The sequence below is a fragment of the Streptomyces sp. NPDC048254 genome, from assembly GCF_043201895.1.
Taxonomy (GTDB): domain Bacteria; phylum Actinomycetota; class Actinomycetes; order Streptomycetales; family Streptomycetaceae; genus Streptomyces.
The window spans coordinates 225,834-280,206 of sequence record NZ_JBICZJ010000014.1 but is presented as its reverse complement, the minus strand read 5'-3'; the positions used below and the strand labels follow the sequence as shown (position 1 = coordinate 280,206).

Below are 54,373 nucleotides of genomic sequence, written 5' to 3'. Positions count from 1 at the left end.
GGCACCCCCGGCCGAAGGCTGGGGGACGTTGACAACCGACGACAACGCCGCAGGTGGACGTGGCAGGCCCCGCGTCTGCGGCATGATCCGCCGGACAGGCCCTGGAACGACCAGGCGGGCGTGAGGCTCCCGCGCGGACCCGGATGGGACGACCGCGGTCCGGCGGGAGCCTCACTCAGGCCACTACGCGGTGCCTTCGAGTGCCTTGTCGATGAACGGAACCAGCCGGCCGACAATCGGCGGCTTCATGACCGAGTAGTGGTCGCCGGGGAGCCAGACCTGCGTGACCCGGTCGCCGAACAGGGTCCGCCAACCGAGCGCACCGTCCGGCCCGACGACGGCCGACTCCTCGTCGGTGCGGACCAGCAGCACGTCGTAGTCGCCGAACTCCGGCCGGAAACCGAGCACGTACTCCTGGCAGGCGGCGATGTTCGACCGGTAGAGCGCGAACAGCGTCTCGAAGTGCTCGGCGCCCGCGTCCGGGGTGAGCACGTCGCGGTCCCGCATCGCCGCGGCCAGCAGGGCCTGTTGCTCCGCGACGGAGCGGCCCGCGAGGTCGGCGGCGGTCAGCGGCAGCCCGTAGTGCGCCGCGAACCGCTCGACGATCTGTCGGTCGGTCATGCCCGCGTAGTAGTCGTCGTCGGAGGTACCCTCGACCACCGCCCTGAGCGCCCGCGTGTCCGGCGCGGCGCCGTCGATGACGACCAGCGTCCCGATCCGGTGGCCGAGGCCGCGCAGCCGTTCGGCCAGAGCGTAGGCGAAGACAGCCCCGAGGCCCCAGCCGACGATCGTGCTCGGCACCGCGTCGGCCTCGGCCCGGCGGCCGATCTCGGCGGCGTACTGCTCGATCATCTCGCGGACGTGCGGCACCGGCGCCCGCCGGCCGTCCAGCCCGACCGCTTCCAGGCCGTAGACCGGGACGTCGGCCGGCATCGCACGCACCAGGTCGAGGTAGCCCATGACGCTCCCGCCGCCGGCGTGGACGCAGTAGACCGGCGGCCGGGTGCCATCGGGACGCATCGGGACGAGCACCGTCGACTGCCACTCGGCCTGGGCCCGGACCGTCCGGGCGAGCCCCTCCACGGTGCCGTTCTCGAAGAGGACCGAGATCGGCAGGCGGGCGCCGAGCTTGCGGGACACGGCCGCAAGCAGCTGGAGCGCCAGCAGCGAGTGCCCGCCCACGGCGAAGAAGTCGTCGGTGACGCCGAACCGGTCCGAGCCCAGCATCGCCCGCCAGATCTCGAGGATGCGCAGCTCCAGCGAGTCACGCGGGGGCACCGCGGCCGTCGCGCGGCCCGGCGTGCTGTCCATGGCCAGCAGCTGGGCCCGGTCGACCTTGCCGTTGGCGGTGCGCGGCAGGGCGGCGACGACGGCGAACGCCTTCGGGACCATGTGCTCGGGCAGCACGGTGCGCAGGTGCCCGCTCAGCTCGTCGACCGTGGGCCCGCTCGCTTCCAGCGTGACGAAGGCGGTCAGCACCCGGTCCGGGCCCGCGACCGTGACGAGGCACTCGCGGATGTCCGGGTGTCCGCGCAGCACCGCCTCGATCTCCTGCGGTTCGACCCGGTAGCCGTTGATCTTCAGCTGGTCGTCGGTACGACCCAGGTACTCCAGCTCGCCGCCGGGAAGGGCGCGGACCACGTCGCCCGTGCGGTACCAGCGGACCGGCGCACCACCCGGCGCTTCGGGCGCGCTGAGGAAGCGCTCCGCGGTCCGCTCCGGCTGGTTCAGATAGCCGTCGGCCAGTTGGGCACCGGAGAGGTACAGCTCCCCCGGCATCCAGGCCGGCACCAGCCGGCCCGCGCCGTCCCGGACCGCGGCCCGGGTGCCCGGCAGCGGGGTGCCGATCGGCACGGTCCTGGCCCGCGGGTCGAGGGGCGACGCGCCGGCCGGGAAGGTGCAGACTCCGACGGTGGTCTCGGTCGGGCCGTAGTGGTTGACGACCACGCACTCCGGCGCGATCGCCGCGACCCGCTCGACCAGGTCGATCGGGCACGCCTCACCGCCGACGACCAGCAATCGGCGCGGCAGTACCCGGGCCGGATCCTCGGCGGCGTTGAGCAGCGCGGCCAGGTGCGAGGGGACGATCTTCAGGCAGTCGATCTCGTGAGCGCTCATCCAGGCCGACAGCTCGGCCGGGTCGGTGGCCGCCGACCGCGGCACGACGGACAGGCGCCCGCCCGAGGACAGAGCCGAGAAGACGGCCGTGTACCCCAGGTCGGCGGCGACGGTCGTGATGACGGCGAACGACGACCCCGCCGCGCCGGGCAGCCGCTGCCCGACCTCGTGGACGTAGGTGGCCAGGGCACCGTGACTGACCGCCACGCCTTTGGGCCGGCCGGTGCTGCCGGAGGTGTAGACGACGTAGGCGAGGGCGGCCGGATCGGGAGTCGGCCGGACCGCTGCGGGGGCTTCCTCGTCCGGCAGGTCCTCGATCAGATCCTCTGTCAGGAGGCAGGGTATGGCCGACTCCGCGAGCCGCCCCGCCAGCGCGGCGCTGGTGACCACGACGCCGGTCCCGGTGTCGGCGAGGGTCGCGGCGATCCGGCCCGGCGGCGTGGTGTCGTCCAGGACGGTGAACGCCGCACCGGCCCGCCAGATGCCCAGCATCGCGGCGATGGTGAGCGCGCCCCGTTCGAGCAGGACCGGCACGACCGAGCCCGGACCGGCCCCGGCGGCGGCGAGCCGGGCGGCCAGGCGGTCGGCGAACCGGTCCAGGTGCCCGTAGCTGAGCTTGGTGGCGGCGTCCTCGACCGCGGTGGCGTCCGCGTTCCGCGCGCAGTGCTCGGTGAAGCGCGCGGGCACGAGGCGCACCGCGCCGCCGGCCGGCGTCTCCGCGACGGCCCGGTCCGGCTGGTCCGCACCGTCCGGCCAGACGCGCAGCGCGCCGACGTGCGCGCCGGGGTCCGCGACCGCGTGGGCCAGCACGGTGCGCAGCACCGTCCCGAGCCCGGCCAGGTCGGCCTCGGAGAACCGGGCTGGGTCGTAGCCGAGCGCGACCCGCGCGGCGCCGGCCCCGACCTGGTCGACGAGCAGCGCGGGACCCGCGCCCGGGTGCACGCCGTGGACGGCGACCGGCGCGAACAGCAGGTCGCCGGCCGCCCGGGGGGCGCCCAGGTCGACGTGGTCGAAGGCGATCACCTCCAGGGTGTCCCGGGTCGACCACCACGCGGCGTCGAACAGCTCCGACTCGGCCGCGGCGTGTTCGAAGGCGGCGTGGCAGCGCCGCACCAGGTCGCGGAACGGCGCGTCCGCGGCGACGGCGACCTGCAGCGGCAAGAGCCTCGCCAGCGGGCCGAGCGCGCCGGCCAGCTCCGGTGCGGAGCGCCCGCCGTCCACCAGCCCGGTGAGCAGCCGGTCCGCGCCGGTGTAGCGGTGCAGCACGACCTGCCAGGCGGCTAGCAGCAGGTCGCGGAGGTCGCCCCCGGCGGCGGCGAGCCGGTCGGCGCAGTCGGGCGGGAGGACGTCCGCCAGCTCGATCGTGGCGGCGGCCGTGCTGCCATCACCGCAGTGCACCGGCAGCTCGAAGGGCAGGCGCAGCGCGGTGGTGTCGTCGTCGACCTCGCGCAGGTAGCGCGGGTGCTCGAAACGGCCGTCCCCGACCCGCTCCCGCAGCCACTCGGCGAGGTCCGCGAACTGCAACGGAGCCTCGCCGGTGTCGGTGTCGGTGTCGGTGTCGGTGTCGGCGTAGGCCCGGGCCAGCTCGTCGATCAGGACCGCCGCGCCCGCACGGTCCAGTACGGTCGCCGAGGCCCGCAGCCGCAGCACGTGCAGCTTCGGGCCGACGCGCCGCACCGCCAGCGATACCGGCGTCGACTCGACCACCGCCTCGGGGTACCAGTCCTCGGCGGCGTCCGTCGAAGCGGCGTCCGTCTCGGCGCCGGGCACCTGCTCCCGGTGCGGCCGGATCACCTGGGCCGGTGTCACGTAGCCGTCCAGGATCCGCAGCTCGGTCCGCAGGATCTCGTGATGCTCGATGACGTGGCGGGCCGCGCCGTACAACCGATCCAGGTCCAGCGGACCGCGCAGCTCGACCACCACGGTGACCGGGACCGCCCGCCCGCCCCGCGCCTCCGCCGTCCGCCACGTCAGCTCCTGCTGCGGCGAGATCGCGAACGCGTCCTCGGTGCCGGCGCTCATCGCTCACCGCCCGGCACCGACGAGGCCGGCTCGGCCATCGCCACGAGTACCTTCCGTGGTCCGGTGTACGGTTGCCGGCCGTGCGCGGTCAGCACGTTGTCAACCAGCAGCACGTCGCCGTCGTTCCAGGCCTCCGCGCGGTACTCGGCCTCGAACGCCGCGTTGATCGTGGCGATCACCTCGTCCTCGATCGGCGTGCCGTCCCCGTACAGCGCGTTGCGCGGCAGATCGATCGGATCCAGTGCCTCCAGCAGCGACCCGCGCACGTCCGCCGGCAGGCTGACCGGGTGGAAGAGGTGCGCCTGGTTGAACCAGGTCCACTCGCCGGTGACCGGGTGCCGCACGACGGCCTGCGCGACCTGCTGCGTCCGCAGCCGCTGCCCCGGCAGCCAGGTGAACTCGATCCCCGAGTCCGCGCAGAACCGCTCCGCCTCGGCCGGGTCCTCGGTCTCGAAGGCCTGCTGCCACGTCAGGTCCATGCCGCTGCCGTAGTTGCGCACGTACATCACGCCGTGCGCCGCGAAGCGGTCCCGGACGGCCTGCGGGATCCGCTCGTACACCCGGCGGCTGTCGGCCAGCGGCGTCGCACCGCCGGTCCGGGCCGCCTTGTCGCTGAGGAACCACAGCCGCATCGGCCAAGTCGTCGCGTAGGCCAGCTCGTTGTGCATCGGGATCGACTCGCTGGCCGGGTACTCGGTGGACGTGTAAACCTGCCGCATCTCGCGGGTGCGCGGCGTCGATCCGTACACATAGTTCATGGCCTCGGGCGACACGGCGAGGACGAGCCGCTCCAGGCCCTCGGCGCCGGAGATGCCGAAGCCGCGGAACAGCACCGCGCCGTGGCTGTGCAGCAGTTCCAGCAGCGGCTCGCGGCTCGCCGCCAGCCAGGCGGCCAGGTCGACGCCGGGCACGTCGGCCGTGACGGTCGCCGGAAGACGTTCCGCGGTCGGCGGCGTGACGGTGACCGCCGGACCGTCCGCCGCGGCAACGGTGCGGCGGCGGATGTCCCGGAGTGCGGGACGTTGTTGCTCGTTGACGTTCACGATTTCCCCCGTGGTAGTCAGTCAGGCAGTGGTAGTCAGTCAGGCAGTGGTAGTCAGGCAGGCAGTGGTAGTCAGGCAGTGTTGGTCAGGCAGTGTTGAGCGGGCGCTCGGCGGCGCCCGGAACCGGATCGGCGTTCGGATCGGTGGACGAGTCCGTGGACGGCGGCTCGGGCTCCACGTCCGAGATCGCCTGGATCTTGCGGATCGGCGAGATGAGCGTCAGGCCGGCCGGCAGTAGCAGCGCCACGCCGAGCACGGCGATCGAGGGGCGGGTGCCGATGGCCGCGCCGAGGAAACCGCCGACGAGTGCGCCCAGCGGCAGCGCGCCCCAGATGATCGTGCGGATGGCCGCCGTCGTGCGGCTCATCAGGTGCTGCGGCGTGATGGTCTGCCGGATGGTGATGACGTTGACGTCGAACAGCGGGTTGCTGGCGTTCTGGAGGAAGAAGGCCGCGCCGACGACGACCGCCGCCAGTGTGGGTGTGCCGCCGGCGAAGGCGAGCATGATGCCGCCGACGGCGCTGGTCCCGGTGGCGATGCACACGGTGGGGCCGACGCCGAACCACGCGTTGATCCGCCCCATCACGGCGATGCCGACCACGCCGCCGATGGCGCCCACGAACACGACCGTGGCGATGGCCGACGCGCTCAGGTGCAGCTCGTGCGACAGAAACACGAAGAACACCGCCAGCAGCGCCTGGAGCAGCAGGTTCCAGGTCCCGGCGATCAGGGCGATCCAGCGCAGGAACGGGGTCTTCCGGACGAACACCAGCCCGCTGAGCAGCTCCCGGCGGATGGACGCGGGTTCCGGCGACTCCTCCGGCTCGGCCCTGACCTTCCCCATCGAGTGCAGGAAGAGCGCCGAGAAGGCGAACGTCGCGGCGTTGACGGCGATGGCGTAGGGGGCCGACAGGACCCGCAGGATCAGCGCGGCGATGCCGGGGCCGGAGACCTGGGAGACCACGGCGCTGCTCTCCAGGAGGCGGTTGGCGTTGATCAGGTCGCGCTGGTCGACGACCGAGGTGAGGATGCTCTGGTAGGCGATGTCGAAGAACACGGTGGCCACCCCGACCACGAACACCACGACGCACATCAGGGCGATCGACAGGTGGTCGGTCCACGCGAGGATCGGGATCGTCACGATCGCCGCCGCGCGGGTCCAGTCCGCCGCGATCATCACGACGCGGTGGTTCCAGCGCTCCACGAAGACCCCGGCCAGCAGGCCGAAGAGCAGGTAGGGCGCCCGCTCGGCCGCGGCGAGCAAACCTACCTGCACCGTGCCGACGTCCAGGATCAGGATGGCCGCCAGCGGGAAGGCGACCATGCTCACCTGCGCGCCCATCTGCGAGACGGACTCCGCCGCCCACAGCTTGCGGAACTTCGCCTGACCGGGAGTGAACGGCCAGCGTTTCAGCCGCGACTGGACCAATGCCATGGGGTAACCCTCTTGCTCGATGGATAGGGGTGATACGCCGTTAGACGGCGGTGACGGACGAGTCGGTCGGGTCCTGGGTCAGCTGCCGGACGACGTCGCCGAAGCGCGGCGCGCGGTAGAGCTCGCGCAGCGGCGGCGCCTGCCCGAGACGGGACCGCAGCTGCCCGAGGAACTCCACGGCGGCGATCGAATCCCCGCCGTCGTCGAAGAAGTCCGCGGACTCGTCCTCGGGCTCGCCGCCCAGCGCCGCCGCCCAGCTCTCCCGGACGGCGTCCGCGACGCTTCCGGAGGACTCCGGGTGCGACCGCACCTCGCTCAGCAGGGCCCGCAGTACCGCGGCGTCGACCTTGCCGCGGTCGGTCAGCGGGATCGCGGCGACCGGCGTGAACGACGCGGGGACCATGTAGTCGGGCAGCCGGGCCGCGAGGTGGTCGCGCAGGTCGGCGGCGCGCGGCGGGGCCGCGGCGTCGACCGCGACCACGAACGCCGCCAGCGCCCGGCCGGCGCCGAGGTCCACCGGGAGCACCGCGGCCTCGACGAGGCCCGGATGCGTCAGCAGCGCGTCGACGACCTCGCCCGGCTCCACCCGGAACCCGCCGCGGACCTTCACCTGGTCGTCCGCCCGGCCGCGGAACTCGATCAGCCCGTCGGGCCGGACCCGGCCCAGGTCGCCGGTACGGAACCAGCGGCCCTCGGCGCCGTCGGCCGTGGTGCCGAACCGCGCCGCGGTCTCGTCCGGCCGGTCCAGGTAGCCGCGCGCCGGCGCGATCCCGCTGATCAGCAGCTCGCCGATCTCCCCGTCGGGCACCGTGCGCAGGTCGGCGTCGACGGCGACGAGCCCGACCCCGCGGATGGGGCGGCCGATGGTGACCGGGCCGCCCGCGGTCAGCTCGGCGAAGCTCACCGCGACCGCGGCCTCGGTCGGCCCGTAGGTGTTGACGATCCGGAACTCCGGGTGCACGGCCGCCGCGTGCCAGGCCTCGGCCGCGTCCGGGCCGGCGGCCTCGCCACCGATGATCATCAGCCGCACCGCCGCCGGCAGCCGCACGTGCGGGACCTGCCGGAGCGCGCGGCCCAACTGGTTCCAGACGCCGGTCGGGAGGTTGACCACGGTCAGTCCCCGCTTGTCGACCAGCCGCAGGAAGTCCTCCACGTCCTCGTAGCGGAAGTCCTCGTCCCGCAGCACGAGCGTCGCGCCCGAGCCGAGCGCGGTGAACACCTCCTCGAGCGCGATGTCGAAGGCGATGGACGAGAACTGCAGCTGCCGATCGGCCGGGGCGAGCCGGTACTCGGCGATCGCGGCCTCGATGTAGTTGACGATCGCGTGCTGCTCGTTGACCACGCCCTTGGGTTCCCCGGTCGAGCCCGAGGTGTAGTTGAGGTACGCGGCCGGGGACGCGACGCTCGGCACCCGGTCCAGCAGCCGCTGTGGCGGGGAGTCCGGGGCGAGGAAGCCGTCCTGAACCACCACCGCCGCGGGCCTGGCGTCGGCCAGCAGGTGGTCCCGCCGGCTGCGCGGGTCGCGCTGGTCGAGCGGCAGGAACGCCGCGCCGAGCCGCCCGGCGGCGAGCATCGCCGCCACCAGCCGCGGCCCGACCGGCAGATCGAGGCCGACGACGTGCTCCGGCCCGACGCCGGCGGCGTGCAGCTCCGCGGCGAGCGCCGTGCTGTGCCGGAGGAGCTCGGCGTAGGTCAGCGCGCCCTCGTCGTGCTCGATCGCGCACGCGTCAGGCGTGCGCCGGACCTGCCGCTCGAACAGATCGGACAACGAGATGTAGGACAACGAGACGTCGGACAACGAGACCTCGGTCATCGCTCGTACTCCCACTCGGTCGTCTGCTCCAGCAGCTCGTCGACGGCCGCCCTCCGCTGGTCGAGCTCGGCCAGTGAGTCGGCCGCGATCCAGATGTCGTAGACGCGACCGGCCGAGCCCTGCCGCCAGTGGACCGGGGCGCCGGCCCGGGTGCGCGGGTCGGCGCCGAACACGCCGGGCACGCCGCGCACGGTCCGCGGCGACGGGAGCGCCGACACCGCCACAGCGCCGTACGGCGGCTGCGCGTAGTAGTGCATGGCGTGGCCGGTCGGCTCGGCGAACGCGTCCGGCAGCGACTCCCCGACCGCCAGCGCCGTGGCCAGCCCCACCGGCTCGACTGTCCCGACCCGGGGCATGAGCCGGTAGAGGCCGCCGCCGAGTCGCCCGTTGACCTCGATGACGACCGGCCCGTCGGGCCCGAGCTTGAACTCGATGTGCGTGAGGCCGGCGGTGAAGTCCACCGCCGCGATCGCCGCGGCGGCGAGCTCCAGCAGGGTCCCGGTGAGCGCGCTGTGCCGGTGCACCGGGAAGACGAGGCCGGTGTCGCGGGCCGGCGGGGCGAGCGGCAGCCGCAGCGTCATGCCGATGTGCCGGACCGCGCCGCGGGCGTCGACGGCGCTCTCGACGGAGACCGAGTCCGTCAGCAACGGCCCGAACGGCGTGTCGACGCCCTCGATGTAGCGCTCGACGACGTAGGGCCGGTCCGGGGACAGCTGCGTCATCAGGTCGCGGAACTCTTCGGCGGAGTGGACGAAGGCCGTGTCCTCGCTGCCGGCGCCCTCGCGTGGCTTGACGACGGCCGGCATCGGCACCTCGGCCGGGAAGACGCCGCCCCGCAGCGGCGCCGTCGGCACGTCGCCGACGCCGCACGCGTTGAGCCGCTCGCGCTGGGCGATCTTGTCGGAGCACCATTCCGCCGCCTTCTCCGACAGGCCGGGCAGCCCGTAGTGCCGGGCGAGTCCGGAGGCGAGCCGGAGGCCCCGGTCGGCGAACGTGACGACCCCGGCCGGGACCCGCCCGCCGAGCGCGCGGACGCACGCGTCGACACCGTCGGCGACGACGACCTCGCCGAGCTCCTGCAGGACCGGCACGGACGCGAGCGCGGCGGCGTCGTCCGGCTCGACGACGAACGTGCAGCCGCCGTAGGGCTCCGCGGCCTCGGCGATGGCGTTGGGCGGGGCGGATCCGATACTGAAGACGTTCACGATCATGACGTGCGTTCCCTCCCATTTCCTGGTCCTGCCGGATGCGCGAGCACCTTTCGCCGGACGGCGGTTGGCGTCGTGGGCTGCGCGGTGGGGATGACGGGGCGAGACGGGTCCGCGGCCAGCTCGCGCAGGACCGCGACGAACCGGTCGACCAGGTCCCGCATCGTCGCCGCGTCGAACAGGTCCGTGCTGTAGCGCAGTTCCCCGGAGAGGCCGGCGTGGTCGCCGCCGGGAGACCTCGACTCCACCAGGCCCAGCCACATGTCGTACCGCGAGAAGGACAGGTCGATGCGCTCCTCGGCGCAGGACAGGCCGGGCGCCCGCAGCAGCTCGCCGTCGTCGCCCAGGATCGTCAGCATCACCTGGAACAGCGGGTGCCGGGCGAGCGACCGCGGCGGGTTGAGCGCCTCGACGAGGCGGTCGAACGGGACGTCCTGGTGCCCGAGCGCCTCCAGGTCCGCCTCCCGGACCCGGTCGAGCACGGTGCGCAGGTCCGGTCGCCCGGCGCAGTCGACCCGCAGCACGAGGGTGTTGACGAAGAACCCGACGACGTCGTCCAAGGCCGCGTCGGTGCGCCCGGCCACCGGGGCGCCGACGACGATGTCGGAACCCGCGCCCAGCCGGCGGAGCAGCGCCACGAGCCCGGCGTGGACGACCATGAAGAGGCTGGTGCCGGTCGCCTGGGCCAGCGCCGCCAGCGCCGTGTGCAGCTCGGCGTCCACGGTGACGGCCACGCGGTTGCCGCGGTAGGACGGTGTCGCCGGCCGGGGCCGGGCGAACGGCAGCACGAGCTCGTCGGGTGCGCCGGCGAGCGCGGACCGCCAGTAGCGGATCTGGCTGTTGCCGAGGCCGCGCGGGTCGGCCTCGGCGCCGAGCAGCTCGCGCTGCCAGGCCGCGTAGTCCGCGTACTGCACGGGCGGCGGGGCGAACGCCGGCTCCCGTCCCTCGGTCCGGGCCGCGTAGGCGAGCGACAGGTCCTGGAACAACGGCCGCACCGAGCCGTCGTCGACCGCGATGTGGTGCATCACGACGAGCAGGACGTGCTCGTCGGGCCCCGTCGAGAACAGCCACGCCGCGATCGGCAGGGCCGCGGCCAGGTCGAAGACGTGCCGCGCGGCGGCGGCCAGCTCGGCCGGCAGGTCCGCTTCCGCGACCGTCTCCCGGTGCAGCGGCACCCGCACCGCGGTGGGCTCCAGGACCCGTTGCCAGGGCACGCCGTCCACGTCGACGAAGACCGTACGCAGGCTCTCGTGGCGGACCACGACATCGCGGAGCGCGGTGGCGAGCGCGCCGGCATCGAGCGCGCCGCGGATCCGTACGGCGATCGGCACGTTGAACACGCCGCCCGTCGCCTCGAACTGGCTGACGGCCCAGAGCCGGTGCTGGGCGAACGACGCCGCGACCAGCCCCGGCCTGTCCCGCGGGACGAGCGCCGGGCGGGTGCTCGGCGCCGAGCCGATGGAAGCCACCAACCCGGCGACCGTCGGCGCCCGGAACAGCGCCTTGAGCGGAAGCTCCACGCCGAACCGCGCCCGGACCGCGTTCACCAGGCGGGTGGCCAGCAACGAGTTCCCGCCCTCGTCGAAGAAGTCGTCGTCGGGCTCGAGCTCGTCGGCGTCCAGCCCGAGAACGTCGGCGAACAGCCCGGCCACGACGCGGTGGCGCTCTTCGGCCGACGGATCGGTCGACGGGTTCGTCGACGGATCGGTCGTCGGGTCAACGGTTCGCAACGCCGGCTTCCCTTCGCACGGCGTTGCGCAGCAGCCGCCGTGGGCCCTGGGGACGGTCGCCCGCGATGCTCACGCGCTCCAGCACACGGGTCTGCGGGTAGTAGTCGGAGACCGCGTAGTGCTGGGTGGACCGGTTGTCCCACAGGGCGACGGCGCCGTCGGTCCAGTGGAAGCGCACCTGGTACTCGGGGTAGTGCGCCTGGTCGCACAGGTACGCCAGCAGCTCCTCGCTCTCCGCCTCGTCCACGCCGAGAATGCGCGTGGTGTAGAAGCGGTTGACGTAGAGGATCTTCTCCCCGGTCTCCGGGTGCACCCGCACGACCGGGTGTTCGCTGACGGGGAACATGCCCCGGCCGTCGCGTTCCCGCGCTACCTCGTCGTAGCCGTCGTAGATGGTCAAGGGGTCGTGCACGGCGCGCAGGTTGGCGATGCGCTCCTTGACGTCGTCGGGCAGGCCGTCGTGGGCCGCGACCATGTCCGCCCAGAGCGTGTCGCCACCGGCCGGCGGGACGTGCAGGGCGCGCAGGATCGAGCCGAGCGAGGGCTTCTCGTCGCCCGAGCCGTCGCTGTGCCAGACGTTCTCGGCGCCGGGCTCGCCCGGCCCCGCGGCGACGCGGGTCACCTCGGGGAAGTCGCCCTTGTCCGGCATCGGCAGGAACAGCGGGTCGCCGAAGACGCGGGCCAGCTCGACGTGGTCACGGCTGGACAGATGCTGGTCGCGGAAGAAGAGCACCTTCCAGTCCCGGAAGGCCCGCCGCAGGTCGGCCCGCGCGGCCGACGGGATGGGCGCGACGAGCGGCAGCCCCGAGATCTCGGCGCCGATGGTGGGCCCGCACGGACGGATGGCGAAGTGGTCGCTCTCGGCGACGAGGTCGCGCCGAGCGAGGACCTGCGTGCGTCCGACGGGGCGCCAACCGGACCTGACCCTTTGCATGACAGAAGACCTTTCTGTGGCGGTGCAGGGTGAAGGGCCGGGCGTCGACGGCGTGCCGGTCCGCCGACGGTCCACAGTGGACGTCGTCGCGCGCCCGGTCCACGTCCGCTCCACCCGTTGATACTCATTGGGAAATGCGGTGCGGTCGTACTGGGAAATGTGGTGCGGTCGGATATGCGTCAGACCGTTACGAGGCCCAGCTCAACGGCGATCAGCTCGGCGAGATTCGCCCATGCCGCACCACTGAACATGTGATCGGCATTTGCCACTTCGCGTATCTCCGACAGGATCGTGCTTTCGGCAACCCAGCCGGCAAGGTCCGCGGACCGTATCTCACGGTCATTCATTCCGTGGAATACCGTGATCGGAATGCGCAGTCGGCCGGGTGTGAATTGATATCCGGAAACGGCACGGATATCGGCTTCCAGGATTTCCAGGGCCACCGCACGCATCTCGGAATCGTCGGCGACGTCCTCGCCCAGATAGCGCTCGGCCAGCGACTCCCGGGAGCCCAGTTCGTCGGCCGCGGTCCGGGCCGCCTCGGCCGGCGGCAGCTGCGAGGCGACGACCAGGCGCGTCACCCGCGGGCCCAGGGCGCGCGCGGCCTCGTAGGCCAGCAGGGCGCCGGAACAGTGTCCGAACAGGACGATGGGCCGGTCGCCCAGCGACTCGACCTCGGCAACGATGCTCTTGACGAGGGAGTCGACGTCCTCGAAGAACGGCTCGTCGATGCGGCTCTCCCGGCCGGGCAGCCGTACCCCGTAGACGGCCGCGGCGGTCCCGAAGACCGACGTCCAGGCGCGGAACGGCGCCGCCCCGGCCCCGGCCCAGGGCACGCAAACGAGAGCCGGATTGTCTGTTAATCTCGGCTTGAAGGCTATGAGCGCGCCAGAAGGCGCTCTGTTTGACATGTCAATCCCCGTGATTCCCCGTGTTTCCCCGTTTTTGGTGCGTGTGAGCGGGATGATCTTCAGGCGCCAACAGTACGGTCGTCCCGCCCTCGAAGAGAACAACACGGCCCTTGATGCGTTGTCAACCCTTCAGGCAATAGCTTGACTGTCCGTCAGTGCCCGGAGATTCATGATCAAGAATCAATCGGTACTGAATGGAAGGTCTCTTTCTGCGGTTTTCTGGAGACCGGACCCGGGCCGGCGTGTCGGGACCGACGTCCGGCCCGCAACGCTGGAGTAAAAAATCGGTGTGCACTCATACGCCGCCCCGGCCGCCTGGTCATCACACCGCGCCCGGATAGCCTCTTCGCGTTGGCCCGGCGGCAACGATCCGTTGTGGCAGTCGCCTACGTTGAAACCTTTCGTCGCAGCGGTCGGAGGCGGAGCGATGCGTTCGGTTCATCCGGCGGACGGCGGACGGCGGACGGCGGCCGTCGGTGTCGTTGTGACGTCGGACGGTGACGTCCTGCCGGCGGACGACGGCGCCGCGTCGCGGATCGGCCGGCCCGGCGCCCGACCCGGCGTTCGGCGGCCATCTGCGGGTGAAGGTGCTGGGCCAGGGCGGGAACAGCCCGAGCCGGCCCGGGACTTCCGCCACGCACACCACGGGTCGTCGAGGGCCGGGGATACCCGGCCGCGGGCTCACGGCGCGAGCCTCTGCCGCGGGCCCGTGGCGGCGCGGCAGCGCAGCGGGTTGCTGTTCAGCGCCAGTTCCTCGATGCGCACGGCCAGTTGCAGCGGCCGCCCGGCGGGCAGGGCGGGCCGTTCGAACTCGGCATGCATCCACGCCGGGTCCTGACCGAGCCGGACCGCGATCCGGCATCCCCGGCAGGTGCAGTCCGCGCCGACGCTCCCCGCTCAGCCGCACCGGCGGCAGACGGCCTTCCGCAGCCCGCCGTTAGCCCTCATCCATGACTCGTAGTTGTGTGTCGCGCAGGCGTGCCGCAGCAGATGCATCGACCGCGTTGACCTGCTCGCCGCACTGCCGGCCGTGACCATGCAGTGCCTGCTGGGAAAGGCGGGCCGTACGGCCGTCGACCGGGCCCGCGTCATCGACCCCCGCACCGTCACCCCGCAGCGCCTGCCCACCTTCGTCAGCCTGGTCGTGCAACCCGGTGCCGAACTGCGCCGCCGCGGGCAGGCCGCACGCGCCGTCACGCTCACGCTCAGGTTTCCCGGCGGACCCGCGTTGGGGAAGCCCCGCCGCCTGGCCGAGCCGTCCGGGCACGGGGACGACCGGCGCCAGCCCACCTACCAGCTCACGGACGGCGCAGGCCTCCAGCGGGGCCGACTGACCGGTCTCGCACTGCGTGGCGAGGACCTGGTCGAAAGCGGTCAGGTCGCCGAGCAACTCAGCCTCGACGCCGCCCGGCGGGCGCGACTCACTGCTGAGGGGCGGCCGACCGGATCCGGGAGAGGTTCGGACCCGGCGTGATCGGCCCGGCCGCCACCTGCCGGTTCTCTGGTCGGCCCCGCCGTCGCGGCCCCGCTCACCTACAACTGCCCGAAGGCTTCCGGCCTCCGCCCTGTCCACCTGCTCGTCGTCCGCCCGCGCGCCCAGGCCGCCCAGCACAAGGGGTACCGCGAACTCTGAGCGGCGGTTGGTGCGTGGTTCCCGGGGCCGGACGTGGGCCGGTCTGCACGCGTGGCTACCGTGGGTCCGGCGTCCACCGGACCTACTCCTGGAGACCCCCGTGCCCGTATCCCTCGGCGAGAACGTGGTGGCGATGCTGCGAAGCCCCAGCACCTGCTACATCGCCACGACGATGCCCGACGGCTCGCCCCAGCTCACCCAGACATGGGTCGACACCGACGGTGAGCACGTCCTGATCAACAGCGTGGAGTCGCATCAGAAGACCCGGAACATCGCGCGCGACCCGCGGGTGGCCATCGCGGTCTCCGATCCCTCGGAACCGTCCTCCTACGTCCAGATCCGCGGCCGTGTGGTGCGGGTGACCACCGAGGGAGCGGTCGAGCACATCGAGAAGCTCGCGCAGAAGTACCTCGGCGGGCCCTACCCGTGGTTCGGCGGCCGCGACCAGGTCCGGGTGATCTACGTGATCCAGCCCGAACGGATCACCAGCCCCCGCGGCTGAGCTCGTGTGACGGGGCCGGGGGCCACGGCGCGGCGGGGGACCGCCGCGTCGCGCGGCTTCACCTCTGGACCGGCTCCGCCTCGGCGGCCGCCGGAACGGCGGCGTTCCTGGCGCGGCGGCGGGCGAGGACGCCGGAGTACCGGTAGAAATCGTGGGAGTGGCTACTTCCCGCAAGGCGGCGCCGATCCAGGTCCTTGCCGAGGCGTCCGTGAGTGTGTCGGCGACGCGCTCGGGGGTGGGTCAGCGCCCTGGTGGTGTCCTCCTGCACAACAACCTCACCCTCTCCAGGTGACCGGCAGGAACAGCCAGGACAGCCGGCACGACGAAGACCCAGGAAGCAGGCTGGTCATAGATCCTCTCTCAGCCGTGCCCAGGTATGAGTGTCCAGTCCGTCATGGGGGCCAATGCTGGAGAGCTCGGCGCCGTCGCGTCCCAGGGCCACGCATGCGCGGTGACTTCGGACGCCACACGAGCCAGACCGCCCCGACACCGGCACTGGCGTCGACGTCGGCCGACACCACGGTCAGCAGGCGCCGCGGGATCCACCATGGCTGCGGCGCTTCTCTCGCCAGCATCCGCCGCACCACGCGCCGCAGGAAAGTCTCCAACCGGGGTCCCGTCCACACGGCCTTTCCCCATGCCTGCATGCGCCTGCGATACTCAGCGCGCGAGGGCATCAAGCCCTTCGAGGTCGGCACCTACCGACGGCTGACCGGCGGCGCACCCCCGCCCTGACACGACGACTCGGACGCTGTGGACGGCCACGCCGCATGCGTCGCCGGTCTCGACATGGTGCGACGCCTGGGGGTCCTGCCCTTCCACAAACTCGGCGCGGCCAAGACGAGGCACGGGAATCCCCTTCCGCCTCGCGACACGGCCGCACCGGACGCCCGGACTCACCGAGGAGGTACGTCGGCGGCTCCGCGCTCACGGGAGGGCGGCCTATTGACCCGAGGCGTCTGCGCACGAGCACGGAGTAGCCTCCGCCAAGGCATGACTCAGGTACGGATACGCAGAGTCGCGCTAGCCCGCCGCACCCTGTCGGGTCGACTCGTTGACTCGCACGGTGCAGCGGACATGGACAAGCAGCCCCGCTCTCTCCCGAGTTCAGCCCAGTTCGCAGCGATTGAGCGAGGCACGAACCCGGTTGAGCCCCTCCACTCTCCAGTGGTCCCGGTCGGGCATCTGGTCTTCCCGGCGCCAGCGCCAGGCCGAGAACATGGCCCAGGTCACGGCGCGGCACCGCTGAACCAGGTCTTGGTCGGCCCCCGCATAGTGCTGCTCCACTTCGTCGGGCGCGTGGGCGAGGTCGAACTCGACCGGCCCGCGGCAGCACGTGGCGAGGTCCACGAAAAGCGGCCCCCTCTTCGTGTGGAGGAGGTTGCCCTCATGCGGCTCGCCGTGCAACAACTGGTCGGCGGCTTTGTCCACGCTGATCGCGGCGCTCAGTTCACTCAGTGTGCTGCTGAGGAGTACCCGGTCGGCGTCGGGAAGTTCAGGGGACTGCCGCCGGTCGGTCACCGCACTCAGTGCCTCGGCGACTCGATCGGTGAAGTGCGGTGCGTCGAGATCGACCTGGCGCAGGACCGCATGGTGCCGCATGAGCGCATCCGCGTAGTCGGCCGGCGCAATCTCCGTCTCCACCGGTTCGTAGTAGGTCCATAACGAGATGGCGAAGGCATCGCGCACGTAGACGCGGGGCTCCACCCGAGGCTCCAGCTCGGCCACCGGAGCGTCGACGTCCGCCAGACGGCGAGCGACCTGTACTTCGAACTCGGAATCAGCCAGATGCCTCGACGGTGCGACCCGAGCCAGAACATCGCAGGGAACCAGGCGCAGCGCGACGCGGTCTGAGTTGTTGACGACGACCACGTCGTCGACCCGAAGGCCCACCTCCGAAGCGATCGCCCGTCCTGCCTCCACCGCGCGACGGAGTTCCGAAGGCTCCATGTCGTTCTCCCTCATCGTCGGGTACGCGTACACGCTCGGGGACGACAGCGACGCTCCCCATGTCTTCGCGGACATCATCTGGCACCCGGACCCGGAGAGGGCCGGTCCAGTCCTCGTCGACCAAGGCGACCGTACCCGCGCCGTTGCCACCGCGTTCTGGACGGGCGGCAGCGGGTCGTCCGACCTCGGCACGCGGACGACGACAAGGCCGTGTACGTCCGCCGTCACCGGTCCGCCATCGAACCTGCGGTAGATTTCCGGTGTCCCTGTCTATTTGACGGTGGCCTCTGTCCGACCCACGGGACAAAGCAATGATACGAACTGCTGCCTGATCGTTCACCCGTAGTAGTGCTGTTCCCGGTTCTGATCTATGCAGCGGTGTTCTCCGGCGTGATCGTGGAGATCTCAGCTGGCGGCGGTGATCCGCAGCGGAGGTTGCTTCAAGAAGGGGCCGCGCCACCGTGGTTGCCTTTGGGTTCTGCCGGGCGATTGAAGCGTTCAGTGTCGCGGGGGAGCCGCCGTACCAGCAGCAGAGCCGGGTCGCTAGCGTCATGCGGACGCTCGCCGTGACGTTCGACGAACGCAGGCACAGTGGAACCGCGGTGGGCAAGCGGACATCGAAGCCCTGCGCACAGTCCTACGCAGCTTCCGGTCCGTCTTCAACCGCCTGCTCACCACCTGACGCCTCCAGTAGCGACACCTACGACTACACACTCGATCGCGACACACTGCACCTGTCCATCACCGACGCCATGGGACACGACACTTACTCCGCGCGGCTGGCCACGCCCCTGGTCGGCGCCATGCGTGGCGCCCGCCGCAACGGCTGTGACGCACTCCGGCAGACGCAACGCGCCCACGACGCCCTGCTGACCCACAGCCGCGGCCTGGCCACTCGCCAATTGCTGTGCATCGGCCTCACAACGGGCACCTGCGAACTGGTCAACGCAGGGCATCCCGACCCCTGCGCCTACGCAAAGGCGCCACGGGGGTCGAAGCATCACATCCTCGTCCGGCCCCGCTGGAGGCGAGAGGGATGTTGGGGGCGTCGGCGCCATCCCGACCAACACGGCTTGTCAGGACCGCCCGGCGTGGTGGGCCCCACCCAGATCCGCAGCCCGTCGTATGTCAGCACTTCGAGGCGACAGACGTTGTCGACGGCCTTCCCGTACGCCTGCGCGGACGCCCCGCACGAGTTGTGCCGTTCATCCCGCCGAGCGCGCAGTGGCTGTGCGTCGAGGGCTTCGGGCCGAACTGGAGGCGGTGGCCGGGCAGCCGGCGGTTGAGTTCGTCCAGGACGATGCCGGGCTCCACCACACAGGTGCAGGTCCAGGTGCGGGCCTCGGGATCCACGGAGACCAGGGCGTTGCCTCCCTTGCTCCAGTCGATGACGACGGCCGCGTCGGTCGTCTGCCCGGCCAGGCTGGAGCCTCCGCCGCGCGAGAACACCGGCACGCCGAAGCGAGCGCAGACCCGCACCGCGTGCGCCCCGGCCTCGACGCTCCGGGGGACGACCCCGCCGAGCGGGATCTGCCGGTAGTTGGAGCCGTCCGAGGAGCAGGCGCCCCGGCTGCCGGCATCGAAGCGGACCTCGGCGTCGGTCTCGGAACGCAGGGCCGCCACCAGGTCGCCGAGGGGCTCTCCATGGACGCGTTCGCTCATGAGCGACCTCCGGGCTGTGCGGAGTTCCTTCCGGGACCGGTCACCGGGTACCCCGGAAGTCCACTTCCTTCGCCCGGACAATCCGGGCACCCATGTTGCGCTCCATCATTTCCAGGGCGGCGGCCTCCAGATGGGGGTGGATGGAGGCGACCGCGTCGGTCGGTACGGTGACGTCCAGATGGCGGATGTGCGCGTCCAGGGCGGAATAGAGGACGCACTGCTCGGTGACCTGGCCGGTCAGCACGACGGTCCCCACGCCCAGTTCCCACAGCAGATACGCCATGGGCGTGTCGTAGAAGATGGAGTGGCGTGTCTTGACGACGAAGAGGGAGTCGCCGTCCGGGCGGAGCGGCTCGACCAGGCCGGCATGCGGGCGCGAGAGCGCGGTGTCGACGAGTTCGCCGTGGTGGGAGCGCCACAGCCCGAAGTTGTCGTTCGCGTAGATCACCGGCGCGTCCGCGGCCCGGGCCCGGCTGATCAGTTCCGCCAGGACCGGTACGGCCCGTTCGGCGGAGGGCAACAGCAACTCGGCGTCCTCGTGGTCGTATGTGTTGATCATGTCGATCACGACGAGTGCGCTGCCGTCGCTCTGTCCGGGTCCGGGCATGGTGAACCCTCGTCTCGTGCGGTCAGTCCCGCAGTCGGGGCAGGACCTTGGTGCGGTAGAAGTCGAAGAAGCCCTGCTGGTCCTTGCCGATCTGGTTGACGTACACCGTGTCGAACCCCGCGTCGACGTATGCGGACAGCGCCTCGACGTGAGCGTCCGCGTCGTCGCCGCAGGTGACGGCCTCAGCCACGTGCTCCTCGGTGACCAGTTGGGACGCCTGTCCGAAGTGGCGTGGGGTGGGCAGGACCTGCGGGAGTTCGCCGGGCAGCTGCTCGTTGGCCCACAGCCGGTGCGCGGTCCGGACCGCCTCCCGCTCGTCGGTGCCCCAGCACACCTTGAGGCCGCCGTACACCGGGTTCGTGCCGCCGCCACCGCGCCGGAACCGCTCCACCACCGCTTTGTCGGGTGTCATCGTGATCAGCCCGTCGCCGATCCGTGCGGCGACCTCGGCGGCCTGTGGGCCGAAGGCCGAGACGTCGATCGGCACCGGCTCGTCGGGCACCGTGTAGAGGCGGGCGTTCTCCACCGTGTAGTGCCTGCCGTGGTGGCTGATCTGCTCTCCGGTGAACAGCCGCCGGATGATCTGCAGCGCCTCTTCCAGCATCTCCAGACGCACCGGCGCCTCGGGCCAGACGGTACCGAGGATGTGCTCGTTCAGCGCCTCGCCCGTGCCCACGCCCAACCGGAAGCGCCCGTCCAGCTGGACCGCGCTGGTGGCGGCCGCCTGGGCGATCACCGCGGGGTGCGTACGTACCAGTGGGCAGGTCACGGCCGTCTCCACGGGGAGCGAGACCGCCTGCGAGAGAGCGCCGATCACCGACCACACGAACGGGCTCTGGCCCTGGGCGTCGTGCCACGGATGGTAGTGATCGGATATCCACAGTGCGTCGAATCCGGCCTGCTCCGCCATCCGCGCCTGCTCGACGAGTTCCGCCGGGCTGTGCTCCTCGCAGGAGAGGAAGTATCCGAAGTCCGCCATCGTGCCTCCTGAACCGCGTCCGTCTGGGGGACCGCTGCCGAGTACCCCGTGGCGGCCGGGTTGTACACGGTGTCGCCGGCGGGAGAAGGGGTACCGAGGACGGGGGCCTTCGCGGGCGCGAAGGTCCAGGCCACAGCGAAGTCACGGAGGTGTCCATGGCACTGCGCGCACTGCCCCGGAAGACCCTGCAAAACGTGCGGACCTGGCGGGACTGGCGCCGCGGCGACGATCTGCGGATCCCGGCCGACTCGACTGCGGTCGAGGACGCGAGCCGCCGCTTCCTGCTCTTCGGCGCCCTCCCGCTGTGGGTGGTGCCGGGCCTCGCCGACTGGTGGATGCACCGGCGGACCCGGATCGAGCACACCAGCGGAACCAAGGAGTCCGCGGTCCACGCGCTGATGATGACCGAGGCCGGAATCCCCGTCCTCATGGGCCTGCTGGCCCGTGTCAACCCGCTGGTGCTCAGCGTGATGGGCGGCGCTGCCCTGGCCCACGGGGCGACGGCCGTGTACGACGTGTCGCTGGCCGTCAAGGAGCGGGAGGTCCGCCCGATCGAGCAGCACATCCACAGCTTCCTGGAGGTGCTGCCGCTCACCGCGCTGGCCTTCACCGCCTGTCTGCACGCCGACCAGGTCCGCAAGACCCTGCGGGGCGGCCCGGAACCGCAGGACTGGCGGCTGCTGCCCAAGGAGCACCCGCTGCCCGCCGCGTACCTCGCGGGGCTCGCCGCGATCATCGCGGGCGGTGTCGCCCTGCCCTACGCCGAGGAACTCCGGCGCTGCCTGCGCGCCGCGGTGGGCGAGGGGAGCCGACGATGACAGTCAGCCGCCTGGCGCCGCGCGGAACGGGTGGCCGGTCCGTTGCCGCTACCAGACCAGCGACACTCACCTCTGGTCCGGCGGTAGCCGCCTCAGGAACCGGGGCACCGCGACGCTGCCGGCAGCCAGCGCGAACTTGATCCCGGCGCGCTTCAGCGGGGCGCCCACCTGTTTGGTCGCCTCCACGATGGCCTGGCTGCGGTCCGGCGGGAGTGTTCGGCGAGCCCGTCACCGTCAGCGTGCACGGCCATCCCCGAACGGTCACCTGTTGTACCGCGACCCAGCGGACTCCACTGGCCCTGCGTAGCCACACCGGCGGCGGGTACCCGAGGCCAAAACCCATTGCCCGGCCGTGAGAGGGAAAGCATCGTGTCCGACCGCCGTCCGAAGGATCCCGGGAACGACAGAGCGCAGTGTGCCAGTCCCGTGTTCAGGGACCTGCCCGACCAGCGGAGGGTCGCCGGCGAGAAGCCCTGGAAGCCGGGCAGTGACGCGACGTGGAAGGCCGAGGACGAGCAGCCGAACCCCGGGATGCCCCACGGGGACGTGGCCGGAACGGGCCGGCATGGCTCCCTTGACTCCAGAGATCCCCGATCCGGACACCCCGTGTCCGAGGATCCGCCCGGTTGACGCCCCGCGCGCCGTATCCATCCCGGTGGGCCAGTCTGGGAGTGACACCCACCCATGCCGCCGGGCATTCCGGCCGCCGAAAGGACACACCATGGGTGTGCGTACGTGGATCAGCGACTGGCCCGCCTTCCGTCAGCTGACCGCATCAGACCCGCTGGGCCGGGGCCGGGCCGCCATGTCGGCGCGCACCCAGCACCTCAGGCCGCGCACGGTCACCGCCGACAGGGTGGTGCGATCCGTATGTCCCTACTGCGCGGTGGGCTGCGGACAGCAGCTCTACGTCAAGGACGGCAAGGTCGTCCAGATCGAGGGCGACCCGGACTCGCCCATCAGCCGGGGACGCCTGTGTCCCAAGGGTTCGGCCACGCTGCAGCTCACCACCGGCCCGGCCCGTCGCCACGAGGTGCTCTACCGGCGGCCGTACGCCACCGACTGGGAACCCCTCGACCTGGAGACCGCCATGGACATGGTGGCCGACCGGGTCATCGAGACGCGGCGCCGGACCTGGGAGTGGGAGTCCGACGGGCTGCGCACCGCGCGCACGCTCGGCATCGCCAGTCTCGGCGGCGCCACCCTCGACAACGAGGAGAACTACCTGATCAAGAAGCTGCTGACCGGTCTTGGCGTCGTCCAGGTGGAGAACCAGGCCCGGGTCTGCCACAGCTCCACGGTCGCCGGGCTCGGCACCTCCTTCGGGCGGGGTGGTGCCACCACCTTCATGCAGGACCTCCAGCACTCCGACTGCATCGTGATCCAGGGCTCCAACTTCGCCGAGGCCCACCCCGTCGGCTTCCAGTGGGTGATGGAGGCCAAGGCGCGCGGCGCCCGGGTCATCCACGTGGACCCGCGGTTCACCCGCACCAGCGCGCTGGCCGACCTGCATGTCCCGATCCGGGCCGGCAGCGACATCGCGTTCCTCGGCGCGATCATCAACCACGTCCTGACCGAGGAGAAGGACTTCCGCGAGTACGTCCTCGCCTACACCAACGCCGCCACCCTGGTGAGCGAGGACTTCCGCGACACCGAGGACCTCGACGGTGTCTTCTCCGGGCTGGACGAGGACAAGCACCACTATGACCCGTCGAGCTGGCAGTACGAGGGTGTCGAGGTGCAGCAGCCCACCGGCGAGGTCGACGAACAGTACGAGGAGCGCGTCCATGGCTCCGGCGGCCCGGAGGCGCACGGCTCGGGCGGGGCGCGCACCGCGGGCCGGGCGCCCCGTGACGAGTCGCTGCGCGACCCGCGCTGCGTCTATCAGGTCCTCAAGCGTCACTACGCCCGCTACACGCCGGAGCTGGTGGAGGAGGTCTGCGGCGTACCGCGCGCGAAGTTCCTCCAGGTGTGCGAGGACCTGACCGCCAACTCGGGCCGCGAGCGGACAAGCGCGTTCGTGTACGCGGTCGGCTGGACCCAGCACTCGGTCGGCGCCCAGTACATCCGCGCCGCGAGCGTGCTCCAGCTGCTGCTAGGCAATATCGGCCGCCCCGGCGGCGGCATCCAGGCCCTGCGCGGCCATGCCTCCATCCAGGGCTCCAGCGACATCCCCACCCTCTTCAACCTGCTGCCCGGCTATCTCCCCATGCCGCACGCCCACGCGCACGAGGACCTGGACGCGTTCATCGAGGCCAGCCGCACCGACAAGGGCTTCTGGGGCAACATGCGGGCCTACTTCGTCAGCCTCCTGAAGGCGTACTACGGCGACGCGGCCACCGCCGCCAACGACTTCTGCTTCGACCACCTGCCGCGCCTGACCGGCTCCCACTCCACGTACGACACGGTGATGGCCCAGTTGGACGGGGTGTGCAAGGGCTACTTCCTGATGGGCGAGAACCCCGCGGTCGGCTCCGCCAACACACGGCTCCAACGGCTCGGCATGGCCAACCTGGAGTGGCTCGTCGTACGCGACTTCTCCCTCATCGAGTCGGCGACCTGGTGGCAGGACGGCCCGGAGATCGAGACCGGGGAACTGCGCACCGAGGAGATCGGCACCGAGGTGTTCTTCTTCCCCGCCGCCGCTCACACCGAGAAGAACGGCTCGTTCACCAATACCAACCGCTGGCTGCAGTGGCACCACGCGGCCGTCGAACCCGACGGCGACGCCCGCAGCGACCTGTGGTTCATGTACCACCTCGGCCGCCGCATCAAGGAACGGCTGGCCGCCTCGACCGACCCGATGGACCGGCCCGTACAGGATCTGACCTGGGACTACCCCGTCGACGGCCCGCTGGCCGAACCGGATGCCGCCGCCGTGCTCGCCGAGATCAACGGCCACGGCCCGGGCGGGGCACCGCTCTCGGCGTACACCGAAATCAAGGACGACGGTACGACGAGGTGCGGCTGCTGGATCTACTGCGGGGTGTACGCGAACGGTGTCAACCAGGCCGCCCGCCGCCGGCCCGGAAGCGAGCAGGACTGGGTGGCCGCCGAATGGGCCTGGGCGTGGCCCGCCAACCGCCGTGTCCTCTACAACCGGGCGTCGGCCGCCCCGGACGGCACTCCGTGGAGCGAGCGCAAGGCGTACGTCTGGTGGGACGAGGAGGAGGGGAAGTGGACCGGGTACGACGTCCCGGACTTCGTACCCGACCGCGCCCCTGGCTTCGTACCGGACGAGGACGCGACCGGACCCGACGCGCTGCGCGGCGACGACCCGTTCATCATGCAGGCCGACGGCAAGGGCTGGCTGTACGCGCCCGCGGGCTTGGAGGACGGGCCACTCCCGACCCACTACGAACCGCAGGACTCCCCCTTCGCCAACGCCCTCCATCCCTCCACACCGCGCTCCCCCGTACGCCAGTTGCTGCCCCGGGAGGGCAACCGCTACCACCCGAGCGGTGACGAGAAAGGCGCCGAGGTCTTCCCGTACGTCATCACCACGCACCGCCTCACCGAGCACTTCACGGCGGGCGGTATGAGCCGCTGGTCGCCGTATCTCTCCGAACTCCAGCCGGAGTTCTTCTGCGAGGTCTCCCCCCAACTGGCCGCCGAACGCGGCCTTGAGCACCTGGGATGGGCCACCATCGTCACGGCCCGCAACGCCGTCGAGGCCCGCGTCATGGTCACCGCCCGGATCACCCCCCTCACGGTGCACGGCCGGACGATCCACCAGATCGGGCTGCCGTTCCACTGGGGTCCCAACGGCGTGGCCACCGGCGACGCGGCCAACGAACTCGTCGCGATCGCCCTCGACCCCAACGCCCATATCCAGGAGGACAAGGCGCTGACCGCCGACATCCGCCCGGGCCGCCGACCCCGCGGGCCCGACCTGCCGAAGCTGGTCGCCGAGTACCGCAGCCGCGCGGGCATCACCGCCAGCACAGGGACGGAGACCCGGAAATGACCGACCGTCACCTGCTCAGCGGTACCGAACCCGACCCCGCACGCGACGCAGGACACCCCGAACCCCCGCCCCGCGTCGGCTTCTTCACGGACACCTCCGTCTGCATCGGCTGCAAGGCCTGCGAGGTCGCCTGCAAGGAGTGGAACGCCATCCCGGAGGACGGCCTCTCCCTCACCGGCATGAGCTACGACAACACCCAGGGCCTCGGCGCCTCCAGCTGGCGCCATGTCGCCTTCATCGAACAGCAGGTCCCGGCGCCGGACGGACGCACCCGGCTTCCCCTGGCCGAAGCCGGGCCCGAGCCTTCCGCCGAGCCCGGGGAAATGCGCTGGCTGATGTCGTCCGACGTGTGCAAACACTGCACCCACGCCGCCTGCCTCGACGTCTGCCCCACCGGCTCCCTCTTCCGGACCGAGTTCGGCACAGTCGTCGTCCAGGAGGACATCTGCAACGGCTGCGGCTACTGCGTACCCGCCTGCCCGTACGGCGTCATCGAACAACGCCCCGAGGACGGGCGGGCGTTCAAGTGCACCATGTGCTACGACCGGCTCGGCGCCGGCCAGGAACCCGCCTGCGCCAAAGCCTGCCCGACCGAGTCCATCCAGTTCGGTCCTCTGGACGAACTGCGCGAACGAGCCGCACTGCGCGTGGACCAACTGCACGCGGCGGGCGTGGACGGCGCGCGGCTGTACGGGCACGAGCCCGACGACGGGGTCGGCGGCGACGGCGCGTTCTTCCTGCTCCTCGACGAGCCCGAGGTCTACGGGCTGCCCCCGAACCCGGTCGTCGCCACCCGCGACCTCCCCACGATGTGGAAGCACGCCGGTGTGGCGGCCCTCTCCCTGGCCGGAGCCTTCGCCGTCTCGTTCGCACTGCCCGGTCTGCTGCGCAGGAAGGCCACATCATGAGCGACTCCGCCGACAGTTCCGGGCAGGGCACGCGCCAGCGGCGCCGTAAGCGCCGCGGGGAGCAACTCATGGTCCCCCGGGCCGAGTTCGAGTCGTACTACGGACGCCCGGTCATCAAGGCACCGTCCTGGAGTGCCCGGGACATCGCCGGGTACTTCTTCCTGGGCGGGCTCGCCGGCGCGGGCTCCGTGCTCGCGGCGGGCGCCCAGCTCACGGGACGTACGACCACCGCCACGGCGATGAAGGTGTCCTCCCTTGCCGCGGTCTCACTGTCCGCCGCCGCACTCGTGCACGACCTCGGGGTGCCGAGCCGGTTCCCCAACATGCTCCGGGTGCTCAAGCCGACCTCCCCCATGAGCGTGGGCTCCTGGCTCCTCGCCGGTTACGGACCGGCGGCCGGCGCTGCCGCGGTCACCGCCGTCACCGGGCGGCTGCCCAGGGCCGGGGCCACGGCGACCGCGGCCGCGGCTCTGCTCGGACCGGCGATCGCCTCCTACACCGCGGTCCTGGCGGCGGACACCGCCGTTCCCGCCTGGCACGGCGCGCACCGGGAACTCCCCTACCTGTTCGCCGCCTCCGCGACGGCTGCCGCCTCCGGCATGGCCCTGCTCCTCGGTCCGGTGCACGAGACGGCACCCGCACGCTGCGCCGCAGTGCTCGCCGCCGGCGCTGAGGAAGCCGCGACCCGGGCGGCCGAACGGCGCCTCGGCATGGTCGCGGAGACCTACCACCAGGGCCGCGCCGGAACCCTGCTGCGCACCGCCCGGCTGCTCACCGCGACCGGCGCCGCCACCGGCCTGCTGCTCGGCCACCGCAGCCGCCCGGCGGCCGGCGTCGCGGGCCTCGCCCTCCTCGCGGGCTCGGCCTGCACCCGCTTCGGCATCTTCGCGGCAGGAGTGGCCTCGGCCGAGGACCCGAAGTACACGGTCGCACCCCAACGCGCCGGCACGAACCCGTCCGGCGAGGCCGAGAGCTGACGGCGTACGGCCCCAGGCTCGGTCACCCCTCACAGAGTCCGCCGAGACCGACGGACCGGAAGACGACCTGCAGGACCGACTCCCGGTGGTCGACATCGACCCCCGAGCGGCACGCCGAGGTGCGCCGACGGCTGGCCGGGCGTGATCTGCCGGGTAACGAGCGGCGGCGGTGGGAGTGCATCCGGCTGCCAGGCCGGGGCCTGACCGTGCCGCAGGTCGCCGACCTGATCGAATGCAACCCGGTCACGGCCCCGCAGCATCCCGCGTCACTTCGGCATCCAGGCGCCGTTTTTCTGGCGTGGCACCGGTCGCGGGGCTGACCACACCGTACCCGCCCGGCATACCCGCCGTACTCCCCGCCGTACGCCTCACCGAGCCCGCCCTGTCCTACCTGACCAGCGGAGTCGCCGTGGGCATGCACCTCCCCGACGCCGCCGACACCCGGCTGAACATCGCGTGTGAGGAACATCGCCCGGCGGAACTCGTCGAGCAGGCGCGCATGGCCGAACAGGCCGGCTTCGAGTGACCGGTCAGGTCACCGCGCAGTGCGCCCTGTACTCCGCCTTGGACGCGCACATCCGCCATCCGGAGGTCACGGTACGGAGAGCCACCGCGCCCTACAGCACCAGCTCTCGCACGCGGAGGGGCGTTGGCCGTCCGGGTCACCGGGAATCCTGGAAGCCGAGTTCCTTCGCGAGGTGACCGCAGCCGAAATACCCGACGGGCACGAGCTTGCGCATGGTGTCGCCGGCAGAAGGAGGGGTACCTGGGAGGCGTTACCGGAAGGCCCGAAAGCCCCCCGGTCGAAGGTTTTGTCTCTGTCACGGAGGTTTCCATGGCACTGCGCGCTCTGCCCCGTACGGCTTGGAGGAACTGGCGGGGCTGGCGGCGGCCCGGCGACCTGCGGATCCCGCTCCGGTCGACCGAGGCGGAGGACACCGGCCGGCGTTTTCCGCTCTACGGCCTTCTCCCGTTGTGGGTGGTGCCCGGCCTCGCGGACTGGTGGATGCACCGGCGGACCCGGATCGAGCACACCACCGGTACCAAGGAGTCCGCGGCCCACGCGCTCATGATGACCGAGGCCGGTGTACCGGTGCTCATGGGCCTGCTCGCGCGGGTCAACCCGCTGGTGCTCACCACGCTGGGCGGCGCCGCCCTCGCCCATGGAGCGACGGCCCTGTACGACGTGTCGCCGGCCGTCGGCGAACGCGAGGTGCGGCCCATCGTGCAGCACATCCACCGCTTCCTGGAGGTGCTGCCGCTCACCGCCCTGTCGTTCACGGCCTGTCTCCACACCGACCAGGTCCGCGAGACCCTGCGGGGCGGCGCGGACGGCCAGGACTGGCGCCCGCTGCCCAAGGAACATCCGCTGCCGGCCGCGTACCTCGCGGGGCTCGCCGGGGTCGTCGTGCCATACGCCGAAGAACTGCGGCGCTGCCTTCGCACCGCCTCGCGCGGGGGGAGCCGTCGATGAGAGCCGGACAGGGCGCGGATCGCGCCCCCGACCTCCGAGGGGCCGCCCAGGACCCGCAGCCACCCGCGCCGGATCAGCTCCCGCCCGACCGCAGCCAGGCCATTCTGGAGGCCACCAAGCAGGTGGCTGCCATCCTGAAACGCGCCGGGCACAAGTTCGCGCTCGCCGGGAGCGTGGCGGTCTACGCCCACGGCGGCAGCGACACGCTCCAGCACGACGCCGACTTCTGCGTGCTGCCCGAGGACGCCGAGGCGGTGGCCGGGTCACTGAGCTCGGCCGGACTGACCGTGCGTGTGCCGCCGGAGGACTGGCTGGTGAAGACCACCTGCCTCGGCCAGGACGTCGACATCATCTTCGAGCTCGCCCGCCGGCCGGTGACCGTGGACCTGCTGGCCCGCGCCCAGGAGTTCCCGGTCGACTCGGTGCGCATGCCCGTGCTGTCCGCGACCGACCTGCTGGTGAACCTCGTCACCGCTTTCACGGAGCACCACTGCGACTTCGGTGCCGTACTGCCGGTCGCCCGGTCCCTGCGCGAGAAGGTCGACTGGCGGGAGGTGCGCCGCAGCTGCGGGGACGAGCCGATGGCCGGCGCCTTCCTCTACCTCCTTGAGCGGCTGAGCGTCATCGACCCCGGCGAGGACCGGGAGCAGCGATGAACCTCGAATACCGTGCGGCCCATCTCGCCGAGCGCCTCGCGCAGGGGGCCTGCGGCGAGCTGGGGGTGCGGGTCGAGGTCCGCGGCGATACGGTCCTGCTGACAGGGACGGTGCCGTCCGCCGGATGCCGCGAGGACATTCGTCGTGTCGCCCACGAGGAACTGGCGGGCGTGCCGGTGCACTTCGATCTCGTCGTCGCCGAGAGCGGCCCGCCCGACCACTCCGAGGAACTGGCATGATCCGGGTCGCGGCCGTCGGCGACATCCACCTGGGCCTCGACAGCCAGGGCACGCTCCGGCCCGCCTTCGAGACCCTGCCCGACTGCGCCGACGTCCTCCTGCTGGCGGGCGACCTCACCCGGCACGGCACGCCCGAGGAGGCCCAGGTGGTTGCCCGCGAGATCGAGGACCTCGGCGTCCCAGTCGTCGCCGTCCTCGGAAACCACGACCACCACGACGACCACCCCGACGAGGTCACGGCCATCCTGCGGGACGTCGGAGCACACGTCCTGGAGGGCCAGGCGACCGTCGTGACCCACGGCGGCCTGCGGATCGGCGTGGCCGGCACCAAGGGGTTCGGCGGCGGCTTCGTGGGACGGTGCGCCGGCGAGTTCGGCGAGCCCGTCATGAAGGAGTTCGTACGGTACTCACGCCACCGCGCCGACGGTCTGCGCGCGGCTCTGGAGGAGCTCCACCGGTACGCGTGCGATGCGCGGATCGCCCTCACCCACTTCGCCCCCGTCCCCGACACCCTGGCCGGCGAACCCCTGGAGATCTACCCGTTCCTCGGCAGCTACCTGCTCGCCGAGGCCATCGACACGGCGGGCGCCGACCTGGCCGTCCACGGGCACGCGCACGCCGGCACCGAACACGGCATGACCGGCGGCGGGGTGAAGGTTCGCAACGTGGCGCAGCCCGTCATCGGGCGGGCCTTCCACATCTACCGCGTGAACACGAGCCAGCCCTGGGAGGGATCGCCCACAAGGGGTACCCGGCCGTTGGCAGAGACCCGCGAACAGCGAGAAAGGGACCGGTCATGACCCAGCATGTGCGCGACATCATGACGAGCGACCTAGTGACCGTCGAACCGCAGGCGTCGGTGACCTCTGTGGCCCGGCTGATGCGGGACCAGGACGTCGGCGCCGTCCTGGTGACCGAGGAAGGACATCTGCGGTGCCTGGTGAGCGACCGCGACCTGGTGGTGAGGGCCTTCGCCGAAGGCGCCGACCTCGAGCAGACGACGGTGATGCAGGCCGCCAGCGAAGACCTGGTCACCGTCACCCCGGACGACAGCCTGGACAGGGCCGTCCGGCTGATGCGCGAGCACGCCGTACGGCGGCTCCCGGTCGTCGAGGGCGACCGGCCGGTCGGCATCCTCTCCCTGGGCGACCTCGCGATCGAGCGCGACGAGAAGTCCGCCCTCGGCGACATCAGCGCGGCCCGGCCCAACACGTGAAGACATTCCGCCAGCCAGCAGCCAGCCAGCCGGGGCCGGCAGGTCGGCGCCGGTCGGCCGTCGATGCCCCCGCAGCGGGCATCCGGCACCGATGACCAGGACACGCGACGCGAAACCATGAGCCTCATGGACCACCTCTGAGCAAGAGGCGCCCCCCGCCTCGATGTCAAAAGTGGATGTCGAAGGTCCCGGACCAAGATCGAATGCCGTTGGTTGAGTTGATCCGGGGCCTGGCGTGAGGTCGGCCATGCCGCCACGATCTGGTCGCGTGCTGCGGGCCGGGGGCGGGCAGGACGAGCAAGCGGAAGGACTCCGCGGTGTCGGGGCCGTCGTCGTGCGACGAACTGGAGTGGACGATCACCGTGGGGGCACACTCGCCGGACGGACAGGCAATACCCCATGCGACAGCCGTTCCCACGGACGTGCCGCCTGTCCGAAGCACTGACCTGAGGGCACCCCGTCAATCCGGGACAAACATCCGGTCAGACCTGCGGCAGGCCCAGATCGAGGAGTCGCGGGGCGCCGGACTCGATCGACGAAGTGGGGACTCGGGGCGAAGGGGCGAGACCCCCCGCCGGAAGCGGGGCGGGCTCGGTCGGTGTGACGGCCGGGGCGGGCCGCTCGGTGCCCTTCTCCGGCAGCAGCAGCTCCTCGTATCTGCCCAGGACGAGCAGCAGGCCGAGCATGAAGGGCGGAATGAGCACCGCGAGCACTGCCATGGCATGTCCTTCTCGGGAACGCCGCGCGAGGGGCGAAACGCGGGTGTCCTCGGAGTGAGGGGACAAACCTCCACGTCGGTCATCCGTGTCGGTGTCCGGTCTACGGGTACGCGGTGGCCATGGCCGAAGAAGCCGAGCGCTACGGCGCCGACCGGCCTCCGCCCACCTCGACGCCCCGATGCCGAGGAGAACCGTGTGACCTCGCTCCGCACCTTCACGCGACCGGCGGGCCGACAGGGAACCGATGTCGGTGACGCGACGACCCACTGACTCCGGTACGGGCTGCTGCCGGGTGACGTCGTGGCCGAGTCTGCGCCTGGACATCGCAAACGTGAGCGGGACCTGGGCGGACGAACAGGTGCAGGCCGGAGGCCTGAAGGCGCTCTGTGAAGCCTTGCTCACCGAGTTCGCCAAGGTCCGCGACGAGGTCCGATCTGCCCCGACCGGATGTTAGCCGCCTCGATCACCGGGCACCCGGCCCACGGCATCCGAGCGGCCCTCCCGCGTCGGGGCCCTCGCTGAGGGGAGTCGACGGTGGTCGAGGTGCGTGGATCGGAGACTGCGCTGGACACACATGCCCTGGAGAGGGCGCTCCGCGAGCGGGTGGACGGCGAGGTGCGATTCGACGCGGGCAGCCGGGGCGCCTACGCCACGGACGGTTCGAACTACCGGCAGGTGCCGATCGGGGTCGTCGTCCCGCGCACGATCGACGCAGGCGCCGCCACGGTAGCGGTGTGCGCCGAGTTCGGGGCACCCGTGCTTTCCCGAGGCGGCGGGACGAGCCTGGGCGGCCAGTGCACCAACACCGCCGTGGTCATCGACTGGACGAAGTACTGCGACAAGGTGCTGTCGATCGACGCCGACCGGCGCACCTGCGTGGTCGAACCGGGCGTCGTGCTGGACGAACTCAACCGCCGGCTCATCGACCACCGGCTCCAGTTCGGCCCCAAGCCCTCCACCCACAGCCACTGCTCGCTCGGTGGCATGATCGGCAACAATTCGTGCGGCGGCTCCGCCCAGGCCTACGGCAAGACCGTGGACAACGTCCGGCGCCTGGAAATCCTGACCTACGACGGCACCCGCTGCTGGGTCGGCCCCACGTCGGACGACGAGTACCAGGAGATCCTCGCCGCCGGTGGCCGGCGCGCCGAGATCCATCAGGGGCTGCGGCAGATCATCGACCACACCATGGCGGAGGTACGGCGCGGCTACCCCCGCGTCCCGCGCCGCGTCTCCGGATACAACCTTGACTCGCTGCTCCCCGAGAACGGCTTCGACGTGGCCCGCGCACTCGTCGGCAGCGAGGGCACCCTCGTCACCGTCCTGCGCGCCGAACTCGACCTCGTACCACTCCCGCCGTACGAAGCCCTCCTCGTCCTCGGCTACGACGACATCTGCACGGCGGCCGACGACGTGCCCCGGCTGTTGAAGCACAGCAGTCCGACGCAACTGGAGGCGCTGGACGGGCGGATGGCCCAGTTGATGCGCGAAGAGGGCGCCTATCTGGACTCGTTGCGCGAGCTTCCGGAGGGCGAGAGCTGGCTGCTGGTCCAGTTCACCGGGGACAGTCAGGACGAAGTCGACGAGCAGGGACGCGAGTTGATCCGTGCGCTCGGACGGGACGAGGATGATCCGAGGGTCGCCTTCTCCGAAGACCCGGCGCGCGAGCGCAAGATGTTGAAGGCGCGCGAGGCCGGCCTCGGCGTCACCGCCCGCCCGCCGGACGGCCGGGAGACCTGGGAGGGCTGGGAGGACTCGGCCGTGGCGCCTGAAGTCCTCGGCGACTATCTGCGCGACCTGAAGAAGCTGTTCGCCGACTTCGGCTACGACCACCCCTCCCTGTACGGGCACTTCGGGCAGGGCTGCGTACACACCCGCATCCCCTTCGAACTCACCACCGCCGAAGGGGTCACGAACTTCCGGGAGTTCCTCTTCCGGGCCGCGGACCTGGTGGCGTCCTACGGCGGTTCGCTCTCCGGTGAGCACGGCGACGGGCAGGCCCGCGGCGAACTGCTGCCCCGGATGTACGGAGAGGCCGTGGTCGCCGCCTTCCGGCAGGTGAAAGCCCTGTTCGACCCGGACAACAGGATGAACCCCGGCAAGGTCGTCGACCCGTACCGCGTCGACGAGAACCTGCGCCTGGGACCCCTGTGGCGCCCGGACAGCCACGACACGCACTTCAGCTACCCGGACGACGACCACTCCTTCGACCGCGCGGTGCTGCGCTGCGTCGGCATCGGCAACTGCCGTACGCACGAAGGCGGGGTGATGTGCCCCTCCTACCGGGCGACCGGCGAGGAGGAGCACTCCACGCGGGGGCGGGCCCGGCTGCTGTTCGAGATGCTCGACGGGCACGCGGACTCCGCGATCGCGGACGGCTGGCGCTCCACCGAGGTGCGTGACGCCCTGGACCTCTGCCTCGCCTGCAAGGGCTGCAAGTCCGACTGCCCGGTCGGCGTCGACATGGCCACCTACAAGGCCGAGTTCCTCTCGCACCACTACGAGGGACGCTTGCGGCCGGCCGCACACTACTCCATGGGCTGGCTGCCGGTATGGGCGCGGTTGTCCCGGCTGGCACCCCGACTGGTGAACGCCGCACTCGGTGCGCCGGGGATCGCCGGCCTCGGCAAGCGCCTCGCGGGCGTGGCGGCGGAGCGTGACGCGCCGGTCTTCGCCGAGGAGTCCTTCGTACAGTGGTGGCTGGCACGCGGGACTCCCGACCCCGATCCGGCTGACCCGCGCACCGTCCTGCTGTGGCCGGACACCTTCAGCACCTACTTCCACCCCGGCGTCGCGAAGTCCGCGGTCCGGGTCCTGGAGGACGCCGGATTCAACGTCGCCGTCCCCACCCGATCCGTGTGCTGCGGCCTCACCTGGATCTCCACCGGCCAACTCACCACCGCTGGGCGTGTGTTGCGCCGCACGCTCGACGTCCTGCGGCCCTGGCTGGAGGCCGGCACACCCGTCGTGGGCCTCGAACCCTCCTGTACGGCCGTCTTCCGTGCCGACGCCCCCGAGTTGATGCCCGACGACCAGGACGTACGGCGGCTGGCCGGTCAGTTCCGGACGTTCGCGGAGCAACTCCTCAACCACGCCCCCGAAGGCTGGCAGCCTCCGTCGCTCACCAGGTCGGCGACCGTGCAGACCCACTGCCACCAGCAGGCGGTGACGAAGGACGACGCCGACCGCGAACTGATGCGACGCGCCGGGATCGACGCCGATGTCCTGGACGCCGGTTGCTGTGGTCTGGCCGGCAACTTCGGCTTCGAACAAGGCCATTACGACCTGTCCATGACCGTGGCCGAGCAGGGGGTGCTGCCCGCGGTGCGGGAGACAGCCCCCGGCGCACTTGTCCTCGCGGACGGCTTCAGTTGCCGTACGCAGATCGAGCAGGGCGACACCGGCCGGCGGGCCCTGCACCTGGCCGAGGCGCTGGCGCTCGCCATGGACGGCCGGCACCTGCCCGCCGACCACCCCGAGAAGCTCGCCGACCGGCCCGAGGGTTCCGCCCGTGACGGCCGCCTGCTGGCCGTGGGCGCCGCAGCCGCCGTCCTTGGAGCGGCAGCGGCCGGAACCTACTGGTTCCGCAACCGGCAATCAGCGCGATGAGAGGAACCCCCGTGTCCATCAAGGTGTCCGACTACGTACTCCAACGGCTCCGCGAATGGGACGTCGACCACGTCTTCGCCTACGCGGGAGACGGCATCAACGGCCTCCTCGCCGCCTGGGGCCGGTCCGACAACACGCCGAAGTTCGTCCAGTCGCGGCACGAGGAGATGTCCGCGTTCGAGGCCGTCGGCTACGCGAAGTTCTCCGGCAAGGTCGGTGTCTGCGCGGCGACTTCGGGCCCCGGGGCGATCCATCTCCTCAACGGACTCTACGACGCGAAGTTCGACCACGTTCCGGTCGTCGCGATCGTCGGGCAGACCAACCGCAGCGCCATGGGCGGCAGTTACCAGCAGGAGGTCGACCTGCTGAGCCTCTACAAGGACGTCGCCTCCGAGTACTGCGAGATGGTGACCGTCCCCGAGCAACTTCCCAACGTCATCGACCGCGCCATCCGCACCGCGTACGCCAAGCGGACGGTGACCGCGGTCATCATCCCCGCGGACGTACAGGAGTTGACCTACTCGGAGCCGACCCACGCCTTCAAGATGGTGCCGTCCAGCCTCGGTCTGACCCACTCCGCACCGGTCCCGCCGGCGACCGAACTCGCCCGCGCCGTCGAGGTGTTGGACGAGGGCGAGAAGGTCGCGATCCTGATCGGGCAGGGCGCGCGCGGCGCCCGGGCCGAGGTGGAGGAGATCGCCGAGGTGCTCAGCGCCGGGGTGGCCAAGGCGCTGCTCGGCAAGGACGCCCTCCCGGACGACCTGCCGTACGTCACCGGATCGATCGGCCTGCTCGGCACCCGCGCCTCCTACGAGATGATGCGGGACTGCGACACCCTGCTCGTCATCGGCTCCAGCTTCCCGTACACCCAGTTCCTGCCGGAGTTCGGGCAGACCCGGGCTGTGCAGATCGACATCGACCCGTTCATGATCGGGCTGCGCTACCCCTTCGAGGTCAACCTCGTCGGCGACGCGAAGGAAACCCTCAGGGCCCTGCTGCCGCAGCTGAAGCGGAAGAAGCACGGCTCGTGGCGCAAGAAGACCGAGCTGGCCACGGCCCGTTGGTGGGACGTCATGCAGCGGCGGGCGGCCGTGGACGCGGACCCGATCAACCCGGAGTACGTCGTGCACACGCTCGACGCACTCCTGCCGGACAATGTGATCCTGGCCTCCGACTCCGGCTCCGCCGCCAACTGGTACGCACGGCACCTGCGGCTGCGCGGCACCATGCGCGGCTCCCTGTCCGGCACCCTCGCCACCATGGGGCCCGGTGTGCCGTACGTCATCGGCGCCAAGTTCGCCCACCCCGACCGGCCCGCCCTGGCGATCGTCGGGGACGGGGCGATGCAGATGAACGGCATGGCCGAACTCATCACCGCCGCCAAGTACTGGCCCGAGTGGGAGGACCCGCGGCTGATCGTCGCGGTTCTCAACAACCAGGACCTGAACCAGGTGACCTGGGAGATGCGCGCCATGGCCGGCGCCCCGCAGTTCCTGCCCTCGCAGGCCCTCCCGGACGTGCCGTACGCCGACTTCGCCCGCTCGATCGGTCTCGACGGGGTGCGCGTGGAGAAGCCGGCGGACGTGGAGGACGCCTGGAAGCGGGCGCTCGGCGCCGACCGGCCGTTCGTCATCGACTTCCGGACCGACCCCGCCGTACCGCCGATCCCGCCGCACGCCACCCTCGAACAGATCGAGGCCGCCGCCTCCGCCGTCATCAAGGGCGACGGCGACCGCGTCGGCATGATCCGGCAGGGGCTGAAGGCGAAGGTCCAGGACATGCTCCCCGGCGGCAAGCAGCGCCAGGACAAGCCGGAGGGGTGATGACCCCGCCCACCGCCGGGGACGGCGACCCGCTCGTGGACCGGGTCGAGACCGCCGTGTACACCGTCCCCACCGACGCGCTGGAGGGCGACGGCACGCTGACCTGGGACTCGACCACCATGGTCGTGGTCCAGGTGCACAGCGGCGCCACCACGGGACTCGGTTACACGTACGGAGCTGCCGCGACGGCCCACGTCGTAGAGCGGCAACTCGCCGACGTCGTAACACAGATGAGTACCTGGGACGTGCCCGCTGCCAACGAGGCGATGAACCGGGCGGTCCGCAACGCCGGCCGCCCCGGCCTGATCGCCGACGCCGTCTCGGCCGTCGACATCGCCCTGTGGGACCTGAAGGCCCGTCTCCTCGACCTGCCCCTGATTCGACTGCTCGGCGCGAGCCGCTGCGACGTGCCCGTGTACGGCAGCGGCGGCTTTACGACGTACGACGAGCACCAGTTGGATCGCCAGTTGCGGGCCTGGGTCGAGGACATGGGCATTCCCCGGGTGAAGATCAAGATCGGTGAGTCGTGGGGCCGGGCCGAGCAGCGGGATCGGGAGCGGATCGCGCGGGCGCGTCGGAGCGTCGGCGACGCGGTGGAGTTCTACGTCGAGGCCAATGGCGCGTACGGCCGCAAACAGGCGGTTCGCATGGCCCGACACCTCGACGAGCACGGTGTGACCTGGTTCGAGGAGCCCGTCTCCTCCGACGACCTGGCCGGGCTGGCACACATCCGGGCAGCCATCACTCCCGAGGTGACCGCCGGGGAGTACGGCTACACCCTCGCCTACTTCGGGCAGATGCTCGGTGCCGGAGCCGTGGACTGCCTTCAGGCCGACGCCACCCTCCCCCACTGCCTTAAGGGCGTGGGAGGTGCCCCCAGCGGCGGCATCACCGTCTGGCTGCGCGCGGCAGTCCTCGCGGAAGCGGCCGGACTGGAACTCTCCGGCCACTGCGCCCCGCACGTCCACGCCCACGCGGCTGCCGCGATCCCCAACCTGCGCCATCTGGAGTGGTTCCACGACCACACGCGCATCGAGGACCTCTTCTTCGACGGAACCCTCGACCCGCACGGCGGCAGCATCCACCCAGGTGCCGACGGCGCACCCGGCCACGGCCTGACCCTCCGTGCCGACCAGGCGGAGAAGTACCGGACCGGATAGGCGGGGCAGGAAGAGAGTCATGACGAACACACCGAGGACGCCGAGCGCGCGGGTGCCCGTCGAGCACGACGCGTACCCGCCCCAGGCGCTGCACGACTACGCCTTCCTCGCCGACGGCGAGCGCGGGGCGCTGGTCGGCCCGCGCGGGGAGATCGCCTGGCTGTGCGCACCCCGCTGGCACAGCGGCGCGGTCTTCTCCACCCTCATCGGTGGAACCGGCCTCTACGCCGTCACGCCGACGGGTCGCTTCGTACCCGGCGGACACTACGAAGAGGGTTCACTGATCTGGCGCAGCCGCTGGGTCACCGAGGACGGGATCGTGGAGTCCCGGGAAGCCCTGGGGTTTCCGGGAGAACGAGGCCGGCTCGTCCTGCTGCGAAGCGTGCGGGCCACGGAGGGACCGGCACAGGTCCGGGTGGTGCTGCAACCCGTCACCGACTACGGCACCCAGCCCCTGCGTGACGCGCGACGCGGCGACGACGGTGTGTGGACCGCGCGGGTGGGCGACCTGCACCTGCGCTGGAGCGGTGGCGGGGATGCCTCGCTCTCGGAAGTCGGCTCCATGGGCGGGCAGTTCACCCTCGACCTGTCCCTGGACGCCGGAAAGCGGCACGACCTGGTGCTCGAACTCGGTGAGTTCCCGCTGTGGGACGCCCCTCCGCCGATCCCGTCCACGGAGTGGTCGCGGACCGAACGTGCTTGGAAGGACGCCGTGCCCGGGCTCGACGACACCGTCGCCGCCCGCGACGCACGGCAGGCGTATGCCGTACTGCGCGGCATGACCAGTGCCGACGGAGGCATGGTCGCCGCGGCCACGACAAGCCTCCCGGAGCGTTCCGAGGAAGGGCGCAACTACGACTACCGCTACGCGTGGATCCGCGACCAGTGCTACGCGGGCCAGGCGGTGGCGGCAGCCGGCCAACTCCCCTTGCTGGACGAGGCGATTCGGTTCGTCGGCGCCCGCCTGCATGAGGACGGCCCGAAGCTGAAACCGGCGTACACGGTCGACGGCGGGACTGTTCCCGACCAACGCACGCTCGAACTTCCCGGGTATCCCGGCGGCTTCGACCGGATCGGGAACCACGTCAACCGCCAGTTCCAACTCGACGTGTTCGGCGAGGCATTGCTGCTCTTCGCCGCCGCCGCACGCCAGGACCGGCTCGACCGGGACGGGCGGCAGGCCGTCGAGATCGCCGTGGCCGCGATCGCCGCCCGCTGGAGCGAACCGGACGCGGGCATCTGGGAGTTGGACGACCGGGCCTGGACACACAGCCGTCTGATCTGTGCGGCGGGGCTGCGGCGGATCGCCGCCGTGGCGCCGGACGCGGCCCGCAAGGGGGAGTGGACCGAGCTGGCCGACACGATCCTCGCGCACACCACGGAACACGCGCTGCATCCGGACGGACACTGGCAACGCGTCCCGGACGACCCGGGGTTGGACGCGGCCCTGCTGCTGCCCCCGGTACGCGGACTGCTCCCGGCCGACGACCCGCGCACCCGCGCCACTCTCCACGCCTACACCGAGAACCTCACCCGCGACCACTACGCCTACCGCTTCCGGCACGACGAACGTCCGCTGGAGGAGGCGGAAGGCGCCTTCCTGCTGTGCGGTTTCGTCACGGCGCTGGCCGAACACCACCAGGGGCGAGAGGTGGAGGCCCACCGCTGGTTCGAACGCAACCGGGACGCGTGCGGAGCGGCGGGCCTGTACTCCGAGGAGTACGACATCGCCCAACGCCAGCTGCGCGGCAACCTGCCGCAGGCCTTCGTCCACGCCCTCATGCTCGACACCGCGGCCACCCTCGCCCGAACTCCGGGCCTTCCCTCATGACCTCCGAGAGGAACAGGACGAGCATGAACCAGCAGACTGTCGTCATCACCGGGGCCAGCGCCGGCATCGGCCGGGCCACCGCACGACTCTTCGCCGAGCGGGGCGCCAACGTCGTTCTCCTCGCGCGGGGCAAGGCGGGCCTCGACGCCGCTGTCGCCGACGTCGAGGAACGCGGCGGCCGTGCTCTTGCCGTGCCCACCGACATGGCCGACTTCGCACAGGTCGAGGCCGCGGCCGTGGCCGCCGAGGAAGCCCTCGGCCCGATCGACATCTGGGTCAACAACGCCTTCACGTCGGTGTTCGCGCCGTTCATGGAGATCGAGATCGCCGAGTACAAGCGGGTCACCGAGGTGAGCTACCTCGGCTTCGTGCACGGCACCCGGGCGGCGCTTCAGCGCATGATCCCGCGAGACGCCGGCGTGATCGTGCAGGTCGGCTCGGCCCTCGGCGACCGCTCCATTCCGCTCCAGTCCGCCTACTGCGGTGCCAAGCACGCCGTCAACGGCTTCACGTCGAGCGTCCGCACCGAGCTCATGCACCAGCACAGCCACGTGAACATCACCGTGGTGCAGATGCCGGCAGTCAACACGCCGCAGTTCTCCTGGGTGTTGTCCCAACTGCCGAAGAGCCCCCAGCCCGTACCGCCCATCTACCAGCCGGAAGTGGCCGCCAGGGCCGTAATGCACGCGGCGGACCATCCGCACCGCAAGCAGTACTACGTGGGCGCGTCCACCGCCGCGACGATCCTCGCCAACAAGCTGGCGCCCGCCCTGCTGGACCGCTACCTCGCCCGCACGGGCTACACGTCGCAGCAGACCGACGACGACAGCGAGCCCGGCACCCGTCGGACCAACCTGTGGCACCCGGCGGACGAGGCCCCGGAGCACGACTACGGCGCACACGGCTCCTTCGACGAGAAGTCCCATCACCACTCGGCCGAGGCAGCACTCGCGCGACACCCCGGGCTCGTGCTGGCCGCCGCGACGGGAGCGGCAGCGGTGGGTCTGGGAGCCGTGATACGGCGCAGGCGAGCGCGTTAGCCACTCAGTTCGCCGGATGGCCCGGAGTGCTGTCATGGGTGTCGTCGAGTGTCAGCAGCGCCGTGTGGTTGCCCCCGAGGTTCTCCGCCGCCTCCGGAGCGAGCAGGAAACCGACGTGGTCGCCGCCGTCGACTCCAGGCAGGGGCCTCGCCGAGGATCAGTGATCCACCCGGCCCCCGGTGCCACGGCACGTCGGTGAACTTGTCCGTACGCGAAGGGGTCGAGATCGGTCACGGTGTTCGGCTCCCGCCTGAAGGCATCGGATGTCGGCCCGGCGTTCAACGGTTCACTGCCCCGGCCGGCTCACGACGCGCCGGGCGGTGGCGGACGCGGTGCGAGCCGAATGCCTGGGTACCCGGGAGACCCATGCCCATGCGAGGCCGTCGAGGAGAGCCGTCGCGATGTCTGCGCAGTCCGAGCCCGAGTCCGCCCGGGAGGAGCACGGTGAGGTGGAAGGGGCGGGCGCGGACGGTTCCGATCCCGGCGTGTCGGACGCCGTGGAGCCGTCTTGGAACCGGCCGCCGGCGTGGCGACCTTCGGCTGGTGCGTCGCCACCGGTGTCCCGTACGCCGCCGCGCTGGGCATCTTCACCGCCCTGATGGACCTGATCCCGATCGTCGGCTCCACCCTCGCCGGAATCGTCATCAGCCTCGTCGCGCTCTCCGTGTCCCTGCCCATCGCGCTCGCGACGGCGGTCTTCTACGTCGTCTTCCGTGTCGCCGAGGACTACCTCATCGTGCCGAGGGCCATGAAGTTCGCCGTGGACGTCCATCCGTTGGTGACCGTCCTCGCGGTCCTCGTCGGCGGCGCGCTCCTCGGCATCATCGGCGCCCTCGTCGCCATCCCGGCGGCCGTCGCCGTCGGCCTGGTCCTCGACGAGTACGTCTTCCCCAAGAAGGAACGGAACTGACGTCGTGCTCCCAGCCTCCTGGGAGACCCGCCCTTGACGGCTGCCGAGATTCCGGTTGCCGGTGTTCCGCCCGATGGCCGCCGTGTCCCTTACCGGAGCGTCCAAGGAGGACCCGCCACCGTTTCCGGCGTCCAGGGGACGGCGTTTCCCACCGACCGCCCCTCCGACGACGTACCTCAGGAGCAGCCGACGACCACTCCGTCGTGTGGAGCGCGGAGTTCGAGCCTGCGCAGGAGGGGATCCCGACCGATCCGGCTCCGTCGGATGGTTGGTCACCGCCACGCTGCAGGGTGACTATGTCGCCGTTGACCAGTTGTGACCGAGCAGGCCGGTCCACGGGAGCTGGTGGCCCATTGTGGTCGGCTCCGCGCGTGCGGGCTTCGACTTCTCGGTCACGTCCGACCTCTGCTTCCCCTGGCGCTCAGCTCGGGCCGACTCTTGTCGAACTTGGCCGGTCCCTCGCGTTCCAGGGTGTCGGTGACGTCGGCGAAGTCGACGCCGCCGCGTTCCGGGGTCGCGAACTGATCCAGCGCTGCCGCGCGCCTGTCGGCCGCCGGTGGGTAGTGGGGGAGCGTGCCGTGGTCGTCGTAGGCGCCCGGGGCGCTGCCGGGCATGGTGTTCACGATGCCCGGGTGGCCAGCTCGCTGACGAACATCGTGTCGACCTGCCGAGCCAGCCGCCGAGGAGACCGCCGCCGATGCCGATGAGCATGGTGACGATGATGCCGCCGGGGTCCTTGCCCGGGATCAGGATCTTGGCGATGGCACCGGCGAGGAGGCCGATGATGATCCACGAGATGATGCCCCTGATGCGTCTCCGCTCCCTCGTCTTCGGACAGATGCCGTGTCAGCTCTTCGTGTGCGCCGATCGGGCCCGAACGAACATCCCAACGGCAGCCACGGCAAGCCACTTGGGGCGCCTGCCCCTACCTCCCACCTGGCCGCCTTCGTACCCGCACGCGGACGGTCTACAGCGCGTCCCTGGGGACCGACTCGTTCCAGGTGCGCGAGTCGACGCGCCGGCCGCCCTCGTAGGCGTCCAGCGTGGCGTTGACGTGGAACGCCTCGGCGTCACAGGTCAACCTCGTGCTCGTGCGGACCTCGACGTCCCACTCCACGCGCCGGAAACTCATGGTCCACGTCACCTCACCGGCCGGTGAGGTGAAGTCGTCGGCGACCGAGGTGTACCGCTCGTGGGCACGGCAGCCGACGTCGAGGTCCTTCGCGTCGAAGTGGACGGTGCCGCGGTCCTTGACGATGTTCAACGCCGCCCGGTAGTCGACCAGGTCGCGGCTGACCTCCCAGCGCTGTTCCGGCGGTGTCACCTGTGTCGTCGTGGTGGGAGCCGTGCCCTCGGGTGCCTCGAACGGGGCCGGGGTATCCGGTTCGCCGTCGGCCGGACGGACCGGCAGGACAAGGCGGCTCGGCCGCTCGTGGACCGTCAGGAGCGTGGGCCGTGGTGGCGGCCAGGCCAATGGCCAGTACGACGTGGACAGTGAGAGCCGTACCCGGTGGCCCGGCGGGAATGCCTGCGCCACACCGTTCAAGTGCAGTGTGGCTTGCTGGAGTTGGCCCGGCTCAAGGGGCGCCGGCTCGTCCGAACCGTCCCGCCGGGTGAGGTTGAGGACGCCGTACGTGACCCGGGTGGCGCTGCCGTCCGGGGCCACGTCGGAGAGTCGGGCGGCCACCATGGCCACGGGCTGGTCGGCGCTCACCTCCAGTTCGACGCGCGGCGCCCCGAGGATCTCCAGCCGGTCGCGCAGCGGCTCGGTCTCGTAGACCAGGGAGCCGCCGTCCTCCTCTCGCTGGTCGTAGGGCAGGTCGGGCGGGGCGTTGTAGGAGGCCCACTTTCCGGCGAACTGGCCCACGGACAACGGGGACTTCAGCGTTTGGCTGACTCCGTCGCCGGAGGCTTCGTCCTCGGCGGTGAGGTGGCGGGAGCGCAACGCGTAGGCGGTGTCGCGCACGTGCGGCGAGGGCCATGTCGGCTCGCCCACCCACCGGCCGGGACGTTCCTCGTACGAGGTCGAGGGCGGCACGCTCTCCTGCATCCACGCCCGCAGCATCGGACCGTCCATCGCCCCGTTGTCCGCCCCCTTGAGCCAGTGGTCCCACCAGCGCACCACTTCCTGGAGGTAGCCGATGGCGGGTCCGGGCTCGCCCAGGTGCGGGTACTTGTGGGACCAAGGGCCGATCAGCCCCTTGCGCGGCACGTCCAGACGGGCGAGCAGCCGGGTGACCGCGTTCGAGTAGCCGTCGGCCCACCCGCTGGAGGCGAGGACGGGGCAGCGCACGGCCGTGTAGTCCTCGCACACCGATGCGTGCCGCCAGTAGCTGTCGCGGCGCTGATGGCGCAGCCAGTTCAGGACCCACGGCTCGGCGGCTTCCAGACGCTCGCGCCACATCTCGCGCCAGCGGTCGCCGACGGCGGACGGGTCCGGCGGGCACGTGGCGTAGGCGAACATCGTGCCCGCCTCGGCGAGATTGTCGGACAGCATCGCGCCGCCCATGTAGTGCATGTCGTCCGAGTACCGGTCGTCGGTGAACGAGGAGATGACGACGGCCCGCAGACTCGCGGGTCGCCGGGCGGCCACCTGAAGCGCGGCGAACGCGCCCCAGGAGAGGCCCATCATCCCGGTCGAGCCGTCGCACCAGGGCCGCGCGGCCAGCCAGTCGAGCACCGCCTCGGCGTCGCTCTGCTCGACTTCCAGGTACTCGTCGGTGAGCACGCCCTCCGAGTCGCCGGTACCGCGCAGGTCGACGCGGACACACGCGTAGCCGTGTCCCGCGATGTAGGGGTGATGGATCGAGTCGCGGACCGAGCTCAAGTCCCCCTTGCGGTACGGGATGTACTCCAGGATCGCCGGGACGGGGGAGTCGTCGGAGGACACCGGGCGCCAGATGCGCGCGGAGAGGTGGACGCCGTCCGGCATCGGGATACGGACGTGGTCCTCCTGCCTGGTGGTGTGGGGGAGGTTCTCGATGTATCGCATAGGTCTCTCAGGCCGTACGGTCGGTCGTCGGGCCGGTCGGAGGGTCGAACGCGAGCCGTAGTGCGGCGACGCAGCGGTCGTACTTCTCGCGCAGGTCGTGCTCGTCGGCACCGCCGGTGAAGATGTGCGCCACCTCGTAGCTGTAACTGTCCTGCTGGTCGACGTCGGACAGGCGTTGGCCGTCATCGGGCACGATGTCGATCCGGACGCCCGGTATCTCCTTCTCGATACGGGCCAGTTCCTCGGGTGAGGGCACCTCACGGACGATCCCGTCGGCGAACCAGCGGTAGTACCACTTGGCGGCCAGGGCGTGCGGCCCCTGCCTGGCCGGCAGGGTCGGGTCCTCGTCCAGGGCGAGGGCGAGCATGCAGTGGTGGTTGGGCACGCCGTCGACGTAGGCGAAGAGTTCGGCGTGTGCCTGCGAGTGGCGGGGGTTGATCTCCAGGATCGAGATGCCGTCGGTGGCCGGATCGTAGAAGAACTCGATGCTGAAGGTCGCCCGCCGCCAACCGATGTGCCGCATCACCCGCTTCGACACCTCGCGCAGGCGCTCCTGGACCGGTTCCGGGAGGGCCGAGGGGTACTGGTGGCGCAGGAAGCTGGTGGAATCCGGGTAGTTGATCGAGTCGAGAACGCCGTACACGGTGATCTCGCCGTCGTGCTCGTACCCCTCGACCGCGACCTGGACGCCGTTGAGCGTCTCCTCGGCGAGGCAGACCCGGCCGCCGACCCCGGCCATCTCCTCCGGCAGGTCGAGCTGGTCGAGGATGTACTCGAAGGGGCGGCCGACACGGTGGATGCCCTGGCCGATATGCTCCACGGCGGAGCGGAAATCCTCCATGTCCCTTACTCCGTAAGCGAGTTCGGAGGAGTACGACAGCGCCGGCTTGAGCCACATCGGGAACCGCACGCCCTCCGGCGGCCGCGGGTCGGCCGCGTCGAGATCCACCCGGCCGAAGCGTGGATGCTCTGTGACGACCTCCTGCTGCACGAGACGGCTCCAGTACTTGTGCTCGCACTTGACCACCGACTCCAGACTGGTGGCGCGCGTCCCGTACTCCTCTCCGAGCAGCGCGACGAGCGTGCTCACCGGGAAGTCCCAGTAGCCGACGATCGCGTCGACCGGTCCGTCGAAGCCGTCCAGCACACTCCGGGCCCGGTCGATCAGCGACGGCACGTCCACCTCGCCGCGCTGGAGTTCCTCGATGGTCAGAAGGGGGTGCAAGCGCAGCTCTTCGGCGTGCGGAACGGCCCGCAGGGTCCGCAGATTGGCCTCGTCGAGACCGACGACGAATACGTTGCGGGGGCGTGGGCTCACGGACGGCTCCCGGGGTAGAGGTATGGAACCGGCCGTGTACCCGCGAAACGATCAGGCATACGGCGAACGCCTCACGTGAGAGCTCCCGCATCACGGGTACCCGGCGTCCATGAACGTCACATCGCCGGCGCCGACCCTGCCGTCCCCTCGTGGTCGGATCTCCGCGGCGATCATCGGATATCTGCGGGGTGCGGGACCGCTTCCGGACGGAAGGGCGCTTTCCGCCGCCACCCCGCTCGGAGACGATCTCCAGCTCGCCCTGTACATCTGCTACGAGCTGCACTACCGCGGATTCACCGACGTGGACGCCGGCCGTGAATGGGACCCCGACCTGCTCAGGGTCCGGGCGGCCCTGGAACAGCCGTTCCTCAAGACCCTCCGTGACGAGGCGAGCGCACACGCACACGCCGACGAGGCACTGGACGAACTCCTCGTCGAACCCGTCGACGGCAGCGGCGTCAGCCACTTCCTGCGGGACGAGGGAGAACTGTGGCAGGTGCGTGAGTACGCCGCTCAGCGCTCGCTCTACCACCTCAAGGAGGCCGACCCGCACGCGTGGGTGCTGCCCCGGCTGTGGGGCCGGGCGAAGGCGGGCATGGCGGCCGTGGAGTTCGACGAGTTCGGCGGCGGCCGCGCGGATCGCGTGCACGCTCGCCTGTTCGCCGACCTCATGGCCGGCCTCGACCTGGACACGACGTACGGGCACTGGCTCGACGCGACCGGCGCGGAGGCCCTCGCCACCGTGAACCTGATGTCCCTCTTCGGCCTGCACCGCGCCCTGCGAGGAGCCCTCGTGGGACATTTCGCCACCGTCGAGATCACCTCGTCGCCGGGTTCGCGGCGCCTGGCCCAAGCCATGCGGCGGACCGGTGCCGGGCCGGCCGCCGAGCACTTCTACGACGAGCACGTCGAGGCCGACGCCGTGCACGAGCAGATCGTCCGCCGGGAGGTCGTAGCGGGTCTGCTCGAAGAGGAGCCGCACCTCGACGGCGATATCGCCTTCGGCGTGGATGCCACCACGTATCTCGAAGACCGCCTCGCCGAACGCCTGCTCGGTGCCTGGCGGGCGGGGGAGTCGTCACTGCGCATGCCTGTCTGACCGGCTCTCCGACCACGAACAGGTTCTCCCACGTCCACGGGAACCGGAAATGAAGCCCCATGGCCAATGTCACTCTGCCCGGCGTCTACACCCCGCAGGACGACACCGACCTGCTCGTCCGGCTCCTCCACGACGAACGCCTTCCTCCGCACGCCGAGGTCCTCGACGTGGGCACGGGAACAGGAGTCGTCGCGCTGGCCGCGGCCCGGCTCGGCGCCCGCGTCACGGCGGTCGACATCTCCTGGCGAGCGGTTCTCAACGCCAAGGTCAACGCGCTGCTGGCGCGTCTCCCGATCCGGGTCAGACGCGGCGATCTGCTGGCTCCCGTGACGGGCCGCTCCTTCGACCTGGTGCTCTCCAACCCGCCGTACGTTCCGGCCCCCGCCGCCGCGTGCCCCCGCCGGGGTGTGGAACGGGCCTGGGACGCGGGACACGACGGCCGTCTCGTACTGGACCGGATCTGCCAGGACGCCCCCCGTCTCCTGAAACTCGGCGGAGTGCTGCTCCTGGTCCAGTCCGAGCTGAGCTACCCGGAGGAGTCGCTGCGGCGGCTGCGGGCGGCGGGCCTGCGCGCTGACATCGTGGAACACCGCAGCGTCGCCTTCGGTCCCGTCCTGCGCTCCCGCGGCGGCTGGCTGCACGACCGCGGCCTGATCGAGGCCGACGCCGAGAAGGAAGAGCTGGTGATCATTCGTGCGATACGACTCGGATGAACGGCGCTGCCGCATAATGACCCGGCGCGCGGGGCCCCTCCTGGTCGAGGGCCCGGTGGACGTCACGCTGGAGGACGGCACCACCGTGTCGTCCGACCGGTTCTGCGTCGCCCTGTGCACCTGCCGACGCAGCCGCACCTACCCGTGGTGCGACACCAGTCACCGCCGGTCCGAGCCGCCCGTTCCGCACAGATCCTGATCGGCTGGGTTTGTTCGCGGCTCAGACGTGTACGCGCAGTAGATGACCGAGCCGAAGCAGGAAACAGAACGGAAGTACGACAACCCCGTCCGCCGACCACACGACATGGCTGCCCGACCTCACCGGTGTTGCCGGGATCGTGTCGGTCGTGGACCAGGGCACCCAGGAACTGGACGCGGTGTACTACGACACCGACGACTTGCGGCTGGCAAGCGCCTCGGCCACGCTCCGGCGAAGGACGGGCGGGGCCGACGCGGGCTGGCATCTCAAACTGCCGCTGTCCGGGGACAGCCGGGAGGAGGTGCAGGCCCCGTTGTCCGACACGGTTCCGGACACACTGCGCGACCTGGCCCTTTCCCGCAGCCGAGGCGCGGAACTGCGGCCGGTCGTGCGCATCCGCTCCACTCGCGGGGTACGCCAACTCGTAGGTTCCGGCACCCGTGCCCACCCCGGACAGTGCTCCCCAGTCGTAGTCCGCGAGCGAAGCCGAGCCGTCGGCCAGGCTTGGCGCCAGGACGAGCGCGAGCAAGGTCCCGCCCAGTTGGGCATGGAGGGCGACGGTCATGCCGTCGACCCGTCGGGACAGCAGACCGTTGACGAAGCGGGTGACTCCGAAGCACAGGGCGGACGACAGAGCGAGGAACTCACCCATGGCACGCACCGGCCACGCCCTGTCGGCCCCGTGGGGAGGCTGAACGGGTTCCGTGAGCTGAGAACCTGAGAGGCCGCGTACCCCGTGTACCTCACCACAATGCGACGCCGCGGTCGGCGAGTGCGCGCGACAGCTTCCCCATCAGGGAGTGGAGCCTCGACCGGCCCTGGAACGGCGGGGAGCCGATACCGAGGGATCTGCCCCTGCGCGATATCCACCGCGCCGGGGGTCTCGGCGATGGCAACGCGCTCTCTTTGCGCCCTGCAACCCGCGAAGCTGATCACCTTCGCCGTGGTGATCCTGGCGCCCATGTCGCGTTCCATCCTCTCCAGTGCGGCGGAGGGCCAGTTGAGGCTGGATGGAGGCGACCGCGTCCTTCGATACGTTGACGTCGCGGGGGCGGATGTGCGCCTCCAAGGCGGAGTGGAGGACGCGCTGCTCGTTGACCTGGCCACTCAACACCACGTGTACGACGGCCAGTTGCATTAGCGGACTGGACAAGGGCGTCTCGCAACCGCATGGTTTCGAGCTCGACCAGTATCGCGAGGCCGGGGTGGCGCAGCAGCCGGCCGTTGGGCTTCGGACGCCCGAAGATCTCCACCGCCAGGGTTTTTAGCTCGCTGCCGAACACCGGGTCACTGTGTTCTTCGGCCATACGCCGGGCGAGCTCGGTACCGGCCGTCGCGCCGGCCAAATGATCATTGAGGTAGACGTCCAGGATGTGATGCCGTCCCTGGGTGCCGTCCGGCCTGTGCGATGTGATCTTCATGGATTTCCCTCTGGGGCTCGAAGCGGCCTGCGATGGCCGAGTGCCCCGCCCGGGTCAAACAACCGTCTCCTGTCGTCCGCGGTAGCGCAGCAGCTGATTTCCGTGACGGCGCACACAAAGGCGCATCCCGCGACCCGAATGTGGCACTGGCTGTGTCATGGAGTGGATGCGGTGGGCGGCACGGGCGGTCCGGCGGGCGTGGACGGAGCCCGGCCGTGAACGCGATCTGGCAGTACAGGCCGGCAAAGCGGCGCTGGCCGCCTGCCTGGCGTGGGCGGTGGCCGGCTGGTGGCTGCAGGCCCCCGTGGCGTTCGTCGCTCCCTGGGTGGCGGTCGTACTGGTGGAGTCGACGGTGTACCGGTCGCTCGCGCACGGTCTGCAGCAGTTGGCGGCGATCACGGTGGGGACCGTCCTGGCGACGCTCGGCGCGCTGGCGCTGGGCAGCACGTTGGTGACGATGGGCGTGGTGCTTCCTGCGGTGCTGCTGCTGGCTCAGTGGCGGCGCCTGGGCAGCCAGGGCATCTATGCCGCCACCGGTGCGTTGTTCGTCCTGACCGGGGGCGAGGTCACTTTGGCCATATCGGGGGCCCGCATCGCGGAGGCGGTGTTCGGCGCGGTGGTGGGCATCACGGTCAACGCGGTGATCCGGCCCCCGGTTTATCTGCGCGACACCCGGGCCGCTCTCCAGGATGCGGCCAGGGAGGCGCAGGAGGTTTTGCTCCAGGTCGGCGAGGGGCTGGCACAGGGAGAGTGGCACGGCCGCGCGGCGGGGGGCTGGCACGAGCGCGCGCTGCGCCTGGGACGTCTGGTCGAGCAGGCCCGCTCCTCGATCGGCTGGAGCCGCGAGAGCATGCGCGGCAACCATCGCCGGCGCGGTCCGCATGGCGTCGCCCCGCCGGGCGGCGAGTACGACGACGCACTGACCGTACTGGACCACGTCGCCGTACACATCGCAGGCATGACGCGCACGGTGCTGGACATCGCCCGCCACCACGACGAGGCAGCACGCCTCGGCACGCGCATCACCGGCCCGTACGCCGACTTCCTGCACCACGCCGGGCGGGCGATCGGCCTCTATGGCCAGACCCGGTTCGCGGAGACCGACGTCGGGCCGGGCACCCGGAATGCCCTGCACGGGGCTGCCGAGGAACTGCGCCGGAGTCTCGACGAACTCCACCGGCGTCTGCCCGGAACCGTCCAGGACGATCCGGGCACCCTGGCGGCAAACGGCACGCTGCTCGCCCACGCACGCCGTCTGGCCGAACAGCTCGTCCCGGACCCACAGCGCTGAGGCGGTGGTGATGTCACCTTCGTTGGGCGCGGATGATCATCAGCTCCTCTGTCTCCTCGTCGGCGTCGAGCAAGCCCCGGGCGCGCAGCCATGACAGTTTCCCGGTGATCACCGGCCCGAAGGGGACGAGGGTCCTGTCCGTCACCGCGCAGCGCAGACCGGTCTCCGTCAGCCGTTTCAGTGTTTCCTCGACACCGCAGAGGCCTGAGTGGACCATGAGCAGTACGCCGTGCGGTCGCAGGACGTCTCGGGCGCGGTCGCAGATCCGGTCGACAGCCTGTCGTCCGCCAGGGCCGGCGTCCCAGGCAAGTGCGGGGCGATGATCGTGGGCGGGGGCGGGTGGGGCGTGGGCACGTACGGCGGATTGGTCACCACTACATCGAAGCGCTGCCCGGCGACCGGGTCGGTGAGATATCTCCCCGCAGCACGCGCACCCGGTGCCCGGCGCGCGCGGCGTTCACGCGGGCGGTCATCACCGCCCGCCGGGAGATGTCGGTCGCGGACATCCGTGCCCCCATTCCCGCGGCCAGCAACGCGAGCGCTCCGCTTCCCGTGCACACGTCGAGGACGTCCGTGTCCGGCGTGATTCCTTCGGCGCGGAGAGCTTGGGCGAGCAGATGGGTGTCGGCCTGCGGAGCCTAGACCCCCGGAAGCGTCCACAGACTTCCGAGGCCGACGGTCCGTGCGGTGGCGGTCGTCATCCGGAGCCTCCGCGGGAGTACCAACGGGCACAGGTCGTCATTCGTCCCGCCTAACGGGCGTCCACCTCGGTCGGGCCCGCTGGAGCTGCGGTCCGCCTGCCCGCGCAGCAGTCTCCGGCCCCTGCCTTGTGACTGCTGCCGCATGCAGAGGTGCTGCGGGCCATCGCCTCCGGGTCGGGCTGAGGTTCCATGCCGTGCGTGGCCGGCTCAGAGAACGGGGGTGAAGCGGTCCCAGGCGCGGTGCGTCCCGAGCAGACGGGTCACGTGCTGCACCACGGAGGAGGCGGTCTCGCCCACCACCACACCCGCAGAGCCCTCGAACAGACCGGCTGTCTCAAGGACCGAGGACCCTCCGCCCCATGCTCCGATGGCCTTGCCGTGGCGGTATGCCTCGGTGACCATCAGCAGCAGGCGGGGGTCGGTGGCGGTGGCCACGGCGGTGTCGTCGTCGACCTTGGCGTCGCGGGCGCCATAGGAGTCAGCACCCAGAGTCGGAGCACCCGCCAGCAGAATCGCGTCGAACTCGGTGGACCGGGCGGTGGCGAAGGTGCGCTGCACGGTGACCGGGTCGCCGTCCTGGTCCAGCACGCCGCCCGCCGAGGCGATGACCAGCGGCACCATGGCGGCGCCGAGAACCATGCGGCGCACTTCGCGTACGCTCTCCAGGTCGTCCGTGGCGGCGGTGACGTTGCCGATGATCCGGCCGTCGACCGGCCATTCCGCGCCGAGTTGGGAGAGCGCGGGGCTCGGCTCGACCTCCGTCGGTGGGAGGCTCGCCTCGGGGGCCGGAAGGCCCAGGCCGGCGGCCACCTGTACGCACAGGTCGGGGTCGATGTTGGCGAGTACCTTCAGCGCCCGTTCCTTGATGGCTGTCTCCCAGCACTTGCCGCGTTCGAAGGTGTAGGCGGCGACGATGTGTTCGCGTTCCGTGGGCGACATGCTGAGCCAGAACAGCCTCGGCTGGCTGAAGTGGTCGTCGAAGGAGGCGGCGGCGTCCCGTACCTTGCGGGCGGCGGGAACGTCGGCGGGCACCTCGATGTAGGCCGCGGTGTCCGCGCCGGCGAGGAACGGTCAGCCGCTGTCGAGGGAGTTGGGCCGGTCCCCACTCCGCTCCGCGGGCGGCCACCGCCGCTACTCCCGCTACCAACTGCGCATCGCCGCCCGCGCCCGGGAACTCGTCGATCGGGGCACCCCCATTGAGGCCGCCTGCCGGATCGTCATCCTCGAAGACCAGCTTGAGGAAGCTCAGCGCATCAACGCCGAATATCGCCGCGCCGCCGAATCAGCGAGCCCACCCGCAGCAGAATGAGATGAGCGTGCCCGTCAGCGTCGGCGGGCATCGCACCCACGGTCTCGGTGTGCAGCGTGATCTTTTCCTGTGGTGACGCGGTGTGTGGGCGTGTAGCGTCTGCGTCAGCTGCCGTGGTTCGGAATTCCCTCTGAGCTTGTTCCGCTTTGACGGACACGTCCTGGCCTGCGCCGTGTACTCGGTCACCGCCTGGCTGCTGTTCGCAACGAGCGCCGTCTACCACCGCGGCACCTGGGGACCGCTCGGCGAGGCTCTTCTGCGACATCTCGACCACGCCAACATCTTCCTGATCATCGCCGGCACCTGCACCCCCCTGGCCGTGCTCCTTCTCCGGCCGGAACAGCGGTCCATGCTGCTGTGGATCGTATGGACCGGAGCATTGGCCGGCATCGCGTTCCGGGTCCTGTGGGTCGGAGCCCCGCGGTGGCTGTACACCCCCTGTTACCTGGCCCTGGGGTGGGCGCCGGTGCGCTACCTGCCCGACTTCCTGCACACCGGCGGAGCAGCCGTAGTAGTCCTGATCGTTGGCGGCGGTCTCCTCTACAGCGCGGGCGCGGTCGTCTACGCCCTCCAGCGGCCCGACCCCTCACCCCGCTGGTTCGGCTACCACGAGGTCTTCCACACCCTGACCGTGGCAGCCTTCACCGCGCACTACATCGCCATCTCCCTGGCCACCTACTGATCGCGACAGCGTCCGGGCTTGCGACCGACGCAGAGGGCGAACTGCTCGCAAAGGACAAGAGGGGGTCTTCGCACACCACGAGCCGGCCTACCGAACGGGCGCGGCGACGACTATTCTCTCGGCCCCCACTGATGCTGCCTCCAACTTGCCCCACCACTCGGAGGATGGGTGGCGAAGGGCTAGTTCTACCTGCTCGTCATCGGTGTGGTGGTCCTAGGCGCTGTCTTCGTCCCCCTGGTCGGTCCGCCCAAGGGCCCGCAGAAGCGGGGACCGGCGAAGGCCCGAGTCATCGTCCGGGAGTAATCTGCTTCGTCCGCGACGGGGCGGAGGCGTCGGTGAGGTCGGCACCGGTGGCGGCGTCCCGCCGGAAGAGGCCGACGCCGTGCCAGTCCAGGCACATGACGGTCGCGTCGTCCTGCAGGTGGCCGTGGTTGACGTCGACGATCGCCCCGATGAGGGCCCGGGCGGCCTCGCGGGGAGCGCGCGGGTGCGCACGACCAGATCGGACAGATCGAGGCGGTTGGCGTTGCGCTCCAGCATGCCGTCGGTCAGCATCACCAGCCGGTCGCCCGGCCGCAGGTCCAGCGACTGGACCCGGTAGGTGTGAGGGGCGGGGAAGCCGAACGGCATATCGATCTGCGGAGCGATCTCCCGCACCTGCCCGTTCCGCATCCGCAATGGCCACGGATGCCCGGCGTTGACGAACTCGGTCCTGCCGTCGACCAGACTGATGCGCAGGAGCTGGCCGGTGACA

Annotated in this window: 41 protein-coding genes and 9 pseudogenes (1 of these 50 running past the window's edge); 29 read left to right on the top strand and 21 right to left on the bottom strand. The window is 71.0% G+C overall.

Annotated elements, in window-relative coordinates; genetic code table 11:
- Positions 1-183 precede the first annotated feature (183 nt).
- From ACGFZQ_RS34590 to ACGFZQ_RS34550, 9 genes are all read right to left on the bottom strand, one after another.
- Complete coding sequence (locus ACGFZQ_RS34590) at positions 184-4,140, bottom strand: amino acid adenylation domain-containing protein (protein ID WP_393843655.1); 3,957 nt, start codon at positions 4,138-4,140, stop codon at positions 184-186.
- The gene (locus ACGFZQ_RS34585; protein WP_393843654.1) at positions 4,137-5,183 is read right to left on the bottom strand and encodes a TauD/TfdA family dioxygenase; all 1,047 of its coding nucleotides are present in this window, start codon (positions 5,181-5,183) and stop codon (positions 4,137-4,139) included. The genes ACGFZQ_RS34590 and ACGFZQ_RS34585 overlap by 4 nt, the downstream gene beginning before the upstream one ends.
- 85 nt (positions 5,184-5,268) lie before the next feature.
- Complete coding sequence (locus tag ACGFZQ_RS34580; RefSeq protein WP_393843653.1) at positions 5,269-6,618, bottom strand: MFS transporter; 1,350 nt, start codon at positions 6,616-6,618, stop codon at positions 5,269-5,271.
- Between the two features lie 40 nt (positions 6,619-6,658).
- Positions 6,659-8,431 carry an amino acid adenylation domain-containing protein gene (locus tag ACGFZQ_RS34575; RefSeq protein ID WP_393843652.1) on the bottom strand — a complete coding sequence of 591 codons (1,773 nt, stop codon included), beginning with the start codon at positions 8,429-8,431 and terminating at the stop codon, positions 6,659-6,661.
- Positions 8,428-9,642: an acetyl-CoA carboxylase biotin carboxylase subunit family protein gene (locus tag ACGFZQ_RS34570; RefSeq protein WP_393843651.1), complete on the bottom strand. Its 1,215-nt coding sequence runs from the start codon at positions 9,640-9,642 to the stop codon at positions 8,428-8,430. Before ACGFZQ_RS34570 ends, ACGFZQ_RS34575 begins: the two co-directional genes overlap by 4 nt.
- The gene (locus tag ACGFZQ_RS34565; RefSeq protein ID WP_393843650.1) at positions 9,639-11,369 is read right to left on the bottom strand and encodes a condensation domain-containing protein; all 1,731 of its coding nucleotides are present in this window, start codon (positions 11,367-11,369) and stop codon (positions 9,639-9,641) included. Before ACGFZQ_RS34565 ends, ACGFZQ_RS34570 begins: the two co-directional genes overlap by 4 nt.
- Entirely contained in the window at positions 11,356-12,303 is a 948-nt protein-coding gene (locus ACGFZQ_RS34560; protein WP_393843649.1) for a TauD/TfdA dioxygenase family protein, read from the bottom strand. The genes ACGFZQ_RS34565 and ACGFZQ_RS34560 overlap by 14 nt, the downstream gene beginning before the upstream one ends.
- Positions 12,304-12,482: 179 nt before the next feature.
- On the bottom strand, positions 12,483-13,214 hold the full coding sequence (locus ACGFZQ_RS34555) for a thioesterase II family protein (RefSeq protein WP_393843648.1): 732 nt from the start codon (positions 13,212-13,214) through the stop codon (positions 12,483-12,485).
- A 681-nt stretch (positions 13,215-13,895) separates the two neighbouring features.
- Entirely contained in the window at positions 13,896-14,036 is a 141-nt protein-coding gene (locus ACGFZQ_RS34550) for a hypothetical protein (RefSeq protein WP_393843647.1), read from the bottom strand.
- Between the two features lie 208 nt (positions 14,037-14,244).
- On the opposite strand from ACGFZQ_RS34550, the gene ACGFZQ_RS34545 reads away from it, so the two are divergent.
- Positions 14,245-14,688: a hypothetical protein gene (locus ACGFZQ_RS34545; RefSeq protein WP_393843646.1), complete on the top strand. Its 444-nt coding sequence runs from the start codon at positions 14,245-14,247 to the stop codon at positions 14,686-14,688.
- 259 nt (positions 14,689-14,947) lie between these two features.
- Positions 14,948-15,349, top strand: coding sequence for a PPOX class F420-dependent oxidoreductase (locus tag ACGFZQ_RS34540; RefSeq protein ID WP_393843645.1), 402 nt, complete (start codon positions 14,948-14,950; stop codon positions 15,347-15,349).
- 1,107 nt (positions 15,350-16,456) lie between these two features.
- Here ACGFZQ_RS34540 and ACGFZQ_RS34535 read toward each other — a convergent pair.
- Complete coding sequence (locus tag ACGFZQ_RS34535; RefSeq protein ID WP_393843644.1) at positions 16,457-17,299, bottom strand: phosphotransferase; 843 nt, start codon at positions 17,297-17,299, stop codon at positions 16,457-16,459.
- Between ACGFZQ_RS34535 and ACGFZQ_RS34530 the strand changes: the two genes are divergently transcribed.
- A complete protein-coding gene (locus ACGFZQ_RS34530; RefSeq protein ID WP_393843643.1) occupies positions 17,298-17,552 on the top strand; it encodes a hypothetical protein in 255 nt (84 codons plus the stop codon). The genes ACGFZQ_RS34535 and ACGFZQ_RS34530 overlap by 2 nt on opposite strands.
- A 436-nt stretch (positions 17,553-17,988) precedes the next feature.
- Positions 17,989-18,281: pseudogene (locus ACGFZQ_RS34525) on the top strand (SpoIIE family protein phosphatase); the annotation flags it as partial.
- Positions 18,282-18,386: 105 nt separating this feature from the next.
- On the opposite strand, the pseudogene ACGFZQ_RS34520 reads toward ACGFZQ_RS34525, so the two are convergent.
- The 3 genes and pseudogenes from ACGFZQ_RS34520 to ACGFZQ_RS34510 all read right to left on the bottom strand — a co-directional run.
- Positions 18,387-18,961 (bottom strand): annotated as a pseudogene (locus tag ACGFZQ_RS34520) (FAD-binding oxidoreductase); the annotation flags it as partial.
- Between the two features lie 40 nt (positions 18,962-19,001).
- The gene (locus ACGFZQ_RS34515; RefSeq protein ID WP_393843642.1) at positions 19,002-19,568 is read right to left on the bottom strand and encodes a cysteine hydrolase family protein; all 567 of its coding nucleotides are present in this window, start codon (positions 19,566-19,568) and stop codon (positions 19,002-19,004) included.
- Positions 19,569-19,590: 22 nt separating this feature from the next.
- A complete protein-coding gene (locus tag ACGFZQ_RS34510; protein WP_393843641.1) occupies positions 19,591-20,547 on the bottom strand; it encodes an LLM class F420-dependent oxidoreductase in 957 nt (318 codons plus the stop codon).
- Positions 20,548-20,702: 155 nt separating this feature from the next.
- Between ACGFZQ_RS34510 and ACGFZQ_RS34505 the strand changes: the two genes are divergently transcribed.
- The 11 genes and pseudogenes from ACGFZQ_RS34505 (at position 20,703) to ACGFZQ_RS34455 (ending at position 30,802) form a co-directional block, all read left to right on the top strand.
- Entirely contained in the window at positions 20,703-21,365 is a 663-nt protein-coding gene (locus ACGFZQ_RS34505) for a diguanylate cyclase (protein WP_393843640.1), read from the top strand.
- A 721-nt stretch (positions 21,366-22,086) separates the two neighbouring features.
- Positions 22,087-25,332 carry a formate dehydrogenase gene (gene fdh, locus ACGFZQ_RS34500; RefSeq protein WP_393843639.1) on the top strand — a complete coding sequence of 1,082 codons (3,246 nt, stop codon included), beginning with the start codon at positions 22,087-22,089 and terminating at the stop codon, positions 25,330-25,332.
- Entirely contained in the window at positions 25,329-26,240 is a 912-nt protein-coding gene (locus ACGFZQ_RS34495) for a 4Fe-4S dicluster domain-containing protein (RefSeq protein WP_393843638.1), read from the top strand. The genes fdh and ACGFZQ_RS34495 overlap by 4 nt, the downstream gene beginning before the upstream one ends.
- Entirely contained in the window at positions 26,237-27,217 is a 981-nt protein-coding gene (nrfD, locus tag ACGFZQ_RS34490; RefSeq protein ID WP_393843637.1) for an NrfD/PsrC family molybdoenzyme membrane anchor subunit, read from the top strand. Before ACGFZQ_RS34495 ends, nrfD begins: the two co-directional genes overlap by 4 nt.
- A 310-nt stretch (positions 27,218-27,527) precedes the next feature.
- Positions 27,528-27,743 (top strand): annotated as a pseudogene (locus ACGFZQ_RS34485) (hypothetical protein); the annotation flags it as partial.
- A pseudogene (locus ACGFZQ_RS34480) lies at positions 27,734-27,823 on the top strand (cysteine hydrolase); the annotation flags it as partial. The pseudogenes ACGFZQ_RS34485 and ACGFZQ_RS34480, both read left to right, overlap by 10 nt.
- 229 nt (positions 27,824-28,052) lie before the next feature.
- Positions 28,053-28,691 carry a diguanylate cyclase gene (locus ACGFZQ_RS34475; RefSeq protein ID WP_393843636.1) on the top strand — a complete coding sequence of 213 codons (639 nt, stop codon included), beginning with the start codon at positions 28,053-28,055 and terminating at the stop codon, positions 28,689-28,691.
- Entirely contained in the window at positions 28,688-29,347 is a 660-nt protein-coding gene (locus ACGFZQ_RS34470; RefSeq protein ID WP_393843635.1) for a hypothetical protein, read from the top strand. Before ACGFZQ_RS34475 ends, ACGFZQ_RS34470 begins: the two co-directional genes overlap by 4 nt.
- Entirely contained in the window at positions 29,344-29,586 is a 243-nt protein-coding gene (locus tag ACGFZQ_RS34465) for a BON domain-containing protein (RefSeq protein WP_393843634.1), read from the top strand. The genes ACGFZQ_RS34470 and ACGFZQ_RS34465 overlap by 4 nt, the downstream gene beginning before the upstream one ends.
- The gene (locus tag ACGFZQ_RS34460; RefSeq protein ID WP_393843633.1) at positions 29,583-30,386 is read left to right on the top strand and encodes a metallophosphoesterase; all 804 of its coding nucleotides are present in this window, start codon (positions 29,583-29,585) and stop codon (positions 30,384-30,386) included. The genes ACGFZQ_RS34465 and ACGFZQ_RS34460 overlap by 4 nt, the downstream gene beginning before the upstream one ends.
- On the top strand, positions 30,383-30,802 hold the full coding sequence (locus ACGFZQ_RS34455) for a CBS domain-containing protein (protein ID WP_393843632.1): 420 nt from the start codon (positions 30,383-30,385) through the stop codon (positions 30,800-30,802). The genes ACGFZQ_RS34460 and ACGFZQ_RS34455 overlap by 4 nt, the downstream gene beginning before the upstream one ends.
- 482 nt (positions 30,803-31,284) lie before the next feature.
- On the opposite strand, the gene ACGFZQ_RS34450 is transcribed toward ACGFZQ_RS34455, so the two are convergent.
- Positions 31,285-31,521 (bottom strand): hypothetical protein, encoded by a 237-nt coding sequence (locus tag ACGFZQ_RS34450; protein WP_393843631.1) that lies wholly within the window; start codon positions 31,519-31,521, stop codon positions 31,285-31,287.
- A 534-nt stretch (positions 31,522-32,055) separates the two neighbouring features.
- Here ACGFZQ_RS34450 and ACGFZQ_RS34445 point away from each other — a divergent pair.
- From ACGFZQ_RS34445 to ACGFZQ_RS34420, 6 genes are all read left to right on the top strand, one after another.
- Entirely contained in the window at positions 32,056-35,130 is a 3,075-nt protein-coding gene (locus tag ACGFZQ_RS34445) for an FAD-binding and (Fe-S)-binding domain-containing protein (RefSeq protein ID WP_393843630.1), read from the top strand.
- Positions 35,131-35,141: 11 nt separating this feature from the next.
- Positions 35,142-36,953: a thiamine pyrophosphate-requiring protein gene (locus tag ACGFZQ_RS34440; protein ID WP_393843629.1), complete on the top strand. Its 1,812-nt coding sequence runs from the start codon at positions 35,142-35,144 to the stop codon at positions 36,951-36,953.
- Entirely contained in the window at positions 36,953-38,113 is a 1,161-nt protein-coding gene (locus ACGFZQ_RS34435) for an enolase C-terminal domain-like protein (protein WP_393843628.1), read from the top strand. Before ACGFZQ_RS34440 ends, ACGFZQ_RS34435 begins: the two co-directional genes overlap by 1 nt.
- Before the next feature lie 19 nt (positions 38,114-38,132).
- Positions 38,133-39,944, top strand: a complete 1,812-nt coding sequence (locus tag ACGFZQ_RS34430; protein ID WP_393843627.1) for a glycoside hydrolase family 15 protein — start codon at positions 38,133-38,135, stop codon at positions 39,942-39,944.
- 23 nt (positions 39,945-39,967) lie between these two features.
- The gene (locus ACGFZQ_RS34425) at positions 39,968-40,984 is read left to right on the top strand and encodes an SDR family oxidoreductase (protein ID WP_393843626.1); all 1,017 of its coding nucleotides are present in this window, start codon (positions 39,968-39,970) and stop codon (positions 40,982-40,984) included.
- Between the two features lie 508 nt (positions 40,985-41,492).
- Entirely contained in the window at positions 41,493-41,894 is a 402-nt protein-coding gene (locus ACGFZQ_RS34420; RefSeq protein WP_393843625.1) for an AI-2E family transporter, read from the top strand.
- A 392-nt stretch (positions 41,895-42,286) separates the two neighbouring features.
- Here the strand turns inward: ACGFZQ_RS34420 and ACGFZQ_RS34415 are convergent, their stop codons facing one another.
- The 4 genes and pseudogenes from ACGFZQ_RS34415 to ACGFZQ_RS34400 form a co-directional block, all read right to left on the bottom strand.
- Positions 42,287-42,508 carry a hypothetical protein gene (locus ACGFZQ_RS34415; RefSeq protein ID WP_393843624.1) on the bottom strand — a complete coding sequence of 74 codons (222 nt, stop codon included), beginning with the start codon at positions 42,506-42,508 and terminating at the stop codon, positions 42,287-42,289.
- 49 nt (positions 42,509-42,557) lie between these two features.
- Positions 42,558-42,704, bottom strand: a pseudogene (locus ACGFZQ_RS34410) (GlsB/YeaQ/YmgE family stress response membrane protein); the annotation flags it as partial.
- 157 nt (positions 42,705-42,861) lie between these two features.
- Positions 42,862-44,886: a CocE/NonD family hydrolase gene (locus ACGFZQ_RS34405; RefSeq protein WP_393843623.1), complete on the bottom strand. Its 2,025-nt coding sequence runs from the start codon at positions 44,884-44,886 to the stop codon at positions 42,862-42,864.
- 7 nt (positions 44,887-44,893) lie between these two features.
- Positions 44,894-46,204, bottom strand: coding sequence for an acetyl-CoA carboxylase biotin carboxylase subunit family protein (locus ACGFZQ_RS34400; RefSeq protein WP_393843622.1), 1,311 nt, complete (start codon positions 46,202-46,204; stop codon positions 44,894-44,896).
- A gap of 109 nt (positions 46,205-46,313) precedes the next feature.
- On the opposite strand from ACGFZQ_RS34400, the gene ACGFZQ_RS34395 reads away from it, so the two are divergent.
- The 6 genes from ACGFZQ_RS34395 to ACGFZQ_RS34370 all read left to right on the top strand — a co-directional run bounded on the left by ACGFZQ_RS34395 (position 46,314) and on the right by ACGFZQ_RS34370 (position 50,927).
- On the top strand, positions 46,314-47,303 hold the full coding sequence (locus ACGFZQ_RS34395; protein WP_393843621.1) for an iron-containing redox enzyme family protein: 990 nt from the start codon (positions 46,314-46,316) through the stop codon (positions 47,301-47,303).
- 59 nt (positions 47,304-47,362) lie between these two features.
- Positions 47,363-48,016 (top strand): HemK2/MTQ2 family protein methyltransferase, encoded by a 654-nt coding sequence (locus tag ACGFZQ_RS34390; RefSeq protein WP_393843620.1) that lies wholly within the window; start codon positions 47,363-47,365, stop codon positions 48,014-48,016.
- A 16-nt stretch (positions 48,017-48,032) separates the two neighbouring features.
- Entirely contained in the window at positions 48,033-48,215 is a 183-nt protein-coding gene (locus tag ACGFZQ_RS34385; protein ID WP_393843619.1) for a CDGSH iron-sulfur domain-containing protein, read from the top strand.
- A 148-nt stretch (positions 48,216-48,363) separates the two neighbouring features.
- On the top strand, positions 48,364-48,936 hold the full coding sequence (locus ACGFZQ_RS34380) for a CYTH domain-containing protein (protein ID WP_393843618.1): 573 nt from the start codon (positions 48,364-48,366) through the stop codon (positions 48,934-48,936).
- A 168-nt stretch (positions 48,937-49,104) separates the two neighbouring features.
- Positions 49,105-49,356: a hypothetical protein gene (locus ACGFZQ_RS34375; protein WP_393843617.1), complete on the top strand. Its 252-nt coding sequence runs from the start codon at positions 49,105-49,107 to the stop codon at positions 49,354-49,356.
- A gap of 446 nt (positions 49,357-49,802) precedes the next feature.
- Entirely contained in the window at positions 49,803-50,927 is a 1,125-nt protein-coding gene (locus ACGFZQ_RS34370) for an aromatic acid exporter family protein (RefSeq protein WP_393843616.1), read from the top strand.
- Positions 50,928-50,940: 13 nt separating this feature from the next.
- Here ACGFZQ_RS34370 and ACGFZQ_RS34365 read toward each other — a convergent pair.
- Both ACGFZQ_RS34365 and ACGFZQ_RS34360 read right to left on the bottom strand, forming a co-directional pair.
- Positions 50,941-51,544 (bottom strand): annotated as a pseudogene (locus ACGFZQ_RS34365) (HemK2/MTQ2 family protein methyltransferase).
- 291 nt (positions 51,545-51,835) lie between these two features.
- Positions 51,836-52,726, bottom strand: a pseudogene (locus tag ACGFZQ_RS34360) (catalase-related domain-containing protein); the annotation flags it as partial.
- Between the two features lies 1 nt (position 52,727).
- Here ACGFZQ_RS34360 and ACGFZQ_RS34355 point away from each other — a divergent pair.
- Together ACGFZQ_RS34355 and ACGFZQ_RS34350 are read left to right on the top strand one after the other, a co-directional pair.
- Positions 52,728-52,937 (top strand): annotated as a pseudogene (locus ACGFZQ_RS34355) (MerR family transcriptional regulator); the annotation flags it as partial.
- A 130-nt stretch (positions 52,938-53,067) separates the two neighbouring features.
- Positions 53,068-53,619, top strand: a complete 552-nt coding sequence (locus ACGFZQ_RS34350; RefSeq protein WP_393843665.1) for a hemolysin III family protein — start codon at positions 53,068-53,070, stop codon at positions 53,617-53,619.
- Positions 53,620-53,905: 286 nt separating this feature from the next.
- Here the strand turns inward: ACGFZQ_RS34350 and ACGFZQ_RS34345 are convergent.
- Positions 53,906-54,373, bottom strand: a pseudogene (locus ACGFZQ_RS34345) (PP2C family protein-serine/threonine phosphatase) (it continues 742 nt past the right edge of the window).

Bases quoted from the DNA above. Each gene is read 5' to 3' on its own strand.
- ACGFZQ_RS34590 (WP_393843655.1), bottom strand. From the start codon at position 4,140: ATGAGCGCCGGCACCGAGGACGCGTTCGCGATCTCGCCGCAGCAGGAG.
- ACGFZQ_RS34580 (WP_393843653.1), bottom strand. From the start codon at position 6,618: ATGGCATTGGTCCAGTCGCGGCTGAAACGCTGGCCGTTCACTCCCGGT.
- ACGFZQ_RS34575 (WP_393843652.1), bottom strand. From the start codon at position 8,431: ATGACCGAGGTCTCGTTGTCCGACGTCTCGTTGTCCTACATCTCGTTG.
- ACGFZQ_RS34570 (WP_393843651.1), bottom strand. From the start codon at position 9,642: ATGATCGTGAACGTCTTCAGTATCGGATCCGCCCCGCCCAACGCCATC.
- ACGFZQ_RS34560 (WP_393843649.1), bottom strand. From the start codon at position 12,303: ATGCAAAGGGTCAGGTCCGGTTGGCGCCCCGTCGGACGCACGCAGGTC.
- ACGFZQ_RS34555 (WP_393843648.1), bottom strand. From the start codon at position 13,214: ATGTCAAACAGAGCGCCTTCTGGCGCGCTCATAGCCTTCAAGCCGAGA.
- ACGFZQ_RS34550 (WP_393843647.1), bottom strand. From the start codon at position 14,036: ATGCATGCCGAGTTCGAACGGCCCGCCCTGCCCGCCGGGCGGCCGCTG.
- ACGFZQ_RS34530 (WP_393843643.1), top strand. From the start codon at position 17,298: ATGTCGTTCTCCCTCATCGTCGGGTACGCGTACACGCTCGGGGACGAC.
- ACGFZQ_RS34535 (WP_393843644.1), bottom strand. From the start codon at position 17,299: ATGGAGCCTTCGGAACTCCGTCGCGCGGTGGAGGCAGGACGGGCGATC.
- ACGFZQ_RS34515 (WP_393843642.1), bottom strand. From the start codon at position 19,568: ATGCCCGGACCCGGACAGAGCGACGGCAGCGCACTCGTCGTGATCGAC.
- ACGFZQ_RS34510 (WP_393843641.1), bottom strand. From the start codon at position 20,547: ATGGCGGACTTCGGATACTTCCTCTCCTGCGAGGAGCACAGCCCGGCG.
- ACGFZQ_RS34505 (WP_393843640.1), top strand. From the start codon at position 20,703: ATGGCACTGCGCGCACTGCCCCGGAAGACCCTGCAAAACGTGCGGACC.
- fdh (WP_393843639.1), top strand. From the start codon at position 22,087: ATGGGTGTGCGTACGTGGATCAGCGACTGGCCCGCCTTCCGTCAGCTG.
- ACGFZQ_RS34495 (WP_393843638.1), top strand. From the start codon at position 25,329: ATGACCGACCGTCACCTGCTCAGCGGTACCGAACCCGACCCCGCACGC.
- nrfD (WP_393843637.1), top strand. From the start codon at position 26,237: ATGAGCGACTCCGCCGACAGTTCCGGGCAGGGCACGCGCCAGCGGCGC.
- ACGFZQ_RS34475 (WP_393843636.1), top strand. From the start codon at position 28,053: ATGGCACTGCGCGCTCTGCCCCGTACGGCTTGGAGGAACTGGCGGGGC.
- ACGFZQ_RS34470 (WP_393843635.1), top strand. From the start codon at position 28,688: ATGAGAGCCGGACAGGGCGCGGATCGCGCCCCCGACCTCCGAGGGGCC.
- ACGFZQ_RS34465 (WP_393843634.1), top strand. From the start codon at position 29,344: ATGAACCTCGAATACCGTGCGGCCCATCTCGCCGAGCGCCTCGCGCAG.
- ACGFZQ_RS34460 (WP_393843633.1), top strand. From the start codon at position 29,583: ATGATCCGGGTCGCGGCCGTCGGCGACATCCACCTGGGCCTCGACAGC.
- ACGFZQ_RS34455 (WP_393843632.1), top strand. From the start codon at position 30,383: ATGACCCAGCATGTGCGCGACATCATGACGAGCGACCTAGTGACCGTC.
- ACGFZQ_RS34450 (WP_393843631.1), bottom strand. From the start codon at position 31,521: ATGGCAGTGCTCGCGGTGCTCATTCCGCCCTTCATGCTCGGCCTGCTG.
- ACGFZQ_RS34435 (WP_393843628.1), top strand. From the start codon at position 36,953: ATGACCCCGCCCACCGCCGGGGACGGCGACCCGCTCGTGGACCGGGTC.
- ACGFZQ_RS34430 (WP_393843627.1), top strand. From the start codon at position 38,133: ATGACGAACACACCGAGGACGCCGAGCGCGCGGGTGCCCGTCGAGCAC.
- ACGFZQ_RS34425 (WP_393843626.1), top strand. From the start codon at position 39,968: ATGAACCAGCAGACTGTCGTCATCACCGGGGCCAGCGCCGGCATCGGC.
- ACGFZQ_RS34415 (WP_393843624.1), bottom strand. From the start codon at position 42,508: ATGCCCGGCAGCGCCCCGGGCGCCTACGACGACCACGGCACGCTCCCC.
- ACGFZQ_RS34405 (WP_393843623.1), bottom strand. From the start codon at position 44,886: ATGCGATACATCGAGAACCTCCCCCACACCACCAGGCAGGAGGACCAC.
- ACGFZQ_RS34395 (WP_393843621.1), top strand. From the start codon at position 46,314: ATGAACGTCACATCGCCGGCGCCGACCCTGCCGTCCCCTCGTGGTCGG.
- ACGFZQ_RS34390 (WP_393843620.1), top strand. From the start codon at position 47,363: ATGGCCAATGTCACTCTGCCCGGCGTCTACACCCCGCAGGACGACACC.
- ACGFZQ_RS34385 (WP_393843619.1), top strand. From the start codon at position 48,033: ATGACCCGGCGCGCGGGGCCCCTCCTGGTCGAGGGCCCGGTGGACGTC.
- ACGFZQ_RS34375 (WP_393843617.1), top strand. From the start codon at position 49,105: ATGGCAACGCGCTCTCTTTGCGCCCTGCAACCCGCGAAGCTGATCACC.
- ACGFZQ_RS34370 (WP_393843616.1), top strand. From the start codon at position 49,803: ATGCGGTGGGCGGCACGGGCGGTCCGGCGGGCGTGGACGGAGCCCGGC.